The 44284-nt window shown below is 67.4% G+C and carries 42 protein-coding genes and 1 pseudogene (1 of these 43 only partly in view); 25 read left to right on the top strand and 18 right to left on the bottom strand.

Features of this window, described 5'->3' with window-relative positions; all coding sequences use genetic code 11:
* Nucleotides 1–63: 63 nt before the first annotated feature.
* Nucleotides 64–1095, bottom strand: a pseudogene (locus HF877_RS10290) (IS256 family transposase); the annotation flags it as partial.
* 311 nt (nt 1096–1406) lie between these two features.
* Between HF877_RS10290 and HF877_RS10285 the strand changes: the two are divergent.
* From HF877_RS10285 to HF877_RS10245, 9 genes are all read left to right on the top strand, one after another.
* A complete protein-coding gene (locus HF877_RS10285) occupies nt 1407–2651 on the top strand; it encodes a CoA transferase (protein WP_169621049.1) in 1245 nt (414 codons plus the stop codon).
* Nucleotides 2648–3841, top strand: a complete 1194-nt coding sequence (locus HF877_RS10280) for an acyl-CoA dehydrogenase family protein (RefSeq protein WP_169621048.1) — start codon at nt 2648–2650, stop codon at nt 3839–3841. Before HF877_RS10285 ends, HF877_RS10280 begins: the two co-directional genes overlap by 4 nt.
* 35 nt (nt 3842–3876) lie before the next feature.
* Nucleotides 3877–5034, top strand: a complete 1158-nt coding sequence (locus HF877_RS10275) for an acyl-CoA dehydrogenase family protein (protein WP_169621047.1) — start codon at nt 3877–3879, stop codon at nt 5032–5034.
* Between the two features lie 101 nt (nt 5035–5135).
* On the top strand, nt 5136–5756 hold the full coding sequence (locus HF877_RS10270) for an AIM24 family protein (RefSeq protein ID WP_169621046.1): 621 nt from the start codon (nt 5136–5138) through the stop codon (nt 5754–5756).
* Nucleotides 5711–6466 carry an AIM24 family protein gene (locus HF877_RS10265; RefSeq protein WP_169621045.1) on the top strand — a complete coding sequence of 252 codons (756 nt, stop codon included), beginning with the start codon at nt 5711–5713 and terminating at the stop codon, nt 6464–6466. The genes HF877_RS10270 and HF877_RS10265 overlap by 46 nt, the downstream gene beginning before the upstream one ends.
* A complete protein-coding gene (locus tag HF877_RS10260; RefSeq protein WP_169621044.1) occupies nt 6463–7212 on the top strand; it encodes an AIM24 family protein in 750 nt (249 codons plus the stop codon). Before HF877_RS10265 ends, HF877_RS10260 begins: the two co-directional genes overlap by 4 nt.
* A gap of 138 nt (nt 7213–7350) precedes the next feature.
* The gene (locus HF877_RS10255) at nt 7351–7548 is read left to right on the top strand and encodes a (2Fe-2S)-binding protein (protein ID WP_169621043.1); all 198 of its coding nucleotides are present in this window, start codon (nt 7351–7353) and stop codon (nt 7546–7548) included.
* A 48-nt stretch (nt 7549–7596) separates the two neighbouring features.
* Nucleotides 7597–8073, top strand: coding sequence for a bacterioferritin (gene bfr / locus HF877_RS10250; RefSeq protein WP_169621042.1), 477 nt, complete (start codon nt 7597–7599; stop codon nt 8071–8073).
* 122 nt (nt 8074–8195) lie between these two features.
* Nucleotides 8196–8486, top strand: a complete 291-nt coding sequence (locus HF877_RS10245) for a GNAT family N-acetyltransferase (protein WP_169621041.1) — start codon at nt 8196–8198, stop codon at nt 8484–8486.
* A gap of 34 nt (nt 8487–8520) precedes the next feature.
* Here the strand turns inward: HF877_RS10245 and dmpG are convergent, their stop codons facing one another.
* From dmpG to HF877_RS10225, 4 genes are all read right to left on the bottom strand, one after another.
* Nucleotides 8521–9585, bottom strand: a complete 1065-nt coding sequence (gene dmpG / locus HF877_RS10240; protein WP_169621040.1) for a 4-hydroxy-2-oxovalerate aldolase — start codon at nt 9583–9585, stop codon at nt 8521–8523.
* Nucleotides 9582–10517: an acetaldehyde dehydrogenase (acetylating) gene (locus tag HF877_RS10235; RefSeq protein WP_169621039.1), complete on the bottom strand. Its 936-nt coding sequence runs from the start codon at nt 10515–10517 to the stop codon at nt 9582–9584. Before HF877_RS10235 ends, dmpG begins: the two co-directional genes overlap by 4 nt.
* Before the next feature lies 1 nt (nt 10518).
* Nucleotides 10519–11361, bottom strand: coding sequence for a fumarylacetoacetate hydrolase family protein (locus HF877_RS10230; protein WP_169621038.1), 843 nt, complete (start codon nt 11359–11361; stop codon nt 10519–10521).
* A gap of 110 nt (nt 11362–11471) precedes the next feature.
* Complete coding sequence (locus HF877_RS10225) at nt 11472–12269, bottom strand: IclR family transcriptional regulator (RefSeq protein ID WP_206036885.1); 798 nt, start codon at nt 12267–12269, stop codon at nt 11472–11474.
* Between the two features lie 82 nt (nt 12270–12351).
* Between HF877_RS10225 and HF877_RS10220 the strand changes: the two genes are divergently transcribed.
* Nucleotides 12352–12870 carry a DUF1992 domain-containing protein gene (locus tag HF877_RS10220; protein ID WP_169621037.1) on the top strand — a complete coding sequence of 173 codons (519 nt, stop codon included), beginning with the start codon at nt 12352–12354 and terminating at the stop codon, nt 12868–12870.
* A 24-nt stretch (nt 12871–12894) separates the two neighbouring features.
* Here HF877_RS10220 and HF877_RS10215 read toward each other — a convergent pair whose 3' ends face one another.
* Complete coding sequence (locus HF877_RS10215) at nt 12895–13557, bottom strand: CoA transferase subunit B (RefSeq protein ID WP_169621036.1); 663 nt, start codon at nt 13555–13557, stop codon at nt 12895–12897.
* Nucleotides 13554–14315 (bottom strand): CoA transferase subunit A, encoded by a 762-nt coding sequence (locus HF877_RS10210; protein WP_169621035.1) that lies wholly within the window; start codon nt 14313–14315, stop codon nt 13554–13556. Before HF877_RS10210 ends, HF877_RS10215 begins: the two co-directional genes overlap by 4 nt.
* 215 nt (nt 14316–14530) lie before the next feature.
* Here HF877_RS10210 and HF877_RS10205 point away from each other — a divergent pair, with 215 nt between their 5' ends.
* Entirely contained in the window at nt 14531–15280 is a 750-nt protein-coding gene (locus tag HF877_RS10205) for an IclR family transcriptional regulator (RefSeq protein ID WP_169621088.1), read from the top strand.
* A 10-nt stretch (nt 15281–15290) separates the two neighbouring features.
* On the opposite strand, the gene HF877_RS10200 is transcribed toward HF877_RS10205, so the two are convergent.
* From HF877_RS10200 to HF877_RS10180, 5 genes are read right to left on the bottom strand one after another with little or no spacing between them, the layout of a single operon-like run.
* Nucleotides 15291–16112: a CoA ester lyase gene (locus tag HF877_RS10200; protein ID WP_169621034.1), complete on the bottom strand. Its 822-nt coding sequence runs from the start codon at nt 16110–16112 to the stop codon at nt 15291–15293.
* Nucleotides 16109–16606: a MaoC family dehydratase gene (locus tag HF877_RS10195; RefSeq protein WP_169621033.1), complete on the bottom strand. Its 498-nt coding sequence runs from the start codon at nt 16604–16606 to the stop codon at nt 16109–16111. Before HF877_RS10195 ends, HF877_RS10200 begins: the two co-directional genes overlap by 4 nt.
* On the bottom strand, nt 16603–17766 hold the full coding sequence (locus HF877_RS10190) for an acyl-CoA dehydrogenase family protein (protein ID WP_169621032.1): 1164 nt from the start codon (nt 17764–17766) through the stop codon (nt 16603–16605). The genes HF877_RS10195 and HF877_RS10190 overlap by 4 nt, the downstream gene beginning before the upstream one ends.
* A complete protein-coding gene (locus HF877_RS10185) occupies nt 17763–19769 on the bottom strand; it encodes an acetyl/propionyl/methylcrotonyl-CoA carboxylase subunit alpha (RefSeq protein ID WP_169621031.1) in 2007 nt (668 codons plus the stop codon). The genes HF877_RS10190 and HF877_RS10185 overlap by 4 nt, the downstream gene beginning before the upstream one ends.
* A 5-nt stretch (nt 19770–19774) precedes the next feature.
* On the bottom strand, nt 19775–21421 hold the full coding sequence (locus HF877_RS10180) for a carboxyl transferase domain-containing protein (RefSeq protein ID WP_169621030.1): 1647 nt from the start codon (nt 21419–21421) through the stop codon (nt 19775–19777).
* 94 nt (nt 21422–21515) lie between these two features.
* On the opposite strand from HF877_RS10180, the gene HF877_RS10175 reads away from it, so the two are divergent.
* From HF877_RS10175 to HF877_RS10140, 8 genes are all read left to right on the top strand, one after another.
* Entirely contained in the window at nt 21516–22163 is a 648-nt protein-coding gene (locus HF877_RS10175) for a TetR/AcrR family transcriptional regulator (protein ID WP_169621029.1), read from the top strand.
* Entirely contained in the window at nt 22160–22945 is a 786-nt protein-coding gene (locus tag HF877_RS10170; RefSeq protein ID WP_169621028.1) for a thioesterase family protein, read from the top strand. Before HF877_RS10175 ends, HF877_RS10170 begins: the two co-directional genes overlap by 4 nt.
* A gap of 108 nt (nt 22946–23053) precedes the next feature.
* The gene (locus tag HF877_RS10165) at nt 23054–24331 is read left to right on the top strand and encodes an aldolase/citrate lyase family protein (RefSeq protein WP_169621027.1); all 1278 of its coding nucleotides are present in this window, start codon (nt 23054–23056) and stop codon (nt 24329–24331) included.
* Nucleotides 24328–25680 (top strand): allantoinase AllB, encoded by a 1353-nt coding sequence (gene allB / locus HF877_RS10160; protein ID WP_169621026.1) that lies wholly within the window; start codon nt 24328–24330, stop codon nt 25678–25680. The genes HF877_RS10165 and allB overlap by 4 nt, the downstream gene beginning before the upstream one ends.
* Complete coding sequence (alc, locus tag HF877_RS10155; protein ID WP_169621025.1) at nt 25677–26663, top strand: allantoicase; 987 nt, start codon at nt 25677–25679, stop codon at nt 26661–26663. The genes allB and alc overlap by 4 nt, the downstream gene beginning before the upstream one ends.
* A 46-nt stretch (nt 26664–26709) precedes the next feature.
* Nucleotides 26710–27603, top strand: coding sequence for a MoxR family ATPase (locus HF877_RS10150; protein ID WP_169621024.1), 894 nt, complete (start codon nt 26710–26712; stop codon nt 27601–27603).
* A complete protein-coding gene (locus tag HF877_RS10145) occupies nt 27600–28715 on the top strand; it encodes a VWA domain-containing protein (RefSeq protein ID WP_169621023.1) in 1116 nt (371 codons plus the stop codon). The genes HF877_RS10150 and HF877_RS10145 overlap by 4 nt, the downstream gene beginning before the upstream one ends.
* Entirely contained in the window at nt 28708–29865 is a 1158-nt protein-coding gene (locus HF877_RS10140) for an XdhC/CoxI family protein (RefSeq protein WP_169621022.1), read from the top strand. Before HF877_RS10145 ends, HF877_RS10140 begins: the two co-directional genes overlap by 8 nt.
* A gap of 112 nt (nt 29866–29977) precedes the next feature.
* On the opposite strand, the gene HF877_RS10135 is transcribed toward HF877_RS10140, so the two are convergent.
* Entirely contained in the window at nt 29978–31123 is a 1146-nt protein-coding gene (locus tag HF877_RS10135; RefSeq protein ID WP_169621021.1) for an MFS transporter, read from the bottom strand.
* A 331-nt stretch (nt 31124–31454) separates the two neighbouring features.
* Here HF877_RS10135 and HF877_RS10130 point away from each other — a divergent pair, with 331 nt between their 5' ends.
* Entirely contained in the window at nt 31455–32252 is a 798-nt protein-coding gene (locus HF877_RS10130) for a DUF5602 domain-containing protein (protein ID WP_169621020.1), read from the top strand.
* A 52-nt stretch (nt 32253–32304) separates the two neighbouring features.
* Here the strand turns inward: HF877_RS10130 and HF877_RS10125 are convergent, their stop codons facing one another.
* A complete protein-coding gene (locus tag HF877_RS10125; RefSeq protein WP_169621019.1) occupies nt 32305–33117 on the bottom strand; it encodes a mycofactocin-coupled SDR family oxidoreductase in 813 nt (270 codons plus the stop codon).
* A gap of 12 nt (nt 33118–33129) precedes the next feature.
* The gene (locus HF877_RS10120; RefSeq protein ID WP_169621018.1) at nt 33130–34176 is read right to left on the bottom strand and encodes an alcohol dehydrogenase catalytic domain-containing protein; all 1047 of its coding nucleotides are present in this window, start codon (nt 34174–34176) and stop codon (nt 33130–33132) included.
* Between the two features lie 139 nt (nt 34177–34315).
* Here HF877_RS10120 and HF877_RS10115 point away from each other — a divergent pair, with 139 nt between their 5' ends.
* From HF877_RS10115 to HF877_RS10100, 4 genes are read left to right on the top strand one after another with little or no spacing between them, the layout of a single operon-like run.
* Nucleotides 34316–34810: a (2Fe-2S)-binding protein gene (locus tag HF877_RS10115; protein WP_169621017.1), complete on the top strand. Its 495-nt coding sequence runs from the start codon at nt 34316–34318 to the stop codon at nt 34808–34810.
* Nucleotides 34807–37212, top strand: a complete 2406-nt coding sequence (locus HF877_RS10110) for a xanthine dehydrogenase family protein molybdopterin-binding subunit (RefSeq protein WP_169621016.1) — start codon at nt 34807–34809, stop codon at nt 37210–37212. Before HF877_RS10115 ends, HF877_RS10110 begins: the two co-directional genes overlap by 4 nt.
* On the top strand, nt 37209–38063 hold the full coding sequence (locus HF877_RS10105) for a xanthine dehydrogenase family protein subunit M (protein WP_169621015.1): 855 nt from the start codon (nt 37209–37211) through the stop codon (nt 38061–38063). The genes HF877_RS10110 and HF877_RS10105 overlap by 4 nt, the downstream gene beginning before the upstream one ends.
* Nucleotides 38064–38115: 52 nt before the next feature.
* On the top strand, nt 38116–38967 hold the full coding sequence (locus HF877_RS10100; RefSeq protein WP_240952206.1) for an SRPBCC family protein: 852 nt from the start codon (nt 38116–38118) through the stop codon (nt 38965–38967).
* Here the strand turns inward: HF877_RS10100 and HF877_RS10095 are convergent.
* From HF877_RS10095 to HF877_RS10085, 3 genes are read right to left on the bottom strand one after another with little or no spacing between them, the layout of a single operon-like run.
* On the bottom strand, nt 38938–41649 hold the full coding sequence (locus HF877_RS10095; protein ID WP_169621013.1) for a molybdopterin cofactor-binding domain-containing protein: 2712 nt from the start codon (nt 41647–41649) through the stop codon (nt 38938–38940). The two genes, HF877_RS10100 and HF877_RS10095, sit on opposite strands and share 30 nt — an antisense overlap.
* The gene (locus HF877_RS10090; RefSeq protein ID WP_169621012.1) at nt 41646–42455 is read right to left on the bottom strand and encodes an FAD binding domain-containing protein; all 810 of its coding nucleotides are present in this window, start codon (nt 42453–42455) and stop codon (nt 41646–41648) included. The genes HF877_RS10095 and HF877_RS10090 overlap by 4 nt, the downstream gene beginning before the upstream one ends.
* A gap of 4 nt (nt 42456–42459) precedes the next feature.
* On the bottom strand, nt 42460–43833 hold the full coding sequence (locus HF877_RS10085; protein ID WP_169621011.1) for an 8-oxoguanine deaminase: 1374 nt from the start codon (nt 43831–43833) through the stop codon (nt 42460–42462).
* Nucleotides 43834–43974: 141 nt separating this feature from the next.
* On the opposite strand from HF877_RS10085, the gene HF877_RS10080 reads away from it, so the two are divergent.
* Nucleotides 43975–44284, top strand: the 5' portion of a protein-coding gene (locus tag HF877_RS10080; protein ID WP_346765104.1) for a PucR family transcriptional regulator. 1199 nt of this gene lie beyond the right edge of the window; only the first 310 of its 1509 coding nucleotides appear in the window; it begins with the start codon at nt 43975–43977; the stop codon falls past the right edge of the window.

The following is a 44284-nucleotide window of genomic DNA, read 5'->3' as shown; positions in this document are numbered from 1 at the left end:
TGCGCCCCTCATCGCCGGCGGCTCCGGACCTCACGCCGCAACCATGATCGTGTCGTGAGAGAGCCGGTTAACCGATATGGGGTTGTTAGACCAGATCTGGCGCCACACGTCGTCGGGGAAGACGGTGAACGCCAGCAGGTCCTCGCGGGCGTCGCCGAGGTGATCGGCCACGTCGGGCAGCCGGCCTTCGGTGTACTCCAGCAGCCGGTCGAACTGAGCATTGACGGCTTCCGCGGTGGGCTGGTCGTAGACGCTGTGCAGCATCGCCTTCACGGCCGGCCACATGGACTTGGGACACACTGCCATCAGGTTCGCCGAGTAGTGGGTGCGGCAGCGCTGCCACGCCGCTCCCGGCAGGTTCGCCGCGATCGCCTCCACCAGGCCGGCGTGGGCATCGGAGGTCACCAGCCTCACCCCACCGAGGCCGCGGGCGACCAGGTCGGCGAAGACGGTGTTCCACGAGGCCTTGGTCTCGCTGGTGGCCACCTGCATCCCCAGCACCTCGCGGTGGCCGTCTCCGTTGACGCCGGTGGCCAGCAGCACCGAGGCCTTGACGACCTGCTTGTTCTCCCGGACCTTGATCGTCAACGCATCGGCGGTGACGAAGGTGAACGGGCCGGCCTCATCCAGGCGGCGATGGCGGAAGGCGGCGACCTGCTCGTCGAGGTCTTGGGTCATGCGGGAGACCTGCGACTTGGACAGCGAGTCGATGCCCAGGGTCTTGACGAGCTTGTCCATGCGGCGGGTGGAGACCCCGGCGAGGTAGCAGTCGGCCACGACGGTGATCAGGGCCGACTCGGCCCGCTTGCGGCGCTCCAGAAGCCACTCCGGGAAATAAGAACCCGAGCGCAGCTTCGGGATCGCGACATCGACGGTGCCCACGCGGGTGTCCAGCGGTCGGTGGCGGTAGCCGTTGCGGTAGTTAGTGCGCTCAGCCGAGCGGGCGTTCCACTCGGCCCCGCACACGGCGTCGGCGTCCGCGGACAGCAGGGCGTTGATCATGGTCTGCAGCAGCTCGCGCATCAAATCCGGAGATGCATCAGCCAGGGCTTGGCCAAGTAGGCCTGCAGGGTCGACAATATGGGGTGCGGTCATCGTGATGACTCCTCGAGGATTCTTTAGACGGTTGACTCGAAGGATCACACGGTGGCCGCTCTACATCCGTCCCGACACGGTTGACGGGCACGATCTCGGCCACCGAGTTACACCACTCTATGGGGCACTACTCTATGCCGGCCGGAATGACGGAACAGCAGCCGCCACCGAACGGCGCTCGAACGGTATTGGTCTGCGCTAACCGATCGATAGCCGGCTCTGGTCCCCGGTGAATCCCTGTTGCATGCTGACTGGACATCAGGTTCGGGCAGCACGACCCGAACGACCGCGACCAGGACAGGCGAGCAGGCATGAACTCCACCGCTTCCACCGACGGGCTGCCCTCGTCCACCGCACCCCTCGCGGGCGTGCGCGTGGTCGAAGTATCGAGCTTCGTAGCCGCGCCTCTGTGCGGCATGACGCTCGCGCATCTCGGGGCCGACGTGATCCGCGTCGACCCGATCGGTGGCGCTGCCGACTACAAGCGCTGGCCCCTCACCGAGGACAACGAGTCCATCTACTGGGCGGGTCTCAACAAAGGCAAGCGCTCGTTCGCCGCAGACTTCCGCAACCCCGATGCTCAGCAACTGATCCGCGATCTCGTGATCGATGCCGGGATCCTCGTCACCAACGCCGCGGGGCGGCAGTGGCTCGACTACGACGAACTCGCCGCGATCCGGCCCGACCTCATCCATGTCCAGGTCCTCGGTCGCGCCGACGGCACCGGTGCCGTCGATTACACCGTCAACGCCGCGGCGGGTTTCCCTCGGGTCACCGGACCCGAGAACCTCTCCGATCCGGTGAACCACGTCCTGCCGGCGTGGGACGTCGCCTGCGGTCTCTATGCCGCCCTGTCGATCGCGTCCGCTGTGTACCGCCGCGAAATCACCGGCGCCGGAACGAGGATCGTGCTTCCACTGGAGGACGTCGCATTCGCGACCGTAGGAAACCTCGGCTACCTCGCCGAAGCTCAGCTCGGAGGATCCGGTCGCACCCGAACAGGGAATGCCGTCTACGGCACCTACGGGTGCGACTTCGCCACCGCCGACGGTGCCCGTTTCATGATCGTCGCCCTGACGCCCCGGCATTTCCGCGACCTCACCGAACTCACCGGGACCGCCGCCGCCGTCACCGCACTCGAAGCCGCGCTCGACGTCGACTTCCGCGACGAAGGCGCCCGCTTCGAACATCGCCACGTGCTCGACAGCCTGTTCGGCGCGTGGTTCGGCAAGCGGACCGCCACCGAGGTCGAGGCGGCTCTCGGTGCCACCTCGATCCTGCACGAGCGGTACCGCACCTTCGCCGAACTGGCGCGCGACCCGCGCGTGACCGACAACCCGATGTTCCAGAAACTCGACCAGCCTCGCATCGGCGAACACCTCGCGCCGAGCACACCGATGTCGTTCGACGGAGTTCACCCGACAGTCCGGCCCGCACCCGCCAACGGTGACGACACTGCCGCCGTCCTGTCCGAGCATCTCGGTCTGACCGACGACGAAATCGATGCGCTCGTCGCCGCCGGCGCCGTCCGCACCCAGCAGAAGGACCCCGCATGACCCGCCTCGCCCAGACCCTCGGACTCACGGAGTTCCAGTCCGAGATACTCGATACCGTCCGCACGTTCGTCGAGCGCGACATCATCCCGAATGCACAGGAACTCGAGCATTCGGACACCTATCCGCAGGCGATCGTCGACCGGATGCGCGAGATGGGCCTGTTCGGTCTGATGATTCCCGAAGAGTACGGCGGACTCGGCGAGTCCCTGCTGACTTACGCCTTGTGCGTCGAGGAACTCGCTCGGGGATGGATGAGTGTCTCCGGGGTCATCAACACGCATTTCATCGTGGCGTACATGATCCGTCAGCACGGAACCGACGCCCAGAAGGAACACTTCCTGCCGCGCATGGCGACCGGCGAGGTGCGCGGTGCGTTCTCGATGTCCGAGCCCGAACTCGGTTCGGATGTCGCGGCGATCCGCACGAAAGCCAAGCGCGACGCCGGTGGCAACTACATCATCAACGGACAGAAGATGTGGCTGACCAACGGTGGTAGCTCGACACTCGTCGCAGCACTCGTGAAGACCGAGGAAGGCGCCGACAAACCCCACAAGAACCTCACGACCTTCCTCGTCGAGAAGCCGGCGGGATTCGGCGAAGTCGCTCCCGGTCTCACCATCCCCGGCAAGATCGACAAGATGGGGTACAAGGGCATCGACACCACCGAACTCGTCTTCGACAACTACGCGGCCCCGGCCGAGTCGATCCTCGGCGGCATCCCGGGTCGCGGGTTCTCCCACATGATGGACGGAGTGGAAGTCGGTCGCGTGAACGTGTCCGCCCGCGCCTGCGGTGTGGCGATCCGCGCGTTCGAACTCGCCGCCCGGTACGCGCAGCAGCGCAGCACCTTCGGTAAGCCCATCGCACAACACCAGGCGATCTCGTTCTCGCTCGCCGAGATGGCCACCAAGGTCGAAGCAGCGCACCTGATGATGGTCAACGCGGCGCGCCTCAAGGATTCGGGCGAGCGCAACGACGTCGCGGCAGGGATGGCGAAGTATCTCGCGAGCGAGTACTGCTCGGAAGTCACCCAGGCCAGCTTCCGCATCCACGGCGGGTACGGCTATTCCAAGGAGTACGAAATCGAGCGCCTCATGCGCGAGGCACCCTTCCTGCTCATCGGGGAAGGCACCAGCGAAATCCAGAAGACGATCATCAGCAAAGGTGTCCTCCGCGACTACGCCCTGTAACCGTCTGCCCCACTTCAACTCCGGAAGGAATCCGCGTGCAGCGTACGGTGTTCGACGAAGACCACGAAGCGTTCCGTCAGACGGTCCGCGATTTCATCGCCAAAGAGGTCACGCCCGTCTACCACGAGTGGGAGATCGAGGGTCATCCTCCCCGCAAGTTCTACAACCGCCTCGGTGACCTCGGAATTCTCGGGATCCAGGCGCCCGAAGAGTACGGCGGCGGTGGCGAGTCGTCGCTGAAGTTCAACGTCGTGGTGACGGAGGAGACCGCCGCTGCGGGCGTGACGTTCGGCTCGTACTCGGTGCATTCGAACCTGATCCTGCCGTACATCATGCAGCACGCGACGGAAGAGCAGAAGCAGCGGTGGATTCCCGGATTCGCCTCGGGTGACCTGATGTTCGCGATCGCGATGACCGAGCCCGGCACCGGCTCCGACCTCGCGAACATCTCGACCACCGCGAAGCTTTCGGACGACGGCAGCCATTACGTCGTCAACGGCTCCAAGACGTTCATCACCGGTGGCGCACTCGCCGATCGGATCCTGCTGGTGTGCCGGACCTCGCCGTTCGACCCGGAGAACCGCCGTGGTGGCCTGTCGATGCTCGTCGTCGACACCACGAGCGAAGGGTTCGCCGTCGGGCGCAAACTCGACAAGATCGGGCTGAAGACGTCCGACACAGCCGAGTTGTCGTTCGGCGACGTGAAGGTCCCCGTGACCGACCTGCTCGGCAACGAAGGGGAAGCGTTCTCGTACCTGACCCAGAATCTCGCGCAGGAACGGCTGACCATCGCCTTCGGCGCGGCCGCGACGGCAGCCGCGGCGATCGATCATGCGATCGCATACACCAAGGAACGCACGGTGTTCGGCAAGCCGGTGGCCTCGTTCCAGAACTCGAAGTTCGTGCTCGCCGAATGCTCGACGGAGTTGCAGGCGATGCAGATCATGGTCGACAACGCGATCGAACTCAACGACCGCGGCGAACTGTCGGTGGCCGACGCGGCGCGGGCGAAGCTCTTCTCCACCGAAGCGGCCGGTCGCATCATCGACAAGTGCCTGCAGTTGCACGGTGGCTACGGCTACATCACCGAATACCCGATCGCGCGCCTGTACGCGGACACGCGCGTGACCCGGATCTTCGGCGGTACCAGCGAGGTCATGAAGACGATCATCGCGAAGGATCTCGGGTTGTAGGACGACTGCCGCGACGGCGCCGCCCGCTCCGGGAGTGGGCGGCGCCGTCGGTCGCGAATGCGGCTGCGCGGTGCGATCGCCCACCCGATATCGTTCGCGACATGCGACTGCTCGTGAAATCGAAACGGGTCATCGAGGCCCAGTTGAGCAACTCCGGGATCCGGGCCCTGTCGGGCTCGATGGTGGCCTACGAGGGACAGGTCGCGTTCAAATCGGCAGGCTTCGGCGGTGGTGAAGGCGTCCTCGCGGGTCTGCGCCAGCGCGCCACGGGCGAGGGCTTGTCGCTGATGGAATGCACCGGGACGGGCGTCGTCTACCTCGCACATCAGGGGCAGGACGTCACGATTCTCGAACTGAACAACGAGACCCTGCAGGTCGAGTCCGAGCAACTGCTCGCGCTGAACGGCAACCTGAACACCAACGTGACGTTCGCAGGATTGCGAGGCGGCATGAGCGGGCAGGGCCTGTTCACCACGACGGTGTCGGGCACGGGTCAGGTCGCGTTGCTGTCCGCGGGTGGTCCGCTGATCCATCTCGAGGTGTCGCCGCAGTATCCCCTCGTCGTCGATCCCGACGCATTCGTCTGTGCCAAGGGACAACTGACGCAGTCCTTCGTCACCGACGTGTCGTGGCGGTCGGTGGTCGGACAGGGCAGTGGCGAAGCCTTCTCCCTCAAATGGGACGGCACGGGCGTGGTGTCCATCCAGCCGGCGGAACGGTAGGGGCGAGAGTGACTTTCACCAAGGTCAACAGCAAGGTCGTCAGCGTGGACCTGAACCGGTCGGGACCCGTCGTCGCTCGTCGCGGCGCGATGCTCTTCTACACCGGTGACGTTCGCTTCGCTCCCCACGGCGTGCCCGGCGGGGCAGGAAGCGCTCCCGGTCTCGGCGGGCTCGCCGGCATGGCCGGGCGGATGATGCAGGGCGAGCACGAGTCGACCATGCTCGCTCAGGGCAACGGCACCGTGCACTACGGATTCCGCGGACTGGAGACCCATGTGGTGGACATGTCCGCCGGCGGGGAGCTTCGCGTGGATGCGTCGCGGCTGCTTGCACACACGGCGGGGCTGCAGAGCACGGTGGTGTCGTCGGGTGCCGCGCAGGCGGGTGGGGGAGGCGGCGGCCTGCTGGGCGCACTCCGGGGCGCCGCGACGGGCGCGGTGACCGGCACGGGAATGTTCACGACACAGCTGTCCGGCTACGGCGCCGCGGTGCTGCTCGCGCACGGCGGCGTCTTCGAACTTCGTGTGGGTGGACCTGCGCCCGTGATCGTCGATCCCCAGGCCTTCGTCGCGGCGAGCGGTGCGGTCCGTACCGAACTGAAATCGTCGATGAGCTGGCGCAATGTGGGCCGCAGCGGCGGAGAGGCCATGCAACTCGAGTGCACCGGTCAAGGCATCGTCTACGTGCAGGCATCGGAGGAGAAACTGTGAGCGTCGTCCTCAATCCCGCGAGCTTCACCGAGAGCGACAACGTTCCCGGAAACAGCTACGCCTACTGCATCGACCTGCAGACGCCGTGGTTCCTGTCGAAGGGCGCGATGATCGCGTACTACGGGCAGGTGCGGTTCTCCGCCCTCACCCACGGACTTCAGGGTGGCCTGCTCGACATGGTGGCCCGCCGGTTCTCGGCACCGATGTATCTCGGCGACTACGTGGTGGCGGACGGCTTCGGGAAGCTGATCCTCGGGGACCGCGGTTACGACATCAACTCCTACGATCTCGACGACGGCAACCTCACGATCCGGCAGTCGAACCTGCTGGCCTTCGAGCCGGGTCTGTCGCTGAATCAGTCGATCGTGCCGGGATTCCTCACGCTGATCGGGACGGGACGGTTCCTCGCGTCGTCGAACGGACCGGTGATGTTCGCCGAACCGCCGCTGCGCGTCGATCCCGAGGCACTCGTCGGCTGGGCCGACTGTCCGTCCCCGAGCCACCATTACGACGAATCGTGGATCACGGGATTCGTCTCCGCCGGCGCACGCCGGTTCGGGGTCCAGTCGGGGGAGGAACGCCAGTTCGACTTCACCGGCGCCGGGACGGTGCTCGTCCAGTCGAGCGAGAAGGTGATCGACGACTCATCGCTGGTCCGTACCCTCGAGCATCAAATTCCGGGCCTCTCACAAGGCGGTCTGCACCGCATCAATCACGTCGTTTCGCAACAGATGCAACAGGGCTAACAGGGGTACCGGACGGTGACGTGAGACCGGACACCGCGCGGAGCAAAGTAGATCGAATTGTGACTACGCTCACAGGATAGGCAGACCTAACCAGAGGTAAGGTTTGGGCAACCTAACAACCTCAGGATGGTGGCTCACATGATCGTCTGTAGTTGCCACGCCCTCACGCACCACCACATCGAAGCAGAGGTGGCAGCGGGCGCACGATGCACCCGCGAAGTGAGCGCCGCGTGCCGCGCAGGAACCGACTGCGGCAACTGCGTACGCAACATCTCGGCGATCATCCGGCAGGCGCGCGTCCGAAATGAGACGATCGAGCTCGAGACCGCCGTGTAGCCAGCCCCTGCCCGGCGGTAAACCTGATGGTTCACCCCGGGAGGTGCCATGAAGGGCGACAAGAAGGTCATCGAATACCTGAACGAGCAGTTGACGGCGGAACTCACCGCCATCAATCAGTACTTCCTGCATTCCAAGATGCAAGAAGACCGCGGTTGGTCGAAGCTCGCGGCACACACCCGCGCCGAGTCGTTCGACGAAATGCGCCACGCCGAGACCCTCACCGATCGCATTCTCTACCTCGACGGACTGCCCAACTACCAGCGGCTCGGTTCGCTGCGTCTGGGACAGACCGTGAAGGAGATGCTCCAGGCGGATCTCCAGGTCGAGATCGAGGCTCGCGACCGGCTCCGCAAGGGATCGGAGTACATGCGGTCGGTCAGCGACATCACCTCCGCGAACATCTTCGAGGCGATCCTCGCCGACGAGGAAGAACATATCGACTACCTCGAAACCCAGCTCGACCTGCTCGAGCAGCTGGGCGAACCGCTCTACATCGCTCAGCACATCTCGCCCCCGGAGTAACCAGCTACGGGCACGCAGCGCCCTCGCCGTGAAAACGGGCCGCGACAGATGTCGCGGCCCGTCTTCACGTGCAGGTATCTTCGACGTGCTCGGTCATCTGGTCTCGAGAGTGAGGAAACACCGTGAGTGATTCGTCCGTGAAAGTGGTTCACAATCCCGACCGGCAGCGATACGAACTGGACGACAACGGTTCCGTCATCGGTTACGCCGACTATCACCCCGCCGACGACACTCAGCTCGTGTTCGACCACACCGTGGTCGACGACGCCTATTCCGGTCAGGGCCTCGCCGGCAAACTCGTTCGGTTCGCGCTGGACGACGTGCGCGAACGTGGAAAGCGGGTCGTGCCGGTATGCCCGTTCGTCGACAGCTTCATCGACAAGCATCCGGAGTACCAGGACCTCGTCGCCTGAGAGGTCCTGCCACGACCCGCCTTACACGCGACGGTCAGTGCCCCGCGCGGTTACGCAGGTCGAGTGCGACGTCGGTGATCATGTCCTCCTGGCCGCCGACCAGCCCGCGACGCCCGATCTCGACGAGGATGTCGCGGGTGTCGAGGCCGTAGATGTCCGCAGCGGTCTCCGCGTGACGCAGGAAGCTCGAGTACACACCGGCGTAGCCGAGCGTGAGGGTCTCGCGGTCCACCTGGACCGGCCGGTCCTGCAACGGACGGACGAGATCGTCGGCAGCATCCTGCAGGCCGAACAGATCGCACGAGTGCTTCCATCCGTGCAGATCGGCGACCGCGACGAAGGGTTCGATCGGGCAGTTGCCCGCACCCGCGCCCTGCCCGGCCAGTGACGCATCGACGCGGATGACGCCTTCCTCGACGGCGACGACGGAGTTGGCGACCGAGAGCGACAGGTTCTGGTGGGCGTGGATACCGATCTGCGTGCCCTCCTCGAGAACGTCACGGTAGGCGCGGACACGCTCACGGACGCCGTCCATCGTCAGCCGTCCACCGGAGTCGGTGACGTAGACGCAGTCGGCGCCGTAGGACTCCATGAGCTTGGCCTGGCGAGCGAGTTCTTCCGCGGGAGCCATGTGCGACATCATCAGGAAGCCGGACACGTCCATGCCCAGTTCCTTGGCGGCGGCGATGTGCTGGGCCGACACGTCGGCCTCGGTGCAGTGGGTGGCCACACGCACCGACCGCACACCGAGTTCGTAGGCGCGCTTCAGCTCGTGCACGGTGCCGATACCCGGCAGCAGCAACGTGGTCAGGATGGCCGAATTGATCGCTCCCGCTGCGGCTTCGAGCCATTCCCAGTCGGTGTTGCTACCCGGGCCGTACGTGAGGGAATGGCCGGTGAGCCCGTCGCCGTGCGAGACCTCGATCGCGTCCACGCCGGCACGGTCCAGTGCGCCCGCGATCGCTGCGACGTCGTCGGGGGTGATGCGGTGACGGATGGCGTGCATGCCGTCGCGCAGGGTGACGTCCTGGATGTACAGGGCCGTGCCGTGACTCGCGTACTCGCGCTGTCCGGCGTCGTTGGTGGTCGTCTCGCTCATGCCGAAACCTGCTCCTTCTTGCGTGCCGCGACTGCCCGGCCGACCTGCAGGGCCGCGGACGTCATGATGTCGAGATTGCCCGCGTACTCGGGCAGGTAGTGCGCTGCGCCCTTGACCTCGAGGAACACCGCGACCTTCCACATCGGTCCGGTGTGTTCGGTCAGCGTTCCGACGGTCTCGGTCATCGGGGTGAACTGGATTTCCTGCTTGAGCTTGTATCCGGGCACGTAGGTGGACACCTTCGCGACCATCGCCTCGACCGACGCGACGATCTCGTCCTTGCGGTCTTCGCCGACCAGCGCAAGAACGGTGTCGCGCATGATCATCGGGGGTTCGGCCGGGTTCAGGATGATGATCGCCTTGCCGCGGGCGGCGCCGCCGATCTTCTCGATCGCTTGCGACGTGGTCTCGGTGAACTCGTCGATGTTGGCGCGCGTGCCGGGGCCGGCCGACTTGGAGGAGATCGATGCGACGATCTCGGCCCAGTACACCGGCGTCACCTGCGAGATGGCAGCGACGATCGGGATGGTCGCCTGGCCACCGCAGGTGACCATGTTGACGTTGGGAGCGTCGAGGTGCTCGTCGAGGTTCACCGGCGGCACCACGTAGGGGCCGATCGCAGCGGGCGTGAGATCGATCAGGATCTTGCCGTGCGGGCGCAGCATCTTCTCGTTGTATTCGTGCGCCTTCGCCGAGGTCGCGTCGAACACGATCTCGATCTCGCCGAACCGGGGATGCTCGATGAGGCCTTCGACGCCGGTGGCGATGGCGTCGATGCCCAGCCGCTTCGCGCGGGCCAGGCCGTCGGACTCGGGGTCGATGCCCACCAGGGCGATCGTCTCGAGTTCGCTGTCCGCCAGCCTCTTGATCTTGATGAGCAGGTCGGTGCCGATGTTGCCCGGCCCGATGATGGCGACCTTGGTCGTGGTCATGTCAGTTCTCCTGTGCCGAAGACGGTGAGGTCGAGAAGGGGGCGGTGACGGAGCCGAGAGTGGAGATCTCGGCGCGCACCGTGACCCCGGGAGGGGCGGACACCATCGGTCCGAGTGCACCGGACAGCACCACCTGGCCGGCGGTCAGCGGCTGTCCGAATTCGCGCGCAGTGCGGGCGAGCCACAGCAAGGCGTTCAACGGATCGCCGAGGCAGGCTGCCCCGGTGCCCTCCGAGACGAGTTCGTCGTCGATGTACATCCGCATGGTCGTGTCGATCGGCTCGAAATCGGCGAGGGACACGCGGTGGGAGCCGAGCACGTAGAGACCGCTCGACGCATTGTCCGCGACCGTATCGGTGATCTTGATGTCCCATCCGGCGACCCTGCTGTCGACGATTTCCAGCGCCGCGACCGCATAGTCCACGGCGCCCCGCACCTTGTCGAGGTCGAGATCGTCGTCATCGAGGTCTGCGGAGAGCACGAACGCGATCTCCGCCTCGGCCTTCGGCTGGAGCAGCCGGTCGCTGGGGACCTCGTCGAGATCGGTGACATCCATATCGTCGAACAGCACCCCGAAATCAGGGCGGTTCACGCCGAGTTGCTGCTGGACTGCCGGGGAGGTGAGGCCGATCTTGCGCCCCACAATGCGGGCGCCGGAGGCGAGTTTGTGCTCGGTCAGGTGCTGCTGCACCGCGTAGGCCAGGTCGATGTCGGTTTCACCGAGCAGATCCCGCACCGGCGCACACGGCACGGCGGTGCGAGCGGCATCGATGAGCCGGCCGGCCGCTGCGCTGACGGTGTCGAGAGATGCGGCATCGCCCGCGGAATGGGGAGTAGTGGTCATCAGGTCCTCGTCGATCGATGGGTAACTCCATCGTGGGGGTACGAGTACCGCTTACCTAGCCGTAGGTTCCGCTCAGTGGAACGCGTGGCGCCGGATCATCCGGGAGCCGCTCACAGAGTCCGCAGGGCCGCACGACGGGCCAGGGTCGATGCGACGCCCGCCGCCGCCGCCTTCACCGCCGCCGCGTGTTTCTCGGGCCGGAACCGCGTGGCGGGCCCGGTGACGCTGATCGCGGCGACCGGATCCTCGTCTCCCAGAAGCACGGGTGCGGCGACACACACCAGCCCGACCGCCGATTCCTCGTGCTCGAACGCGACGCCCGTGCTCGCGATGCGATCGATGTGGTCGCGGAACCGGCCCGGCGCGGTGATCGTGCGCGGTGTCTTGCGGGCGAGCCCGGCATCCACGACGTCCACGAACAGCGCCGGCGACGAGAACGCGAGCAGCGCCTTGCCGATGGCAGTGCAGTACATGGGCATTCGTCCACCGACTCGCGACGGCGCCGGGGCCGGGCGATGGCCACCGATCTTCGAGACGTAGACGACTTCGGTGCCTTCGGGCACTCCGAGGTGCACGGTTTCATGGGTCCGCTCGTACAGGTCTTCCATGAACGGAATGGCGACCTCGAGCAGTCGTCGTTCCACCGACGCGCGCATGCCGAGTTCGAACATCCGGCCGCCGAGCCGATACCCGGACGCATCCTTGTCGAGCAAGCGGACGTCGATCAGATCGTTGACCACGCGGTGGAGAGTGCCCTTGGCCAAACCCGTGCGACGGCCGAGTTCGGCGAGGGTCACTCCGTGGTCGTCGGCGGTGAAGGCGTGCAGGACGGTGACGACCTTGCCGAGCACGGTCGAAGTGTCCACGGGCGGGTCGGCCGCCCGGCGCGTCGGCCGCTGTCCTTCCATGTGCCACAGGGTATGCCACCGCCGAGACCGAACCGCAACGCATCGTCCGCGCGGTGCCGGGTCGCGGTGGCATCCTGGACCGGTGACCGAGCGGAAACGACCGGACATCTCCTTCGAGACGTGGATCGAACGGCAGATCCGCGCCGCGCAGGAGCGCGGCGACTTCGACGACCTCCCGGGTGCGGGAAAACCCATCCCCGATCACGGCGACGACGAATTGTGGTGGGTCAAGGCCTACCTCGCCCGGCAGGGACTCGCGACGGAGGCATTGCTGCCGCTGCCCCTCCAATTGCGCCGGGAAATCGAGCGGCTACCCGAGACCGTGGCGAACGTGCCGTCCGAGCAGTCGGTCCGGGAGATCGTCGCGGGGCTCAACCGGCGGGTGGTGGAATACATGCTCCAGCCTGGTCAGCTACCGATCCCGGTCCACAAGGTGGACGTCGACGCAGTGGTCGAAACCTGGCGGGCCGGGAGACAGGCACGCCGGGAAGAAGCCCGGCGCGCCCTCCTCGCTGCCCAGGAAGGCCGTTCGGATCCCCCGTCCAGCCGCGCACGACCGGCACGGAGGCGGTCGCTCTTCCGGTGGTTCCGCGCCGGATGACCGGCACCGGAACCACCGGCGATGTCATGCGAGGTCGACGGTGAGCGGCGCGCCGGTCGCGGCGGCCACCTGTTCTTCCGTCACACCCGGTGCGCATTCGCGCAGGACCAACCCGGCGTCCGTCACATCGATGACCGCGAGGTCGGTGATGATCCGCTGGACCACGCCCTCGCCGGTCAGCGGCAACGAGCACCGCTCGACGATCTTCGGCTTGCCCGTCTTGTCGGTGTGCTCCATGAGCACGATGACCTTGCGGGCACCGTGCACGAGATCCATCGCGCCACCCATGCCCTTGACCATCTTGCCCGGCACCATCCAGTTCGCCAGATCGCCCGTGGCCGAGACCTCCATGCCGCCGAGTACCGCGGTGTCGATGTGCCCGCCGCGAATCATCCCGAAGCTCAGCGCGGAGTCGAAGAACGCCGCGCCCGCGTTGACCGTGACGGTCTCCTTGCCGGCATTGATCAGATCCGCGTCGATCGCCTCTTCCTCGGGGTACGGGCCGGTACCGAGGATGCCGTTCTCGCTGTGCAGGGTGACCCGCACGCCGTCGGGCAGGTAATTCGGAATCAGCGTGGGCAGCCCGATCCCCAGGTTCACGTACTCGCCGGGTTCCAGCTCCTGCGCGGCGCGCGCCGCCATCTGCGTGCGCGTCCAGCCCACTGCCCGTTCGACCTCGACGCTCATGATGCCGCTCCTGCCTTGACGGTCCGCTTCTCGATCTGCTTGTCCTGCGCCCCGGTGTGCACGATCCGGTCGACGAAGATCCCCGGCAGGTGCACCTCTCCGGGCTCGATCTCGCCCGGCTCGACAAGTTCCTCGACCTGCGCGATGCACACCCGCCCGGCCATGGCGGCCAACGGGTTGAAGTTCATCGCCGCCTTGTTGAACACCAGGTTCCCTTCGGTGTCCCCCTTCAGGGCGTGCACCAGGGCGAAGTCCGCGGTGATCGACTCCTCGAGCACGTACTTCTTGCCCCGGAACTCACGGACCTCTTTCGCCGGTGACGCCACCGCGACGCCTCCCTCGGCGTCGTACCGCCACGGCAGCCCACCGAGCGCGATCGGAGTTCCCACGCCGGCCGGGGTGAAGAACGCGGGAATGCCCGCGCCACCGGCACGCAACTTCTCCGCCAGCGTGCCTTGTGGCGTCAATTCCACCTCGAGTTCCCCGGAGAGGTACTGACGGGCGAACTCCTTGTTCTCGCCCACGTACGACGCGGTCACCCGGCGGATTCTCTTGTCGCCGAGAAGTATTCCCAGTCCGTGGCCGTCGACCCCACAGTTGTTGGAGAACACTTCGAGGTCGGTCACGCCCGCCTCGGCGAGCGCCTGGATCAGAATGTCGGGGATGCCGCACAGGCCGAACCCGCCCACCGCAAGGGACGAACCGTCTGTCACGTCCGCGACGGCCTCCACCGCGGACCGGAACACTTTCGTTGCCAACGCACACCTCTCGGGTCAGGGGAATCCGCGACCTCGTCGGGCCGCCGACGTCCATTCAATGAACGTCGTCCTTCTCGTCCCACCAATAAAGTTGCTGCAGGTGAGATTCACAAGTGAGCGCGCCGAGAATGCGAAAATTGCTCGCTATCCGGACACACGGACAAGATTCGTTCATTCAGTGGACGTAGGATAAGCCCGTGACCGCCCAAGGACAGCTGATCGGCAGAGTGAGCGCGCTGCTGCGGGCCGTGTCGTCGTACGAACCGGACGGGGCCTCGACATCGGACCTTGCCCGGGCGACCGACCTGGCCCGGCCGACCGTCCACCGGCTCCTCAGCTCGCTCGCCGACGAAGGTCTGGTCGACCGGGACCCGAAGTCGGGCCGATGGTCGCTCGGGCCCGAGCTGTACCTGCTGGGTTCGGTGGCAGCCACCCGATACGACATCACCGACCTGGCCGGAGACGTGCTTCGCGACCTTGCCCGCGAATCCGGGGAAAGCGCGTTCCTGTCCGCGCGCCGTGGAGACGAAACGGTGTGCGTGGCAAGCGAAGAAGGTAGTTTCCCGTTGCGTTCACACGTGCTGCACATCGGAATCCGGTTTCCGCTCGGGGTCGCGTCCGCCGGGCTCGCCATCCTGTCCCACATGTCCGACAAGGACATCGACGATTACCTCTCCCGCGTCGACCTCACGGCCACGTGGGGGGCACAGCACTCGCGCGACGCCGTCGAAGAGCGGATCGCCGCGACACGCCTGGCCGGCTACTCCGTCAATCCCGCACTGATCGTCGAGGGCAGCTGGGGGATGGGCGCGGCCGTCTTCGACCACAGAGGAGCCCCGACGTGGGCGCTGAGCCTGACCGGCGTGGAAAGTCGCTTCCGTGCCGATCGCACACCCGACGTCGGGGCTCTGTTGCTCGGTGGGGCACACCGCCTCACCCAGCTGTTACGTCACCGCACGCGCTGACGCCTCCGGATCACGACGCCGTGCTCGCGGCGGCACGCTGAAGCAGCCGTTCGGCGTGGCGCAATACCGGAGCGTCGACCATCTTGCCCTCGAAGTCGAACACCCCGCGCTCCGATCCGGCCGCGTCGAGTACCCGTCTCGCCCAGGCCTCTTCGTCCGGCGTGGGTGCGTAGGCGCGGCGGATCACGTCGATCTGGCCCGGGTGGATCGCAACCTTGATGTCGAATCCGACCGCTACGGCGTCGAGTGCCTCGTCGTGCAGACCGTCGGTGTCCTTGATGTTCAGGTACACCGAATCGAGTGCCCAGCGCGCGTAGCCCTTCGCCGCGAGCAACGTGACCGCACGGGCGTGCTGGGCGACCCCGCGGTAGAGCCCGTCCGGCGCGCGGCTGGAGTTGCCACCCAGTCCCGCCACGAGATCCTCGGCGCCCCACATCATTCCGATGGTGTTGTCGGCCTGCGCGATGCTCTCGACCGCGAGCACGCCGAGCGGAGACTCCACGAGCGCGACCACCTCGAGCGGCGCGAGGGATCGCACCTGTTCGCCGCTCTCACACTTCGGCAGCATCACCCGCGTGTACGGCGTGCGGCTCAGTGCCTCGAGGTCGGGTCCGTGGTCTTCGGTGCCGACCGGGTTGATCCGCACCACGGTGCGCTCGGGATCGAGCGGTGTGGCGACGAGTGCGTCGCGCGCGGCCTGCTTGTCGGCCGGCGCCACGGCATCCTCGAGGTCGATGATGACCACGTCGGCACGGGCGGCAGCCTTGGCGTAGCGGTCGGGTCGGTCGGCCGGGCAGAACAGCCACGCCGGGCCGGGAAGTGTCCATGTCATGTCGTGGGCCTCTTCTGCACGAGGGTCTGGCGGACCGCGATCCCGACAACGTCACCGTGCTGGTTGCGCCCGGTGTGCTCGAGGGTGACGATGCCTTCGCCCGGGCGGCTCTTGGATTCACGCTTGTCGAGGATCTTGGTCTCCACGTACAGCGTGTCGCCGTGGAACAACGGCTTCGGGAAGGAGACCTCGGAGAAACCGAGGTTCGCGACGATCGTTCCCTGCGTCAGCTGCGCGACGGAGAGACCGATCATGGTCGACAGGGTGAACATCGAGTTCACCAGCCGCTCCCCGAACGCGGTGCCCGCCGCATACGCGGCATCGAGATGCAGCGCTTGAGTATTCATGGTCTGCGTGGTGAACAGAACGTTGTCGGCTTCGGTGATGGTGCGGCCGGGCCGGTGCTCGTAGACCGCGCCGAGTTCGAATTCTTCGAACCACAGTCCACGCTGCGTGATGCGTTTCGCGTTCTCCGCGGGCGCCGTGTCGCTCACAGTCCCAGTTCCCGTCCGACGAGCATGAGCTGCACCTCGGTGGTGCCCTCTCCGATCTCGAGGATCTTGCTGTCGCGGTAGTGCCGCGCGACGGCGTATTCGTTCATGAATCCGTAGCCGCCGTGGATCTGGGTGGCGTCGCGGGCGTTGTCCATCGCCGCCTCCGACGCCACGAGCTTCGCGATCGCGGCCTGCTTCTTGAACGGACGGCCCGCGAGCATCGCCGAGGCGGCGTCGTAGTACGCGGTGCGCGCCGTGTGGGCACGCGCCTCCATCCGGGCGATCTTGAACGCGATTGCCTGGTTGCTGCCGATCGGGCTGCCGAATGCCTCGCGTTCCTTGGCGTACTTGACCGACTCGTCGACGCAGCCCTGCGCGGCACCGGTGGACAGCGCAGCGATCGCGATGCGGCCCTCGTCGAGGATCCGCAGGAAGTTGGCGTACCCGCGGCCGCGTTCGCCCAGCAGGTTTTCCTCGGGCACCCGCACATCGCTGAACGTCAGCGGATGGGTGTCGGACGCGTTCCATCCCACCTTGTTGTAGGCGGGTTCGGCGGTGAATCCGGGAGTGGAGGCCGGAACGAGGATCGTGGAGATCTCCTTCTTGCCGTTGTCCCGCACGCCGGTGACCGCGGTGACGGTGACGAGCGAGGTGATGTCGGTGCCGGAGTTCGTGATGAACTGCTTGTTGCCGTTGATGACCCACTCGCCGCCGTCGAGCTTCGCGGTGGTCTTCGTCCCGCCCGCGTCGCTACCCGCGCCGGGCTCGGTCAGGCCGAAGGCCGCGAGGTTCCGGCCGCTCGCGAGCTGCGGAAGCCATTCCTGCTTCTGCGCCTCGGTACCGAACCGGTAGATCGGCATGGCGCCGAGCGACACGCCGGCCTCGAGCGTGATCGCGACCGACTGGTCGACTTTGCCAAGTTCCTCGAGCGCGAGGCACAGAGCGAAGTAGTCCCCGCCCATTCCGCCGTACTCCTCGGGGAAAGGCAGACCGAACAGACCCATGTCCGCCATGCCCGCGACCACTTCGTAGGGGAACGAATGCTCGGCGTCGTGCTTGGCCGCGACCGGCGCGACGACGGTGCGCGCGAAGTCGGCGACCGTCTTGCGCAGCTGCTCGTACTCGTCGGGAAGCTGCCCGGTTGCCAGATATTCCGTCATTCCGTTGCCTCTTTCGTATCGGCGTGCGGGGTGACCCGCGCGAGAAGTTGATCGACCTTGACCTGCTCACCCGCAGCGGCGAAGAGCTCTACGGTGCCGGCGACCGGCGCGGTGAGCGAATGCTCCATCTTCATGGCTTCGACGACCACGATCGTCTCTCCGGCAGCGACTTCGGCGCCTGATTCCACCGCGACCGCGATGACCGCGCCGGGCATCGGGCTGGTGATGTCGGCGTTGCCGGCGTGCGCGTCGTCCCCGCGTACCCCTGCCTCCGCGACTTCACGGACCGAGACACTGCCGTGGCCGTCGGCGAGCCAGATCGCGCCGTCGGACTCGGCCACGCGGAAGACGTGGCGGCGTCCGTCGAGCACGACGGCGAGCACAGATCCGTCGAGCGTCACGGACACCGAACTACGTTCGCCGTCTTCGACACTCGCGACTCCGGCGGCGGGCGTTCCGCTGAACCCCACGTGCACGGTGCGATCGCCCGAGGTGAGACGGAAGGTCGCGGGCAGATGGGTACCGACGCGCCAGCCGTCCGGCACCGACCACGGGTCGGAGTTCGCGGCCGACCAGTGCTGCAACCAGAGGTGTGCGGCAGCCGCGACGAACGTGGTGTCCGACGTACCCGGGGCGGCGTAGTCCTCGAGACGCCGGTCGAGCAGGCCCGTGTCGAGGGCACCGGCGACGACTTCGTCGTCGGCGAGCAGGAAACGCACGAAGTCGACATTGGTGACCACGCCCAGGACGGCCGTGTCGGCGAGTGCCCGGTCGAGGCGGCGCAGTGCGCCCGCGCGGTCGGCGGCGTGGGCGATGACCTTGGCCAGCATCGGGTCGTAATCGCTGCCCACGATCGTGCCGGCCTGCACGCCGGAATCGACCCGCACTCCCGGTCCGGAAGGCTCGACGACGTCGGCGACATGGCCGCCGGTGGGCAGGAAGCCGCGGGCCGGGTCCTCTGCGTAGATGCGCGCTTCGATGGCGTGACCGTTGAGGGTGATGTCCTCCTGGCCGAACCCCAGCGGTTCACCGGCGGCAATCCGGACCTGCCATTCGACGAGGTCGAGACCCGTCACCATTTCCGTGACGGGGTGCTCGACCTGTAGGCGGGTGTTCATCTCCATGAAGAAGAATTCGTCGGGCCGGTCCGCGGACACGATGAACTCGACGGTGCCCGCACCGGTGTAGTCGACACTGCGGGCGGTGTTGCAGGCCGCTTCACCGATGCGGGCGCGTGTGACCGCGTCGAGCAGCGGCGACGGAGCCTCTTCGACGACCTTCTGGTGGCGGCGCTGCAGACTGCATTCGCGCTCGCCCAGGTGGACGACGTTGCCGTGCGTGTCGGCGAGGATCTGCACCTCGATGTGGCGGGGGCGCTGGACGAACCGCTCCAGGAACAGCGTGTCGTCACCGAACGACGACGCGGCCTCACGACGGGCCGACGCGAGCGCGGCGGGAAGGTCCGCCGGATCGGTGACCAGACGCATGCCCTTTCCGCCGCCACCGGCGGACGGCTTGACCAGCACCGGATAGCCGACCTCGTCGGCTCCGGCGATCAAGTCGGCGTCGGTCAGTCCCGGCCGCGAGATGCCGGGCACGACGGGAACCCCGAATTCCGAGACCGCGCTCTTCGCGGTGATCTTGTCGCCCATCGTCTCGATGGCATGCGCCGACGGGCCGAGGAATGCGATACCCGCTGTGGCGCAGGCGGCGGCGAATGCAGCGTTCTCCGAGAGGAACCCGTATCCCGGATGGATCGCCTGCGCACCCGTCGCGACGGCCGCGTCGATGACCTTGTCGATCGCGAGGTAGCTCTCGCGTGCCGCCGCAGGACCGAGCAGAACGGCGGTGTCGGCCTCGCGCACGTGCCGCGCGTCGCGGTCGGCTTCGCTGAAGACCGCGACCGAGCGCAGTCCCATATCTTTCAGGGTCCGGATGACGCGCACGGCGATCTCACCGCGGTTGGCTACCAGGACCGTATCGATCCGATTCGTATCGCTCATGTCGCTCACATCCGGAAGACGCCGTAGGAGACCGGCTCGAGGGGCGCGTTGGCGCACACCGAAAGTGCCAGTCCGAGAACTTTTCTGGTATCGACAGGGTCGATGATGCCGTCGTCCCAGAGTCGGGCCGTCGAGTAGTAGGGGTTGCCCTGCTCCTCGTACTGCGCGCGGATCGGCGCTTTGAATTCCTCTTCCTGCTCGGCGGTCCACGGGTTGCCCGAGGCGTCGAGCTGGTCGGACCGTACGGTCGCGAGCACCGATGCGGCCTGCTCGCCGCCCATCACGGAGATGCGCGCGTTGGGCCACATCCACAGGAATCGCGGCGAGTACGCACGGCCACACATCGAGTAGTTGCCGGCGCCGTACGAGCCGCCGATGACGACGGTCAGTTTCGGAACCCGGGCGCACGCGACGGCGGTGACCATCTTGGCGCCGTGCTTGGCGATGCCACCGGCCTCGTAGTCGCGGCCGACCATGAAGCCGGAAATGTTCTGGAGGAACAGCAGCGGGATCGAGCGCTTGTCGCACAGTTCGATGAAATGCGCTCCCTTGACGGCGGATTCGCCGAAGAGCACGCCGTTGTTTGCGACGATGCCCACCGGGTGCCCGTGGATGCGCGCGAATCCGGTCACGAGCGTCTTGCCGTACTCCGCCTTGAACTCGTGGAAGCTGCTGGACCCTTGGCCGGCACCGCCGGCACCGCCGGCACCGCCGGCACCGCCGGCGCCGTCGACGATGCGGGAGATGACCTCGTGCACGTCGTAGGGGATCCGCGAGTCGGTGGGGACCACGTCGTACAGCGTCTCCGGGGACTTCTCGGGTTCGACGGTGGGCTCGACGTCCCACGGCCGCTCCGCCCGGGGACCGAAGGTGGAGGCGATGTCGCGCACGATGCGGAGTGCGTCGCGGTCGTCCTCGGCGAGATGGTCGGTCACGCCCGAGACCTTCGAGTGCAGGTCGCCGCCGCCGAGTTCCTCTGCGGTGACCACCTCACCGGTCGCAGCCTTCACGAGCGGGGGGCCGCCGAGGAAGATGGTGCCCTGGTTCCGGACGATGACGGCTTCGTCGCTCATCGCGGGCACGTAGGCGCCGCCGGCGGTGCACGACCCGAGCACCGCGGCGATCTGCGGAATGCCCTTGGCGCTCATCGTCGCCTGGTTGTAGAAGATGCGGCCGAAGTGCTCGCGGTCCGGGAAGACCTCGTCCTGCCGGGGAAGGAACGCGCCGCCGGAGTCGACGAGGTAGAGGCAGGGCAGGTTGTTCTGCAACGCCACCTCTTGCGCCCGCAGGTGCTTCTTCACCGTGACGGGGTAGTACGTGCCGCCCTTGACGGTCGCGTCGTTGGCGACGATCACGCATTCGCGACCGGCCACCCGGCCGATTCCGGTGATGATGCCGGCGCCGGGGCACTCGTCGCCGTACATGCCGGTGGCGGCGAGCGGTGAGAGTTCCAGGAACGGGCTGCCGGTGTCGAGGAGACCGTCGACGCGGTCGCGGGGAAGCAGTTTGCCGCGGGAGACATGCCGCTCACGGGATTTTTCGTTGCCGCCGAGCGCTGCCGCGGCAAGCCTGTCGCGGAGCTCTCCGACCAGCTGTTCGTGCTGGTCGCGGCTGGTTGTCGAGATCGCCTGAGCGGTCGTCACGGACACCATCCTCGGTAGATTGAACTAATCGCCATTAACTGAAATCTAGGTTAGTTATGATTAACCGAGTTGTCCAGATCACAGACGAGTGGAGTTTCCCGCCATGCATGAGCCTGCCGAAGAAGCGGCGCCTCCCGCGCCGACCCGGCGGAGCCTCGCCAAAGCCGAGCGCCGCGCGCAGCTGCTCCGTGCCGCAGCCCGCCTGATCGCCGAGCGCGGGTTCGCCGGGGTCCGGCTCGAGGACCTCGGCGCGGCCGTGGGCATCAGCGGCCCGGCCGTCTACCGGCACTTCCCCAACAAGGACGCCCTGCTCGTCGAACTCCTCGTCGACATCAGCCGACGGCTGCTCGCCGGCGGCACCGCGGTCGTCGCCGACACCACCGACCCGCGTGACGCGCTCGGGAGACTCGTCGACTTCCATCTCGACTTCGCCCTCGGGGACCCCGACCTCATCCGCGTCCAGGACCGGGAACTGCATTCGCTTCCCGACGACGCGCGACGCGAAGTGCGCGTCACCCAGCGTCGCTACGTCGAGATCTGGGTGGGGACTCTCTGCCGCATCACCCCGGGTCTGGCCGAGTCGGATGCACGCACGATGGCTCACGCGACCTTCGGCCTGATCAACTCCACACCGCACAGCGCCGACCCGCGCTCACCCGAGGGCACCCGTGCCGTCCTCCGCCTGATGGCCCTCTCGGCGCTCGACGCCGCCCCGCTCCTCCGACCGACGACACCCACGAAGGACTCATGAGCTACTTCGAACGACTCGGCCCCGCGTCCTTCCGCGCGACCCGCCATGTGAGCGGCGCGTGGAACGAGGCCGAACAGCACATCGCCCCCGCGCTGGGCCTGCTCGCCCACGTCATCGAATCCGACCGCGACGCCCGCCGCGACGACGGGCTGGTGATGGCCCGCCTGTCGTACGACATCCTGGGAACCGTGCCCGTCGGCCCCGTCGACACCGCCGTGGAGGTCCTGCGGCCGGGACGCACGATCGAACTGGTCGAGGCCGCACTGAGCCACGGAGGCCGCACCGTCGTGCGGGCACGCGCATGGCTCATGCAGCCGCGGCCCACCGCCGAACTCGCAGGTTCGACGCTGTCGCGCATCGCACCGCCCGAGGACACCGAACCGTGGGATCCCACCACCGTGTGGCCGGGCGGTTTCATCGAGTCGGTCGAGGTTCGCCGGACGAGCGCCGGGCCCGGGCGTGCGTCCTTCTGGGTTCGCACACCGATCACGCTCGTCGACGACGACAAGGTGAGCACCCTCGCCGCTGCCGCAGGACTGTTCGACATCGCGAACGGCATGGCGGTGCGGGCGGATCCGCAGAAGGTCGCGTTCCCCAACCTCGACCTCACCGTCCACCTGTTCGCCGAACCCCGCGGCGACTGGGTCGGTTTCGATACCTCGGTCTCGTTCGGAGCCGACGGGATCGGTCTGACGAGCACCGTGCTGCACGACACGTCCGGCCCGATCGGCACGATGTCGCAGGTCCTCACCGTGCGCCCCGGCACACCGGAAGGCCCGTAACGCAGTCGTTACCCGGGGTAATCGAACGGTTGATCCGAGAGCACTACCGTCTGCGCCCGGAGCACGTATACAAGGGTGGATACACCCGAGCAGACACGGGGAGACCGGATGGCAGACGGACGCGAGCGGTTGCTCGACTCGCTCGATGTTGCGCTGGGCGCCGTCGATGCCCGGTACGCGGCGGCCTACCCGGGACTCGGACCCACTCGGCAACCCGTCCACACCGTGTACGTGCCCGTCGACCGGTACGACGCCGGCACGGTGCTCTCCTGGGGCGCGCAGGCGCGGGACACGTTCTCCCGGTACATCTCCGGAGCAGACGATCTCGCGGAACTGATCGGCGTCGAACCCGCTCTCGCCCGCGCCGTCCTGCCCCTGGTCGAAGCGAAACTCGCCACGGAACCGATCGAAGACCTGCGAATCGATTTCGAGGACGGTTTCCCCCAATCCGGCATCGCACCCGGCGCACGCGACGCCGACGAAGACGCCCATCTCGTGCGCGCCGCCGAAGCGCTCCGGAGCACGCCGGACCCGACACCCTTCTCCGGCATCCGCGTGAAATGCCTCGAACCTGCCGTCCGGGCACGCGCGGTACGCACCCTGGACATGTTCATCGGAGAACTTGCCGACGACGGTTGTCTCCCTGACGGATTCGTCGTCACGTTGCCGAAGGTGTCGGCACCGGAACAGGTCGCGGCGATGGTCACTGTGTGCGAATTTCTCGAGACCACGCACGGGCTCACCTCGCCGCTGCGCTTCGAAATCCAGATCGAGACGCCACAGGCTGTCTGCGGACCCGACGGCACCGCGCAGGTGGCGGCGATGATCCACGCCGCGCAGGGGCGATGCTCCGGGCTGCACTACGGCACCTACGACTATTCGGCGGCCTGCGGCATCGCCGCCGAATACCAAGCGATGGATCACCCGGTTGCGGACCACGCCAAGGCGACCATGCAGGTCGCCGCGGCCGACACCGGCGTGCACCTGTCGGACGGCTCGACCAACCGCCTCCCCGTCGGCACCGCCGACGAGGTGCGCGCCGCGTGGGCGCTGCACGCCCGGCTCGTCGATCGGTCGCTGCGCCGCGGCTTCTACCAGGGCTGGGACCTCCATCCCGCACAATTGCCCACCCGCTATGCCGCGACCTTCGCGTTCTACCGCCGCTCGTTCCCGTCCGCAGCGGAACGGATCGCGGCCTACTCGGCCCGCACCGACAGCGGTTTCCTCGACGAACCCGCCACCGCGAGGGCACTCACGTCGTTCCTGCATCGTGGCCTCGGCTGCGGCGCCCTCACCGACGCCGAAGTGCACGAGCACGCCGGAATCACGCCGGATCGGCTACGAGCACTGGCCGGCTTCGGCGCTCAGGATGGACGATTCGAATGAGCACCGTCATCCGGGCCCGCCGCGCCGTGGTCGGCGATCGTGAGCGTGCGTGCGCCGTGGTCATCCGGGACGGGCGGATCGCCGCCGTCGAGGACTATGCGGCACCGGTGCCCGGGGCACGCGAGGTGATCCTCGCCGACGACGAAGCGCTGCTTCCCGGCCTCGTCGACACCCACGTGCACGTCAACGACCCGGGCCGCGCCGAGTGGGAAGGATTCGCGAGCGCAACCCGCGCCGCCGCCGCCGGTGGGGTCACCACGTTGATCGACATGCCGCTCAATTCCATTCCGTCGACCGTGGACGTGGCTGCGCTCGCCGTCAAGCAGAAAGTCGCCGCCGGCCAGGTGACCGTGGATGTCGGGTTCTGGGGCGGCGCGATCCCCGGCAATCTCGCGGATCTCGAACCCCTCTGGGACGCCGGTGTATACGGATTCAAATGCTTCCTCGCGTATTCCGGACTCGACGAATATCCCCCGCTGGACCGGGACCAGATGATCGCAGCGATGCGCGTCATCGCCGGATTCGACGGCCTGCTCATCGTCCACGCGGAGGACGGCCCCACGCTCGACGCCCAGCCCGCACCGTCGGGTCGCCGCTACGCCGATTTTTTGCACTCGCGTCCACCCGTCGCCGAGGCACGGGCGATCGCGCAGGTGATCGACGGTGCCGCCGAAACGGGTTGCCGCGTCCACATTCTGCACCTCTCGGACGCCGGGAGCCTGCCGCTCGTCGCCGCAGCGAAGGACGCGGGAGTTCGCATCACCGTGGAGACGTGCCCGCACTACCTGACGTTGTTCAGTGAGGAAATCCTCGACGGCTCGACACATTTCAAATGCTGCCCGCCGATCCGGGAGGCCACCAACCGCGAAGGCCTGTGGCGAGGCTTGGCGGACGGCACGATCGACTGCGTCGTGTCCGATCATTCGCCGTGCACCCCCGAACTGAAGAAACTGGGGATCGGCGACTTCGGGGAAGCGTGGGGCGGAATCTCCTCGTTGCAACTGGGACTGCCGATCGTCTGGTCGGAAGGACGGCGGCGCGGACACTCCCTCGTGGACGTGACGCGGTGGATGGCCCGCAACACCGCCGCCCTGGCCGGACTACCCGACCGCGGCGACATCGCCGTCGGCAACACGGCCGACCTGTGCGTCCTGGCCCCCGACGACGCGTTCGTGGTCTTCCCCGACAAACTCCACCACCGCAACGCCGTCACCCCCTACGCCGAAATGGCGCTGGCGGGTGTCGTGCGGCAGACATGGCTGGCCGGCGAACCCCTCACGGTCACCGGTGATCGCCGCCACGACCCTGCTCCTCGCGCTCGACTGCTGTCCCGGAAGGACATTCGATGACATCGCCCGATTTCCGGCAACTTCCCGACCTCGCCTCCCGCGAACTGACCGGCTCGGTGATGTACGCCAACGACGAGTTGTTCGCCCAGCGTGAGAATCTCATCGCGCCCGGCCCGGCGCTGCACGATCTGTCCGCGTTCGGGCACAAGGGAAAGGTGTACGACGGCTGGGAAACCCGCAGGCGGCGCGAACCCGGACACGATGTCGCCATCGTGCGTCTCGGTGTCCCGGGCGTGATCCGAGGCGTGGTGATCGACACGGCGTGGTTCACCGGCAACTTCCCACCGTTCGCGTCGGTCGACGCCGTATGCCTCGAGGGATATCCCGGTGTCGCCGACCTCCTCGATGCGCCCTGGGAACCCGTCGTCGACAAGGTGGCCCTGCTCGGTGACACCGCGAATGCCTTTGCCGTGGACAGCGAGCGACGCTGGACCCACGTGCGTCTCAACATCTTTCCCGACGGTGGCGTCGCCCGCTTCCGGGTCCACGGGGAAGTTCGCCCGGACCCGATGTTCCTCACCGGCACGGTCGATCTCGCAGCACTCGAGAACGGCGGCGACATCGCGGACTGCTCGAACCGCTTCTACTCGTCGCCGCGCAACATCATCGCTCCCGGCAGGGCTGTGAACATGGGCGGTGGCTGGGAGAACGCACGACGGCGCGACGACGGGAACGACTACGTCGTGGTGCGCCTGGCCGGCACCGCACTGATCGACCACGTGGAGATCGACACGTCGTACTACGTCGGGAACGCGCCGGGGTGGGCACGACTGTCGGGCCTCCCGGACGGCTCGGACCCTGCCGACGCATCGGCGTTCGTCGAATTGCTCCCGAAGACTGCGCTGCTGCCCGATTGCCGGCACCGGTTCCGTGTGGATTCGAGCATGCCGCTCTCGTTCGTACGCTTGGACGTATATCCGGACGGAGGGATCTCACGGCTACGCGTGCACGGTCGCCTCGTGGACCAGGGCCTCACCCCGTGACTCCGAGTCACCGTCGCGGCACGCCCAGGTGTCCTAGGCTCAGCCCATGGCAGGTGCGGTGACAGAGGTACGGTCCCCCGAGGACCTGGTGACGGCGCTCGAATCGACCGGTTACCTCGCCGACGACGGCCTCGCGACCACGGCATTTCTGGCGATGCGGATGGGCCGGCCACTCTTCTGCGAGGGCGAACCCGGCACCGGGAAGACCTCCCTCGCGACGGCGCTGGCCGAGGCGCTCGACCTGCCGCTCGTCCGGTTGCAGTGCCACGAAGGCATCGACGCGTCGCAGGCACTCTACGACTGGGACTTTCCCCGGCAGTTGCTGCACCTGCGCACCCTCGAGGCCGCGAGCGGGGGCGCTCTGGACGCCGACACCGCCGAACGGTCCCTCTACACCGAGCGTTACCTGCTGACCCGGCCACTGCTGGCAGCCCTCACCGGCGCACCCTGTGTGCTGCTCGTCGACGAAATCGACCGTGCAGACGACGAATTCGAGGCGCTGCTGCTACAGGTGCTCGACGAGAACGCCGTGACGATTCCCGAACTCGGAGAGATCCGCGCGGCGGTGCCGCCGCTGACGGTACTCACCTCCAACCGCACCCGGGAAGTGCACGACGCACTCAAACGCCGGTGCCTGTACCACTGGGTCGAACACCCGGATCTCGACCGCGAGATCGCCATCCTGCGTCGTCGCCTGCCTGATATCGACGCTTCCCTCGCCGCGCAGGTCGCGCAAGCGGTCCACGCGCTGCGCGACTACGACCTGCTCAAACCGCCCGGGGTGGCGGAATCCCTCGACTGGGCCCGCGCGCTGCGTGAACTCGACCGCGAGGTGCTCGACGCCGCGACGGCAGCCGCGACACTCGGCGCCGTCCTGAAATACCGGGAAGACGTCGAGCGCGTCACGCGGGCCGGTCTCGACCGGGTTCTCGCCGGATGACGACCACGGCGCACGGCACGCTGGTGGGCTTCGCCGGGTTCACCCGCGCGCTCGCCGAGTCCGGCATGCCCGTGACTCCGGACGCCACCGACACGTATGTCCGGGCGCTCGGTGAACTCGACATCGGCGATCCGGCGCAGGTCTACTGGGCGGGACGGGCGACGTTGTGCCGCGACCCCGACGATCTACCCCGCTACGACGCGGCCTTCCGCAGCTGGTTCGGAGGCGCAGTGCCGAGCGTGTCGCGGACCCGGGGGCAGCGCACCCGTACCGCGCGGATCGCCGCGCTGACCCGGACGCAGGGAACAGTGGACGGCACGGGCGAAGATGCTCCCCAGTTGCAGGTCGCGGCCACCGATACCGAAGTGCTGCGGAATCGCGACATCGCGGAACTCACACCCGCCGAACGCGCTCACCTGACGGAGATGCTGACACTATTGCGGCCCCGTCCTCCTGTGCGGGCCGCCGCGCGGAGGCGTCCCTCCCGAGCCGGGCAGGTGGACGCGCGACGCACCCTGCGGGCGATGCTCGCCGCGGGTGGCGAGGCGGTACGGCCCGTGCGACACCGCAGGGCGACGCGGCCGCGCCGGGTGGTGCTGCTGATCGACGTGTCGGGCTCCATGGCTCCGTACGCCGACGCTCTGCTGCGGTTCGCGCACGTCGTCACCCGTTCCCACCCCGGCGGAACCGAGGTGTTCTCGCTCGGCACACGCATGACCCGGCTGTCGCGGGCACTGCGCGCCCGCGACCCCGAGCATGCCCTCGCCGCGGCCGCCCGCACCGTGCCCGACTGGGCCGGAGGCACTCGGCTCGGCGACACACTGCGCGCCTTCCTCGACCGCTGGGGACGCCGTGGACTGGCCCGGGGCGCGGTCGTGGTCATCTTCTCGGACGGCTGGGAGCGCGGCGACGCGGTACTGCTCGGAGAGCAGATGGCACAACTGCGCAGGCTCGCGCACGCGATCCTGTGGGTCAATCCGCACGCCGGCCACGCCGGGTACGAACCGATCCAATCGGGTATCTCGGTGGCATTGCCACATATCGATCGTCTGCTCGCGGGACACAGCCTCGCGACATTGGAAACATTGCTCGAGGAGGTCCATCGTGCGTGAGGTTCTCGACGAACTCGACCGCCGCTACCGGGCGGGCGAGGCCGTCGCGGTAGGCACCGTCGTGTCGACGTTCCGGTCCGCGCCGCGCCCGCCGGGAGCGTCGATGCTGGTCGCAGGAGACGGCACGGTGGCGGGCAGCGTGTCCGGCGGGTGCGTCGAGGGCGCGGTGTACGAACTGGCTCAGGACGTGATCGGTGACGGAACGCCGGTGCTCGAGCGGTACGGGGTATCCGACGACGACGCGTTCAGCGTGGGGTTGACGTGCGGTGGAATCATCGACGTCTTCGTCGAACGGATCGACAGCGCCGGATTTCCCTCCTTCGCCGACGTCGTCGCGTCGGTACGCGGCGGCGAACCGGTGGCGATCGCGACGGTCACCGAACATCCCGATCCGGCGGTGCTCGGGCGACGCCTGGTGGTGTGGCCGGACCGGGATGCCGGGACGCTGCCGTCCTCCCGGATGCACGATGCCGTCACCGACGACGCACGTGGTCTGCTCGACGTCGGACGATCCGGGACACTGCACTACGGCACCGACGGTGAGCGTCGCGGCGAGGGAATGTCGGTGTTCGTCAACGTCTTCCAGCCACCGCCTCGGTTGATCGTGTTCGGCGCAATCGATTTCGCCGCAGCGATGGCAGATCTGGGAACTTTCCTCGGGTACCGGGTCACGGTGTGCGACGCGCGCGGCGTCTTCGCAACCGAAGCGCGGTTTCCCGGCGCGGACGAAGTGATCGTGGACTGGCCGCACCGTTATCTCGCCGCCGAGGCCGACGCCGGACGGATCGACAAGCGCACCGTGATCACAGTTCTCACCCACGACCCCAAGTTCGATGTGCCTCTCCTGGAGGTCGCGCTCCGGCTCGACGTGGCGTACGTCGGCGCGATGGGGTCGCGCCGGACGCACGACGACCGGATGACCCGGTTGCGTGAAGCGGGGATGACGGACGACGATCTCGCGCGCCTGTCCTCACCGATCGGGCTGGATCTCGGGGCCCGGACCCCGCAGGAAACGGCGGTGTCGATCGCTGCCGAGATCATCGCCCTGCGGTGGGGTGGCGGCGGGCAGCGACTCGGGGAGACCGACGGACCGATCCACACCCACGACGAACCGGTCCGATCCGTAGATGGCGCCGCTCAGGGGCTCTGAACCTCCCCGGTGGTCTGCACGGGCAAGGGATGCTGCGCGCACTTTGTCGCTGCCTACGAGGCGCGAATGACCGTTCGAACTCGGCAACTCGGTTGCGACCGGAAATCGTGTCCTACTGTTCGCTCACAAGAGCCGCCGAAGATATTTCCGGGGTACGGATATAGCGGATTGCCGCTGCGAAAGTGGCCAGTGCCAGCAACGTCAGGATGAGATAGAACGCCGTGAGGCCGATCATGTCCACCATCGACAGCACAAGCCCGACCGCGATACCGAGAACGCTCGACGCAAGACCGACCACGCCACCTATCGATCCGTACACCTGAGTGGGCGAGTACACGACGACGGCAAGGACGTAGTGCGAGAGTCCGACTCCGGTCGCGATTCCGAAAATCGCCACCCCGATCACGAATGCATACAGGTTGTCGATGTTCAGGATCGCTATTCCGGCAAGACCCAGCGTGCCGTACACCAGCACGATCCTGGCTTCCGGAAAGTCCGCCATTCGGCTGACGTATTGATTCCCCACATAGACCGTGACGTTGGAGACAGCCAAGATCAGCAGGGGCGCGGCAGCGTACGACTCGAACCGGAGCACGATGAGGGCGCCGATGAGCGTCGTGGGCAGCGCCGAAGCCAGGCACCTGAGAAGCAGCAACCGCCGCAACACCGTCGAGCCTCGGATAGCCGTCACGCCCGCCGCCAGAGCCGCCATGGCGGTCCCGTCGGCGCGCGACACGGTACGTGGCCGTCCCCGGTCGATCCGGAGGAGAGCCACAACGGGGGCAAAGGACGTGACGACGTAGAAGACGAGGAACAGGGTCACACCGTTCACCGAAATGATGCCGAACGCCGCTAAAGGGCCGATCACGCCCGTCATGTAGAAGAGCGTGTTCAGGGTGCCTCGGGCACGACGGCGGAAGTCCGGGAAGAGTTCGTTCAGGCCCACTTTCCATGCCGAGAGATAGCTGATGCTCGCGGTTGCGTTCACGACCAGGAGGATTCCCAGCAGAGCGAGCGGAAGCCGGCCGACGGCCAGCGAGGCGACAACAGCGAGAATCGACGCGGACTGGGCTGCCAGGCCGATATAGAAGAACATGCGCCAACCGCGCATGTCGATCGCCGCGCCGACGAAGGGCGCCAGGAGACCCGACACCGCGGTTGCCACCACCGAGAGCGCAACTGCGGCCGGGCCGTAGACCTGGACCAGTAGGAGCGGAGCGACTCCGACGAAAGCGGTCTCACCGATATTGTTGATCACGTTTCCTGCCGCAAACCGGCGGAATCGGGCGTCGGAGAGTGGGGGGACTTCGGCTGCGGTGGGTCGAGTCTCGTTATCGGACTGCATTGCGCCCTTCAGGTATTCGGTACGAGGAACCAACCACCACGACCGGCGACGCTGTCGGCCAGATCATAGACTTGGCACCGCGTTTTCGCCCACGGCCATGTGGCGCATCACCACCACCGGCATAGTGTGCGCCAAAAATCCACCGTGCCCGCGCATCACGAATCGGTCTACTTCGTCTCGTCGTCATCAGCACCTCGGTAGGATCCACACGATGCCGCCCGACGACCGAAATCGAGGGCCCCGGATGAATATTCGGCCGCGTGTTCGTCATCTTGCCGTGATCGTCACCGTGGGATTCGTCGGATTGGTCGTCGCTCCCGCGCCCGCGGTGGGCGACGGCACCCCTGGTGCGGCCGAAGGGCCGGCGCGCCCGGTCGGGGCCGGCACCGCCCGCACCTACGTCACCCTCGACGCGGAGGGCACGCCTGCCACCGTCGGGGTGCGACTCGACGCGGCCGCACTCGACGGACTGCCGGACGGTGTATTGCCCGTCACCGAGGCGTACGTGCTCGACCTGCCCGCGGAGGCGAACGCGACGCCGTTCGACCACGTCACGGTGGACTGGAATTCTCGCGGTCACAACCCCGAACACGGTTTCGACGTACCGCATTTCGACGTGCATTTCTATCTGCTGGACAGGACCACCGTGGAGTCGATCCACCCGCTTGCCCCCGGTTATTTCCAGGCCGCCCCCCGTCTGCCGGACCCCCGGTATCTGCCCCCGGAGTACGCACCGGACGGGAATCCGCTGACAGCGACTGTCCCCGGCATGGGACTGCACTGGCTGGACACCACCGAGACGGAGCACCACTTCACCGAGTCGGTGCTCTACGGGTCGTGGGACGGCAAGCAGGCGTTCATCGAACCCATGATGACCCGGGAGTGGCTCGCGTCCCGGCCCACGATCGAGGAACCACTGCCTCGGCCCGCCGCGTACCAGCGCGCGGGCCTCTACCCGACCACCTATGCCGTGCGGTGGGACGAAGCGACGCAGACGTACACGGTCGAACTCGGCGGGCTCACGATGCGCGAGGCGTCGTAGGGCCCGGCCACCCGGTCGCACGAGCACTTGTGATGTTCGGGCCTGGTGCCGGTCAGAAGTACTGAGCACCGCCGTCCACGCCGAGATGCTGTCCGGTGACGAACGTCGATTCGGCGGAGGCGAGGAACGCCACCATATCCGCGACCTCCTCGGGTTCCGCCATGTATTTCTCGAGGAACGGGGTGGTCATCGACGCGAGCTTGGGGTTGGTCGCCGCGGTTTCGGCGATCCGTTCGCGCATGCTGCCGGAGCCCATCGGCGTGTTCACCGCACCCGGATGAACACTGTTGACACGGATGTTGTGCCGGCCCAGCTCGGCTGCGAAGGCGCGGGCCATCCCGGTCACCGCGTGCTTGCTGGTCGTGTAATGCACCATGAACGGCTGCATCTTCACGCCGGCCAGTGAACTGATGAGAATGATCGAGCCACCGCCACGCTCGATGAGGTGCGGTGCAGTCGCCGTGACGGTGTTCCACGTACCGGTGACGTTGATGTCGAGGGTATCGCGGAAACTGTTGGGGCTGATCTCGTCCCACGTCTCCGGAATGCAGATTCCGGCATTGGCGACGACGACATCGAGGCCACCGAATCGTGCCACGCCCTCCTGCGCGACCTCCTTCAGCACCTCGAGATCACGAGTGTCGCCCTGCACCAAGTGCGCCTTCCCGCCTTCGGCCTCGACGAGACGGCGCGTTTCGTCGAGATCGTCGAGTGTTGCGGACTCGTAGGGCACCCCGGGCAGCGGGCCCGCAATATCGACGCCGACGATTCGCGCGCCCTCACGCGCAAGCCGGACGGCATGTGCCCGTCCCTGACCTCGGGCCACACCGGTGATGAAAGCGATCTTGCCGTCGAATCGGCTCACAGACTGTTCTCCTCAGGTCGAATGTCGAGGGTCGTGTGACCCACGATCGGTCGGTTGCACGAGCACCTTGATGTCCGACCCGGTGCCGCCGGACAGTTCGCGCAGCTTCTCGTCGGCATCGTCGAGACCGACCACGGACGTCACCAGCGTGTCGACCCTGATGCGCCCGGCGGCAAGATGCGCCAGCGCCTCGCCGAAGTCGCGCTCGCTGTACGCGGTCGAGCCGACGATCGCGGTCTCGAAGATCGCCAACCGCATCAGCAGGAGTTCGGACGGCAACCCGGAAATCCCCACGATCACCAGACGACCCTGATATCCGAGGATGTCGACGGCATCCTGTGCGCAACTCGGATTTCCGCTGCACTCCAGTACCGCCCGGGGACCGTCGGCGAACAACGCGGCCGCGTCCTCGAGCACCCGGTCGGGCGTCGTCGTCCGCACGCCCGATCCGCTTGCGAGCGCACGGCGCGCATCGTGGGGTTCGACCACCAGCACATCGGTGATGCCCCTGGCACGGAGAACCTCGACGGCGAGCAGGCCGATCGGACCGGCACCGAACACCACGACCCCGTCGCCCGGTGCGACCTCGGCCCGCCCGACCGCGCGGACCGCCACCGCAAGCGGCTCGGTGAGCGCCGCGTCGCGCAAGGACACGGTGTCGGGGATCCGGTGCAGCATTCGGGACGGGACCGTGACCGATTCCGCGAGTCCGCCCGGCCGGCCCAGGCCCGGCCCTCGAACCACGCCGGTGAGACACACCCCGTCGTCGCTCCGGCACGCTGTGCAGTCGCCGCACTCGTCGATCGGGCGGACCGCCACCCGATCACCGACTGTCCATCCGCGCACGTCGGCGGCGGTTTCGCTCACCACCCCGGCGAACTCGTGCCCCAGCACGTGCCCGGTGAGCGGGTCCGGTGGGTCGAAGAACAGATGCAGATCCGACCCGCACACTCCGCAGTACGCCACGTCGATGCGGACCTCGCCCGGCGCAAGGGGCGAGTGGTCGACCTCGGTCACCGACAGCGCCCGTTCGGGGCCGATTACCGCTGCGATTCCCATCTGCGAGTTCCTCGTCTTCCTGGTCCACCCGAACCGTGGCGACCGATTTCGTCGATTCGGGCCATCGTGCCCCTCCGGTGACGCAAAGTGGCAGTGATCTGTATCACCGGAGTCGCTCGCGTCATGCACTGGAGGTTCGATGCGCATCACTGTCACCGTCGACGGAACGCCCTATACCGACGACGTGGAACCCCGCCTTCTGCTCGTGCACTATCTCAGAGACCGGCTGGGAAAAGTCGGGACGGTGGTCGGCTGCGACACGAGCAACTGCGGCGCGTGCACCGTCCTGCTCGACGGGCAGAGCGTCAAGTCGTGCTCGGTGCTCGCGGTACAGGCGGACGGGCAGGAGGTCACGACGGTCGAAGGACTGTCCGTCGACGGCTCCCTGCATCCCGTCCAGGAGGCATTCCGGGAGAAACATGCTCTGCAATGCGGGTTCTGCACGCCGGGAATGATCATGGCGACGATCGACCTGCTCGCGGACAACCCCGATCCCGACGACGAACAGGTGCGGCACAGCCTCGAGGGAAACCTCTGCCGCTGCACCGGATATCAGAACATCGTCGCCGCCGCACAGGACGCCGCGCAGCGCCTGCGCGAGGCACCGGCGGCAACGCAGGGAGGCACACGATGACGAGCACCGCCGAACCACGTACCGAATCCGAACTCGGCAGGGCACGCCGCCGCAAGGAAGACGAGCACCTCGTCACGGGCCGCACCCACTGGACCGACAACATCGTGCTCCCCGGCATGCTGCATGCGGCGATATTGCGTAGCCCGTTCGCACACGCACGCATCACCCACATCGATGTGGACGAAGCGAAGAAGCAACCGGGTGTCGTCGCCGTCTACACCGGCGCGGATCTCGCGGAGGAACAGGGCAGCCTGCCGTGCGCCTGGCAGATCACCGAGGACATGCTGACGCCGCCCGCACCCGCGCTCGCCGTCGGCACCGTGAGGTTCGCGGGGGAGGCCGTGGCGGTCGTGGTCGCCCGCACCTACTACGAAGCGCACGACGCACTCGACGCGATCGATGTGGATTACGACGACCTGCCGGTCGTGCTCGACCTCGCGGCGGCCGCCGACGACACCGTTGTGCTCCACCCCGACCTCGGCACCAACCGCAGCGCGACGTGGGTGTTCGATTCGGCGGAAGCCGGGAGCGGGAGCAACGTCGACGACACCCTCCGCGATGCGGAGGTCGTCGTGGAGCGGACCTTCCGCCAGCAGCGACTCATCCCGGCGTTCATGGAACCGCGCTCGGTGGTCGTCGACCCCACTGCCTCGCAGACCACGATGTGGTCGTCCACGCAGGTCCCGCACATCCTGAAACTGATGCTCGCGATGACACTCGGTATCCCCGAGCACACCCTGCGGGTGATCGCCCCGGACGTGGGTGGCGGATTCGGCGGCAAACTCCAGGTGACACCGGAAGAGGTGCTCACCCTGCTGATTGCGCGCCGGTTGCGCAAGCCCCTCAAGTACACCGAGACGCGCAGCGAATCGATGATGGCCGGGCATCACGGCCGCGACCAGATCCAGAAACTCACCATCGCGGCGAGACGCGACGGCACGGTCACGGGGCTGAAGGTGGACCTGCTGGCGGACATGGGCGCGTACCTGCGACTCGTCACGCCCGGCGTCCCGATCCTCGGGGCGTTCATGTTCAACGGCATCTACAAGTTCGACGCCTACCGATTCACCTGCACCAACGTGTTCACCAACAAGGTGCCCACCGATGCCTACCGCGGTGCGGGCCGCCCCGAGGCCACCTTCGCGATCGAACGCATCATGGACGAACTCGCCGTCGAACTGTCGATGGACCCGATCGAACTCCGGAAGAAGAACTGGATCGCGCACGAGGAGTTCCCGTTCGACACCGTCGCGGGCCTGACCTACGACTCCGGCAACTACGAGGCGGCCACCGCGAAAGCGCTCGAACTGCTGGACTACGACGGTCTGCGACGCGAACAGGCCGAGCGCCGGGAGCGCAAGGACCCGGTGCAACTGGGCATCGGGGTATCGACGTTCACCGAGATGTGCGGACTCGCCCCGTCGCGCGTCCTCGGTTCGCTGTCGTACGGGGCCGGAGGATGGGAGCACGCGGCGATCCGCATGCTGCCCACCGGCAAGGTCGAGGTGGTCACCGGCGCGTCCGCGCACGGCCAGGGACACGAGACGGCGTGGAGCCAGATCGTCGCCGATCGACTCGGAATCCCGTTCGAGGACATCGAGGTCCTGCACGGCGACACCCAGACGTCCCCACGGGGTCTCGACACCTACGGTTCACGGTCCCTCGCCGTCGGCGGAATCGCAGTGGTGAAGGCGGCCGAGAAGGTGGTGGCCAAGGCGCGGCCGATCGCCGCACACCTGATGGAGTGCGCGGAGGACGATCTCGACTTCACCGACGGACAGTTCCGGGTCAAGGGAACCGAGAAGTCGGTGGGGCTCACGGACATTGCGCTCGCCGTGTTCGCCGCGCACGACCTGCCCGACGGGATCGAACCGAACCTCGATTCGGAGGCGACCTACGACCCCGACAACTTCTCGTTCCCGCACGGCACCCACCTGTGCGCGATCGAGGTCGACACCGAGACGGGTCACGCCCGCATCCGGAAATACGTCTGCGTCGACGACATCGGGCACGTCGTCAATCCCCTCATCGTGGAGGGCCAGGTGCACGGAGGTCTGGCGCAGGGCATCGCCCAGGCACTGTACGAGGAAGCGGTGCACGACGAGTCGGGCACGTTGCTCAGCGGCTCGTTCGCCGAGTACCTGCTTCCCACGGCCGTGGATCTGCCGTCGTTCACCACCGACCGCACCGACACACCGGCTCCGGGGAACCCGTTGGGCGTCAAGGGAGTCGGCGAGGCCGGCACCATCGCGTCGACGCCGGCCGTGGTGAACGCGGTGCTCGACGCCGTACGGCAGTTCGGGGTCCGCGACATCACGATGCCGTGCACTCCGATGCGGGTGTGGCATGCCATTCGTTCTGCCCGCAGCGACGGGACGAGTACACAGGGAGGCACGCAATGATTCCGGCCGCGTTCGAATATTTCCGGCCCACCAGCCTCGAGGAGGCGGTCACGGCACTGCGCGATGCAGGCGAGGACTCGAAGATCATCGCAGGCGGCCAAAGCCTGATGCCGGTCCTGCGGTTGCGTCTGGCGGCACCGTCGGCGCTCGTCGACCTCGGCCGCGTCGCCGAACTGCGCGGCATCCGTGAGGAGGGCGACGAGATCGTGATCGGTGCGACCACCACGCACCACGAAGTTCTGCACGACCCGCTCGTCGCGCGGCACGCACGATTGCTCGCGGAGGCCACGGCCACCGTCGCGGACCCACAGATCCGGCATCGGGGAACGCTCGGCGGGTCGTTGGCGCACGCCGATCCCGCCGGTGACCTCGCCGCTCCGGCCGTGGCTCTCGACGCGACGCTCCGGGTGGTCGGCCCCGCGGGCATTCGCACCCTGACGGCGGAAGAGTTCTTCCAGGACTACTTCACGACTGCGCTGGACGCGGGGGAAATCCTCGCGGAGATCCGCATTCCGAAGCACACCGAGTGGGCCGCCCGGTACGAAAAGTTCCATCGCGCAGCACAACAATGGTCGATCGTCGGCGTCGCCGCGACCGTGTCGGTCGCGGGCGGCACCATCGAACGCGCCAAGGTGGCTCTGACCAACATGGCGGCGGTGCCGATCCGGGCGCGTGGTGTCGAAGAATCGCTCGTCGGGCAGCCCGCCACGGCGGACACGATCAGGGCGGCTGCGGAGCGCGCGACAGACGGCACCGACCCCATGACCGACGGAAACGCCGACGCCGAGTACCGCAGCCATCTGGCGCAGGTGCTCACTCGCCGGGCGGTGACGACAGCAACCGGAATCTGACGTTTCCGACACCTTCACTATCCGAGAGGACGCAATGCAACTCGATCACACCTTGTCAGTTCCAGCACCCGTCGAAGAGGTGTGGACCGCCTTGCTGAACCCCGAGAAGGTCGCACCGTGCATGCCCGGGGCGAAGCTCACCGGGACCGAGGGGGACACGTTCACGGGAACGGTGAAGGTCAAGCTCGGGCCGGTGGCGCTCACCTTCAAGGGCACCGGACGATACGTCGAAAAGGACGAGCAGGCCCGCAAGGCGGTCATCGAGGCGAACGCGAAGGACACGCGCGGCAACGGCACGGTCAGCGCGACCATCACGATCGTTCTCACCGGCGACGGTGACCGTACGGACGGCACGGTCCACACCGATATGACGGTCACGGGCAAGCCTGCTCAGTTCGGCCGGGGGATGATCTCCGATGTCGGCGGGAAGATCCTCGAACAGTTCGCGTCCTGTCTGTCGAAGAAACTGGGACCGGAGGCCGCGGACTCGACGCCGAGCGAATCGACTCCCAACGAATCGGTACCGTCCAGCGCGCCGGCGGTGGCTCCGACACCTCCCGACACGACACCGGCCGGTGCGGGGTTCGTCGCACCCGTGGCGGGTGACGCCGCGCAGACCGCCACACCGGCACCCGCGGCCACGCCCGGTGCCGTCGCTCCGGCGCCGCCCGCGGATGCCGCCACCGGAACGGCGAATTCGGGCGCGGCGCACGCGACCGCCGATCCGCAACCCGAAGCCGAGGCTCTCGATCTCATGGAGTTCGCGCGAGGCTCTGTGATCCAGCGACTCGTGCCGGTGGGGGTGGTGGCCGCCGTGGCGCTCGTGGTCGGGGTGGTCCTGAACCGGACGTCCCGCCGTCGGCGCCGGAACCGTTCAGCGTGCAGTGGGTGCCGCAAGAAGTGACCAGATCCGGTCCCGGGACAGCGGTAGTTCGTGTGGCCGCACTCCGATCGCGCGCCGGACCGCGTTGGCGAGCGCGGGGGCGACGGGATTGAACGGCGCCTCGCTCATGGACTTGGCGCCCATCGGCCCCATGGTGTCGTAGGTGTCCGCGAAGTACACCTCGGTGCGGGGCACATCTGCGTACTGCGGAATGTGGTAGTTCCGCAGCGTCGCGGTGACGACGGTGCCGCTGGCATCGGTGACGAGTTCTTCGTACATCGCGACGCCGATGGCTTGGGCAACACCACCTTCCACCTGGCCCCGGCACTGCTCGGGGTTGACGACGACACCCGCGTCGGCTGCCTGGACGGACTGCAGGATGCGCACTTCACCGGTGCCGATGTCGACCGCGACGCGAAACCCCTGCACGTTGAACGACAACGAGCGGGGGAGCCCGCCGTGGCTGCCTTCGGCGCGCAGGGTCCCGCCCGCCGCCTCCAGGAGGTCCGCATACGGCACCTCTGTGCCGCCCACCTGGGCTCCGCCGGCCGTGAACTCCACGTCGTCGGGTGATTCGCCGGTCAGTTCCGCCGCCCATTTCGCCATATCGCCGCGCAGCGCGTGGGCCGCGGCGTGCAGGGCCTTCGCCGCGACGACCGTTCCCGACGATCCGTACGCGCCCGTATCGTGCGTCGTGACGTCGGTATCCGACTGTTCGACGCGGATCCGGTCCGGCTCGATCCCGAGCACCGACGCGGCAATCTGTGTGTGCACGGTCGTCGTACCGTTCCCGAATTCCGCGGTACCGACCCGGGCGACGAACGTACCGTCCGGCAGGAGTTCGATCGACGTGTCGGCGATGTGCCCGCCGGGCGGGTTCGACGCGATCATCGCCAACGCCATTCCCTCGCCGACTCGCCACCGTGGACCCTCCGGCGCGGGTGGCCCGTCCGCACGCGACATCGCACTGCGCACGAGGTCGAGGCACTGGTCGAGGCCGTAGCTTCCGAACCCGAGGTCGGCGCCCTCGGGATGGGCGGCGACCAGTTCGTCGCCGGGAACCACCACGTTGCGGCGCCGCAACTCGTACGGGTCGAGGTCCAGTTCCAGGGCGAGTTCGTCCATTGCGGACTCGACCGCGAACACCACCTGTCCGAGACCGTATCCGCGGAACGCGCCCGACGGCCGGTTGTTCGTGTACACCGACCGGCCGTCGACACGCTTGTTCGGGCAGCGGTACACCTCGACCGATTCGCCGCACCCGTGGAACATCACGCTCGCCGAATGGTTGCCGTACGCGCCGCCGTCGTTGAGGACGTCGATGGCGAGGGCCGTGAGGATTCCGTCGGCGTCCGCGGCCACGGTGACGTCGACCCGCATGGGATGACGACACGGCGCGACCGTCAACTGGTCCGCCCGGGTGAACTCCCACCGCGCCGGGCGTCCGGTGCGCAGGACGGCCGCCGCGACGACGTCCTCGACGAGCATTTCCTGTTTGCCGCCGAATCCCCCGCCCACGCGGGCGGTGAACACCCGGACGCGGTGACGCTCGAGCCCGAAGATCCGGCACAGTTCGTCCCGGACGAGGAACGGAACCTGGGTGGAACTGCGGATCACCAGCCGTCCGTCGTCGTCGAGCCAGCCGACGGCGCCGTGTGTTTCGAGATGGGTGTGCTGGACGCGCTGCGTCTGCCAGCGCCCGCGCACCACGGCCGCAGCCGCGGCGATGCCGGCTTCGACGTCACCACACCCGCCGTGCACCTCTCCGATGAGGTTGCGGGAGCCATCGGCGATCCGCGCTTCCGGCCCCTTGTCACCGTGCAGCAGCGGGGCACCGGGTGCCGCGGCCTCGTCCGGGTCGAGCACGAAGGGCAGGACCTCGTATTCCACGCGGAGAAGCCGGCAGGCCTCCTGCGCCTGGGCTTCCGTCTCGGCGACGACCGCCGCAACCCGTTGCCCGACGTATCGAAGCGTCCGGTCGAAGAGGTAGGTGTCGTCCGGATCTTCTTCCCGGTTCTCGTGTCTCGCTGTCGAATATGCGAACTGGGGGGCGTCGCGCCAGCACAGGACCGCGTGCACGCCCGGCAGTTGCTCCGCGGTGACGGTGTCGATGGACACGATCCGGGCGTGCGGGTGCGGGCTACCCAGCGTCGCGATATGCAGCACGCCGTCGACGACGGTGTCGAACGTGTACGGCTCCGTACCGGTGACGACCCGCGGGCCCGCAGGTGCGGGATGGGATGCGCCGAAAGCTTTTCCGCATGTCTTCCCGACGTTGCCGACGCCGCGCAGCGCATCGTCGACGGAACGATATCCGGTGCAGCGGCACAAGTTTCCTTTGAGCCGGCGCGGAAGGTCGTCGAGGTCGGACTCGGTGAACGTCGAGGCCGTGACGATCATGCCGGCGGTGCAGAATCCGCATTGGAACCCGGCGGCGTCGACGAACCGCTGTTGCAGGGGATGCATGTCGTCGGGCGTGCCCAGACCGGTCACCGTGGTGACCGCGCGCCCCTCGGCCCGGACGGCGGGATAGACGCACGAATGCACCGCCTCACCGTCGACGAGCACCGAGCACGCGCCACAGTCACCCGTGTCGCAGCCCTTCTTGACCTCGAAGTGTTCGTGGTCTCGCAGCATCGTGCGCAGGCACTGCCCGGGGCGGGGAGCGGCGTCGACCTCGTCACCGTTGACCGTCAGTCTCATGACAACTCCTCCCGGACTTCCTGTGCCAGAACGGCTGTGACCGCCCTGCGCCACTGGGGGGTCCCGTGGACATCGGCGTGGTAGGCGTCCGCGGCGACGGTAGAGGTCAGTGCTGCCTCGAGGTCCGCCGCAGCGGGCAGATCGGGGAACCTCAGCACGTGGGGACGGGTGGTGGCAGCGGTCACCGACAGGGCGAACGCACCGTCGGCGTCGCGCCGACCGATGACCACGGCACCGGAGCGGCCCAGCGGAGACAAGGCGATCTTCCGGAATGCGGTGCGTGAGGACAGCTTCGGTGCCTCGATACGGATACTGCGCAGGATGTCTCCGTCGTGCAGGAGGTTGCCGCCGACGCCGGTGACGAACTCCGCCACCGGCAGTCGTCGCTCACCGCCCCCTCGGGACCAGATCACCGCGTCGGCGTCGAGCGCGACCGCGAGGGAAATCATGGCACCGGCGGGCAGCGACAGGCAGATGTTGCCACCGACGGTGGCACGCTTCCAGATCTTCCACGAGGCGAGCAGGGCGTCGGCGCACTGCCCGAACAATGGTGCGGCCTGCCACGTCGTGGTCTCGGAGAGCCTCGAGAGTTCCTCGACCGTGCAGGTCGCGGCCACTTCGAGGCCGGGGTCGTCGATCACCGTCGCGGGCCAGCCCAGCCCCGACAGGTCGACGAGGCGACGCGCGTGTGGTTGCGGTTCCGAGAACAGCCACGTGCCGCCTCCGACGAACGCCGTGCCCGGTCCCCAGGTGAGATCCTCACGTGTCCGCGCCACGGTGTAGTCCGTCACGGTGTGCAGATCCATGGCGTTACCCCGCTTTGGAGACGAGGCGGGTGTGCGCGTCCGCCACGCCGCGAGCGACGACGTCGGTGTCGACGGTGAGCACCCGATCGTTGCGTACCACCTCGCGTCCGTTGACGAGAAGCAGATCCAGGGGAGGCTGCGACCCCAGTACGAGCGCCGCGACCGGGTCCGCGATCCCGGAATGAGCGAGTGTGTCGAGCCGCCACAGAGCGAGATCGGCGAGCTTGCCCACCTCGAGAGAGCCGATCTCGTTCTCACGACCCAGGACGCGCGCACCGCCGATGGTCGCGAGCGCGAGACTCTGCCGAACGGTCATTGCCCGCGGTCCGCTCCGGGCGCGTGCGAACAGCGCGGCGTGGTGGGCCTCTTCGAGCATGCAGCACGATTCGTTGCTCGCCGCGCCGTCGACCCCGAGTCCGAGCGGAACTCCTGCCGCGTAGAGGTCGGCGGCGCGCGCGATACCCGCACCGAGACGCGCGTTGGATGTCGGACAGTGCGCCGCACCCGTGCCCGAGGCCGCGAGCACCCCGATGTCGCGGTCGTCGAGATGTACTGCGTGCGCGTACCACACATCCGGCCCAGTCCAGCCGAGAGATTCCATGTACTCGACGGGGTTGCACCCGAACCTCTCGAGGCAGAAGTCCTGCTCGTCGAGGGTTTCCGCAAGGTGCGTGTGCAAGCGGACGCCGAGATCGCGGGCGAGCACCGCGGACTGTTTCAGCAGTTCCCCGGTCACGGAGAACGGGGAGCACGGGGCCAGCGCGACGCGGAGCATCGAATCGAACGACGGATCGTGCCACCGCTGGACGGCGTCCTGACTGCCGGCGAGGATCGCGTCGAGGTCCTCGACGATGTGATCCGGCGGGAGTCCCCCCGCGCTCGCGCCCAGGTCCATCGAACCGCGGCAGGGGTGGAACCGGATACCGACCTCTGCCGCCGCGGCGATCTCGGCCCCGAAGACGTCACCCCCGTCGCGGGGGACGACGTAGTGATGATCGGTGCTGGTGGTGCATCCGGTCTTCAGCAGGTGCGCGAGGGCACCCTTCGCCGCGACATGCACCATATCGGCGTCGATGCCGCCCCAGATGGGATACAGAGTGGTCAGCCACTCGAACAGCGTGTGATCGACGGCCAGACCGCGGGTGATCCACTGGTAGAGGTGGTGGTGGGTATTGACGAGCCCGGGAGTGAGAATGCATCCGGCGCCGTCCACGATCTGCGCGTCGTCGTACCCGAGCGGTTCGCCGTCGCCGACCGCGACGATCCTGTTTCCGTCGACCACGACGTGACCGCTGCGGTATTCGGCGCGACCGGCATCCATCGTGACCACGTGCGCACCACGGATCACGATCGGTCGGGTGGTAGGGCGAGTGTGCACGGTTGCTCCTCACGTCGGCGGGCACCTACCAGTGAACTCCTGCTCGAGACGCAACACCCCGGGCACCGTGTACGAAACCGCAACGAAATGCCCGCTTCGTATTGTGCGATCGTCCAAAGGCCCGCGCACGGAGGTGGTGCAGTGCTTCTTCACGATGTACTCGACGATGCCGAACTCGGAATCCGGGTTCTCCACGGCGACCCCGCGATGCTCGAACGGCCGGTACTGCGAACCTGTACCACCGATATGCCCGACCCCACCCGGTACGTCAGCGCGGGGTCGCTGGTGTTCTCGGGGCTGGTGTGGCGGGCGTCTGCCGAAGACTCGGATCTGTTCGTCAAACACCTCGCGCGCGTGGGCGTGACTGCGCTCGCCGCGGGGGAGGCCCTGCTCGGTGAGGTGCCCGAGGACGTGGTCGCCGCGTGCGCCCGGCATCGGCTGCCGTTGCTCT

Source organism: Rhodococcus sp. BL-253-APC-6A1W (genome assembly GCF_012843405.1).
GTDB lineage: Bacteria > Actinomycetota > Actinomycetes > Mycobacteriales > Mycobacteriaceae > Rhodococcus.
This window is presented reverse-complemented; position numbering and strand designations above follow the sequence as displayed.

What these genes read in the sequence shown, in the direction of transcription:
- HF877_RS10285 (WP_169621049.1), top strand. Translation starts at nt 1,407, where the DNA reads ATGAACTCCACCGCTTCCACCGACGGGCTGCCCTCGTCCACCGCACCC.
- HF877_RS10280 (WP_169621048.1), top strand. Translation starts at nt 2,648, where the DNA reads ATGACCCGCCTCGCCCAGACCCTCGGACTCACGGAGTTCCAGTCCGAG.
- HF877_RS10270 (WP_169621046.1), top strand. Translation starts at nt 5,136, where the DNA reads ATGCGACTGCTCGTGAAATCGAAACGGGTCATCGAGGCCCAGTTGAGC.
- HF877_RS10265 (WP_169621045.1), top strand. Translation starts at nt 5,711, where the DNA reads ATGGGACGGCACGGGCGTGGTGTCCATCCAGCCGGCGGAACGGTAGGG.
- HF877_RS10255 (WP_169621043.1), top strand. Translation starts at nt 7,351, where the DNA reads ATGATCGTCTGTAGTTGCCACGCCCTCACGCACCACCACATCGAAGCA.
- bfr (WP_169621042.1), top strand. Translation starts at nt 7,597, where the DNA reads ATGAAGGGCGACAAGAAGGTCATCGAATACCTGAACGAGCAGTTGACG.
- dmpG (WP_169621040.1), bottom strand. Translation starts at nt 9,585, where the DNA reads ATGAGCGAGACGACCACCAACGACGCCGGACAGCGCGAGTACGCGAGT.
- HF877_RS10235 (WP_169621039.1), bottom strand. Translation starts at nt 10,517, where the DNA reads ATGACCACGACCAAGGTCGCCATCATCGGGCCGGGCAACATCGGCACC.
- HF877_RS10230 (WP_169621038.1), bottom strand. Translation starts at nt 11,361, where the DNA reads ATGACCACTACTCCCCATTCCGCGGGCGATGCCGCATCTCTCGACACC.
- HF877_RS10225 (WP_206036885.1), bottom strand. Translation starts at nt 12,269, where the DNA reads ATGGAAGGACAGCGGCCGACGCGCCGGGCGGCCGACCCGCCCGTGGAC.
- HF877_RS10215 (WP_169621036.1), bottom strand. Translation starts at nt 13,557, where the DNA reads ATGAGCGTCGAGGTCGAACGGGCAGTGGGCTGGACGCGCACGCAGATG.
- HF877_RS10200 (WP_169621034.1), bottom strand. Translation starts at nt 16,112, where the DNA reads ATGACATGGACACTTCCCGGCCCGGCGTGGCTGTTCTGCCCGGCCGAC.
- HF877_RS10190 (WP_169621032.1), bottom strand. Translation starts at nt 17,766, where the DNA reads ATGACGGAATATCTGGCAACCGGGCAGCTTCCCGACGAGTACGAGCAG.
- HF877_RS10185 (WP_169621031.1), bottom strand. Translation starts at nt 19,769, where the DNA reads ATGAGCGATACGAATCGGATCGATACGGTCCTGGTAGCCAACCGCGGT.
- HF877_RS10180 (WP_169621030.1), bottom strand. Translation starts at nt 21,421, where the DNA reads ATGGTGTCCGTGACGACCGCTCAGGCGATCTCGACAACCAGCCGCGAC.
- HF877_RS10175 (WP_169621029.1), top strand. Translation starts at nt 21,516, where the DNA reads ATGCATGAGCCTGCCGAAGAAGCGGCGCCTCCCGCGCCGACCCGGCGG.
- HF877_RS10170 (WP_169621028.1), top strand. Translation starts at nt 22,160, where the DNA reads ATGAGCTACTTCGAACGACTCGGCCCCGCGTCCTTCCGCGCGACCCGC.
- HF877_RS10165 (WP_169621027.1), top strand. Translation starts at nt 23,054, where the DNA reads ATGGCAGACGGACGCGAGCGGTTGCTCGACTCGCTCGATGTTGCGCTG.
- allB (WP_169621026.1), top strand. Translation starts at nt 24,328, where the DNA reads ATGAGCACCGTCATCCGGGCCCGCCGCGCCGTGGTCGGCGATCGTGAG.
- alc (WP_169621025.1), top strand. Translation starts at nt 25,677, where the DNA reads ATGACATCGCCCGATTTCCGGCAACTTCCCGACCTCGCCTCCCGCGAA.
- HF877_RS10150 (WP_169621024.1), top strand. Translation starts at nt 26,710, where the DNA reads ATGGCAGGTGCGGTGACAGAGGTACGGTCCCCCGAGGACCTGGTGACG.
- HF877_RS10145 (WP_169621023.1), top strand. Translation starts at nt 27,600, where the DNA reads ATGACGACCACGGCGCACGGCACGCTGGTGGGCTTCGCCGGGTTCACC.
- HF877_RS10130 (WP_169621020.1), top strand. Translation starts at nt 31,455, where the DNA reads ATGAATATTCGGCCGCGTGTTCGTCATCTTGCCGTGATCGTCACCGTG.
- HF877_RS10120 (WP_169621018.1), bottom strand. Translation starts at nt 34,176, where the DNA reads ATGGGAATCGCAGCGGTAATCGGCCCCGAACGGGCGCTGTCGGTGACC.
- HF877_RS10115 (WP_169621017.1), top strand. Translation starts at nt 34,316, where the DNA reads ATGCGCATCACTGTCACCGTCGACGGAACGCCCTATACCGACGACGTG.
- HF877_RS10110 (WP_169621016.1), top strand. Translation starts at nt 34,807, where the DNA reads ATGACGAGCACCGCCGAACCACGTACCGAATCCGAACTCGGCAGGGCA.
- HF877_RS10105 (WP_169621015.1), top strand. Translation starts at nt 37,209, where the DNA reads ATGATTCCGGCCGCGTTCGAATATTTCCGGCCCACCAGCCTCGAGGAG.
- HF877_RS10095 (WP_169621013.1), bottom strand. Translation starts at nt 41,649, where the DNA reads ATGAGACTGACGGTCAACGGTGACGAGGTCGACGCCGCTCCCCGCCCC.
- HF877_RS10090 (WP_169621012.1), bottom strand. Translation starts at nt 42,455, where the DNA reads ATGGATCTGCACACCGTGACGGACTACACCGTGGCGCGGACACGTGAG.